The sequence below is a fragment of the Faecalimonas nexilis genome, assembly GCF_059731825.1.
The window spans coordinates 2,883,576-2,941,246 of the sequence record NZ_AP029189.1 but is presented as its reverse complement, the minus strand read 5'-3'; the positions used below and the strand labels follow the sequence as shown (position 1 = coordinate 2,941,246).

Annotated in this window: 53 protein-coding genes and 1 other RNA gene (2 of these 54 cut by a window edge); 49 read left to right on the top strand and 5 right to left on the bottom strand. The window is 41.8% G+C overall.

The annotated features are described in order from the left end of the window. The 3 genes from AC6I5B_RS14745 to AC6I5B_RS14735 form a co-directional block, all read left to right on the top strand. Nucleotides 1-2,025, top strand: partial view of a DNA topoisomerase III gene (locus AC6I5B_RS14745; protein WP_497773432.1) — the 3' portion only. The gene continues 156 nt to the left of window position 1, outside the view; the window shows 2,025 of its 2,181 coding nt (coding positions 157-2,181); its start codon lies beyond the left edge, outside the window; its stop codon occupies nt 2,023-2,025. A gap of 309 nt (nt 2,026-2,334) precedes the next feature. Beyond that, nucleotides 2,335-4,947: a bifunctional acetaldehyde-CoA/alcohol dehydrogenase gene (gene adhE, locus AC6I5B_RS14740; RefSeq protein WP_144167184.1), complete on the top strand. Its 2,613-nt coding sequence runs from the start codon at nt 2,335-2,337 to the stop codon at nt 4,945-4,947. 216 nt (nt 4,948-5,163) lie between these two features. Next, a complete protein-coding gene (locus AC6I5B_RS14735; protein WP_004614868.1) occupies nt 5,164-5,919 on the top strand; it encodes an aminoglycoside phosphotransferase family protein in 756 nt (251 codons plus the stop codon). A 201-nt stretch (nt 5,920-6,120) separates the two neighbouring features. Here AC6I5B_RS14735 and AC6I5B_RS14730 read toward each other — a convergent pair whose 3' ends face one another. Then, nucleotides 6,121-7,200, bottom strand: coding sequence for a cell wall hydrolase (locus AC6I5B_RS14730; protein ID WP_004614867.1), 1,080 nt, complete (start codon nt 7,198-7,200; stop codon nt 6,121-6,123). Nucleotides 7,201-7,314: 114 nt separating this feature from the next. On the opposite strand from AC6I5B_RS14730, the gene AC6I5B_RS14725 reads away from it, so the two are divergent. From AC6I5B_RS14725 to mutY, 8 genes are all read left to right on the top strand, one after another. Further along, nucleotides 7,315-7,893 (top strand): hypothetical protein, encoded by a 579-nt coding sequence (locus AC6I5B_RS14725; protein WP_004614866.1) that lies wholly within the window; start codon nt 7,315-7,317, stop codon nt 7,891-7,893. Beyond that, a complete protein-coding gene (locus AC6I5B_RS14720; protein ID WP_004614865.1) occupies nt 7,886-8,716 on the top strand; it encodes a Cof-type HAD-IIB family hydrolase in 831 nt (276 codons plus the stop codon). The genes AC6I5B_RS14725 and AC6I5B_RS14720 overlap by 8 nt, the downstream gene beginning before the upstream one ends. A gap of 15 nt (nt 8,717-8,731) precedes the next feature. Next, nucleotides 8,732-9,568 carry an undecaprenyl-diphosphate phosphatase gene (locus AC6I5B_RS14715; RefSeq protein WP_004614864.1) on the top strand — a complete coding sequence of 279 codons (837 nt, stop codon included), beginning with the start codon at nt 8,732-8,734 and terminating at the stop codon, nt 9,566-9,568. Between the two features lie 132 nt (nt 9,569-9,700). Next, nucleotides 9,701-10,480: an ABC transporter substrate-binding protein gene (locus AC6I5B_RS14710; RefSeq protein WP_022250333.1), complete on the top strand. Its 780-nt coding sequence runs from the start codon at nt 9,701-9,703 to the stop codon at nt 10,478-10,480. A gap of 101 nt (nt 10,481-10,581) precedes the next feature. After that, nucleotides 10,582-11,283: an amino acid ABC transporter permease gene (locus AC6I5B_RS14705; RefSeq protein WP_004614862.1), complete on the top strand. Its 702-nt coding sequence runs from the start codon at nt 10,582-10,584 to the stop codon at nt 11,281-11,283. Continuing rightward, nucleotides 11,270-11,992, top strand: a complete 723-nt coding sequence (locus tag AC6I5B_RS14700) for an amino acid ABC transporter ATP-binding protein (protein WP_004614861.1) — start codon at nt 11,270-11,272, stop codon at nt 11,990-11,992. Before AC6I5B_RS14705 ends, AC6I5B_RS14700 begins: the two co-directional genes overlap by 14 nt. Before the next feature lie 19 nt (nt 11,993-12,011). After that, nucleotides 12,012-12,368, top strand: a complete 357-nt coding sequence (locus tag AC6I5B_RS14695) for an arsenate reductase family protein (RefSeq protein ID WP_004614860.1) — start codon at nt 12,012-12,014, stop codon at nt 12,366-12,368. After that, complete coding sequence (gene mutY, locus AC6I5B_RS14690; RefSeq protein ID WP_004614859.1) at nt 12,369-14,129, top strand: A/G-specific adenine glycosylase; 1,761 nt, start codon at nt 12,369-12,371, stop codon at nt 14,127-14,129. It abuts the gene before it with no gap. 25 nt (nt 14,130-14,154) lie between these two features. Here the strand turns inward: mutY and AC6I5B_RS14685 are convergent, their stop codons facing one another. The 3 genes from AC6I5B_RS14685 to AC6I5B_RS14675 all read right to left on the bottom strand — a co-directional run bounded on the left by AC6I5B_RS14685 (nt 14,155) and on the right by AC6I5B_RS14675 (nt 16,639). Next, entirely contained in the window at nt 14,155-14,805 is a 651-nt protein-coding gene (locus AC6I5B_RS14685) for a phosphatase PAP2 family protein (protein ID WP_004614858.1), read from the bottom strand. 98 nt (nt 14,806-14,903) lie between these two features. Then, on the bottom strand, nt 14,904-15,710 hold the full coding sequence (locus tag AC6I5B_RS14680) for a glycerophosphodiester phosphodiesterase family protein (protein WP_044988307.1): 807 nt from the start codon (nt 15,708-15,710) through the stop codon (nt 14,904-14,906). A 2-nt stretch (nt 15,711-15,712) separates the two neighbouring features. Then, nucleotides 15,713-16,639 carry a diacylglycerol/lipid kinase family protein gene (locus AC6I5B_RS14675; RefSeq protein ID WP_044988305.1) on the bottom strand — a complete coding sequence of 309 codons (927 nt, stop codon included), beginning with the start codon at nt 16,637-16,639 and terminating at the stop codon, nt 15,713-15,715. A 135-nt stretch (nt 16,640-16,774) separates the two neighbouring features. Between AC6I5B_RS14675 and AC6I5B_RS14670 the strand changes: the two genes are divergently transcribed. The 17 genes from AC6I5B_RS14670 (at nt 16,775) to mnmM (ending at nt 34,524) form a co-directional block, all read left to right on the top strand. After that, entirely contained in the window at nt 16,775-17,689 is a 915-nt protein-coding gene (locus AC6I5B_RS14670) for an ArsR/SmtB family transcription factor (protein WP_004614855.1), read from the top strand. Between the two features lie 89 nt (nt 17,690-17,778). Next, a complete protein-coding gene (locus AC6I5B_RS14665) occupies nt 17,779-18,948 on the top strand; it encodes a galactokinase (RefSeq protein ID WP_004614854.1) in 1,170 nt (389 codons plus the stop codon). A gap of 15 nt (nt 18,949-18,963) precedes the next feature. After that, entirely contained in the window at nt 18,964-20,454 is a 1,491-nt protein-coding gene (gene galT, locus AC6I5B_RS14660; protein WP_004614853.1) for a UDP-glucose--hexose-1-phosphate uridylyltransferase, read from the top strand. 24 nt (nt 20,455-20,478) lie between these two features. Then, nucleotides 20,479-21,516 (top strand): aldose epimerase family protein, encoded by a 1,038-nt coding sequence (locus AC6I5B_RS14655; protein ID WP_004614852.1) that lies wholly within the window; start codon nt 20,479-20,481, stop codon nt 21,514-21,516. Between the two features lie 87 nt (nt 21,517-21,603). Then, nucleotides 21,604-21,950, top strand: a transfer-messenger RNA (tmRNA) gene (gene ssrA / locus AC6I5B_RS14650). A 99-nt stretch (nt 21,951-22,049) separates the two neighbouring features. After that, nucleotides 22,050-22,967: a sensor histidine kinase gene (locus AC6I5B_RS14645; RefSeq protein WP_022251124.1), complete on the top strand. Its 918-nt coding sequence runs from the start codon at nt 22,050-22,052 to the stop codon at nt 22,965-22,967. A gap of 131 nt (nt 22,968-23,098) precedes the next feature. Further along, entirely contained in the window at nt 23,099-23,776 is a 678-nt protein-coding gene (locus AC6I5B_RS14640) for a response regulator transcription factor (protein WP_004614848.1), read from the top strand. Further along, entirely contained in the window at nt 23,776-25,257 is a 1,482-nt protein-coding gene (locus AC6I5B_RS14635) for a sensor histidine kinase (protein ID WP_004614847.1), read from the top strand. The genes AC6I5B_RS14640 and AC6I5B_RS14635 overlap by 1 nt, the downstream gene beginning before the upstream one ends. Before the next feature lie 17 nt (nt 25,258-25,274). After that, nucleotides 25,275-25,883, top strand: coding sequence for an imidazole glycerol phosphate synthase subunit HisH (gene hisH, locus AC6I5B_RS14630; protein ID WP_004614846.1), 609 nt, complete (start codon nt 25,275-25,277; stop codon nt 25,881-25,883). A gap of 11 nt (nt 25,884-25,894) precedes the next feature. Beyond that, nucleotides 25,895-26,656, top strand: a complete 762-nt coding sequence (gene hisF, locus AC6I5B_RS14625; protein ID WP_004614845.1) for an imidazole glycerol phosphate synthase subunit HisF — start codon at nt 25,895-25,897, stop codon at nt 26,654-26,656. 13 nt (nt 26,657-26,669) lie between these two features. Next, nucleotides 26,670-27,344 carry a uracil-DNA glycosylase gene (locus AC6I5B_RS14620; protein ID WP_004614844.1) on the top strand — a complete coding sequence of 225 codons (675 nt, stop codon included), beginning with the start codon at nt 26,670-26,672 and terminating at the stop codon, nt 27,342-27,344. A 146-nt stretch (nt 27,345-27,490) separates the two neighbouring features. After that, nucleotides 27,491-29,725: a heavy metal translocating P-type ATPase gene (locus tag AC6I5B_RS14615; protein WP_497773431.1), complete on the top strand. Its 2,235-nt coding sequence runs from the start codon at nt 27,491-27,493 to the stop codon at nt 29,723-29,725. 132 nt (nt 29,726-29,857) lie between these two features. Further along, nucleotides 29,858-30,217, top strand: a complete 360-nt coding sequence (locus AC6I5B_RS14610; RefSeq protein WP_004614841.1) for an ArsR/SmtB family transcription factor — start codon at nt 29,858-29,860, stop codon at nt 30,215-30,217. A gap of 23 nt (nt 30,218-30,240) precedes the next feature. Next, on the top strand, nt 30,241-32,103 hold the full coding sequence (locus AC6I5B_RS14605) for a heavy metal translocating P-type ATPase (protein ID WP_144167181.1): 1,863 nt from the start codon (nt 30,241-30,243) through the stop codon (nt 32,101-32,103). 16 nt (nt 32,104-32,119) lie between these two features. Continuing rightward, nucleotides 32,120-32,644, top strand: a complete 525-nt coding sequence (locus tag AC6I5B_RS14600; protein ID WP_071144457.1) for a tetratricopeptide repeat protein — start codon at nt 32,120-32,122, stop codon at nt 32,642-32,644. 9 nt (nt 32,645-32,653) lie between these two features. Continuing rightward, entirely contained in the window at nt 32,654-33,904 is a 1,251-nt protein-coding gene (gene hflX / locus AC6I5B_RS14595) for a GTPase HflX (RefSeq protein WP_004614838.1), read from the top strand. A gap of 5 nt (nt 33,905-33,909) precedes the next feature. Then, nucleotides 33,910-34,524 carry a tRNA 5-(aminomethyl)-2-thiouridylate-methyltransferase MnmM gene (mnmM, locus tag AC6I5B_RS14590; RefSeq protein WP_022251118.1) on the top strand — a complete coding sequence of 205 codons (615 nt, stop codon included), beginning with the start codon at nt 33,910-33,912 and terminating at the stop codon, nt 34,522-34,524. Here mnmM and AC6I5B_RS14585 read toward each other — a convergent pair. Then, nucleotides 34,406-35,299, bottom strand: coding sequence for an AraC family transcriptional regulator (locus AC6I5B_RS14585; RefSeq protein ID WP_117787691.1), 894 nt, complete (start codon nt 35,297-35,299; stop codon nt 34,406-34,408). The genes mnmM and AC6I5B_RS14585 overlap by 119 nt on opposite strands. A gap of 127 nt (nt 35,300-35,426) precedes the next feature. On the opposite strand from AC6I5B_RS14585, the gene dapF reads away from it, so the two are divergent. The 21 genes from dapF to AC6I5B_RS14480 form a co-directional block, all read left to right on the top strand. After that, a complete protein-coding gene (gene dapF / locus AC6I5B_RS14580; RefSeq protein ID WP_004614835.1) occupies nt 35,427-36,284 on the top strand; it encodes a diaminopimelate epimerase in 858 nt (285 codons plus the stop codon). 174 nt (nt 36,285-36,458) lie between these two features. Next, nucleotides 36,459-39,863, top strand: coding sequence for a helicase-exonuclease AddAB subunit AddB (gene addB / locus AC6I5B_RS14575; RefSeq protein ID WP_071144456.1), 3,405 nt, complete (start codon nt 36,459-36,461; stop codon nt 39,861-39,863). Next, the gene (gene addA / locus AC6I5B_RS14570; protein ID WP_497773430.1) at nt 39,854-43,507 is read left to right on the top strand and encodes a helicase-exonuclease AddAB subunit AddA; all 3,654 of its coding nucleotides are present in this window, start codon (nt 39,854-39,856) and stop codon (nt 43,505-43,507) included. The genes addB and addA overlap by 10 nt, the downstream gene beginning before the upstream one ends. A 2-nt stretch (nt 43,508-43,509) precedes the next feature. Next, the gene (locus tag AC6I5B_RS14565; RefSeq protein WP_004614832.1) at nt 43,510-43,773 is read left to right on the top strand and encodes a DUF1294 domain-containing protein; all 264 of its coding nucleotides are present in this window, start codon (nt 43,510-43,512) and stop codon (nt 43,771-43,773) included. 108 nt (nt 43,774-43,881) lie between these two features. Continuing rightward, nucleotides 43,882-44,205, top strand: coding sequence for a PadR family transcriptional regulator (locus tag AC6I5B_RS14560; RefSeq protein WP_044988298.1), 324 nt, complete (start codon nt 43,882-43,884; stop codon nt 44,203-44,205). Continuing rightward, a complete protein-coding gene (locus AC6I5B_RS14555) occupies nt 44,202-44,831 on the top strand; it encodes a DUF1700 domain-containing protein (protein ID WP_004614830.1) in 630 nt (209 codons plus the stop codon). Before AC6I5B_RS14560 ends, AC6I5B_RS14555 begins: the two co-directional genes overlap by 4 nt. Then, nucleotides 44,831-45,592: a DUF4097 family beta strand repeat-containing protein gene (locus AC6I5B_RS14550; protein ID WP_497773429.1), complete on the top strand. Its 762-nt coding sequence runs from the start codon at nt 44,831-44,833 to the stop codon at nt 45,590-45,592. The genes AC6I5B_RS14555 and AC6I5B_RS14550 overlap by 1 nt, the downstream gene beginning before the upstream one ends. 61 nt (nt 45,593-45,653) lie before the next feature. After that, on the top strand, nt 45,654-45,854 hold the full coding sequence (locus AC6I5B_RS14545; protein WP_004614828.1) for an alpha/beta-type small acid-soluble spore protein: 201 nt from the start codon (nt 45,654-45,656) through the stop codon (nt 45,852-45,854). Between the two features lie 92 nt (nt 45,855-45,946). Continuing rightward, a complete protein-coding gene (locus AC6I5B_RS14540) occupies nt 45,947-46,627 on the top strand; it encodes a WecB/TagA/CpsF family glycosyltransferase (protein WP_004614827.1) in 681 nt (226 codons plus the stop codon). 189 nt (nt 46,628-46,816) lie between these two features. Further along, a complete protein-coding gene (locus tag AC6I5B_RS14535) occupies nt 46,817-47,905 on the top strand; it encodes a PucR family transcriptional regulator (RefSeq protein WP_004614826.1) in 1,089 nt (362 codons plus the stop codon). 17 nt (nt 47,906-47,922) lie between these two features. Further along, nucleotides 47,923-48,600 carry a cell division ATP-binding protein FtsE gene (gene ftsE / locus AC6I5B_RS14530; RefSeq protein WP_022251108.1) on the top strand — a complete coding sequence of 226 codons (678 nt, stop codon included), beginning with the start codon at nt 47,923-47,925 and terminating at the stop codon, nt 48,598-48,600. Next, nucleotides 48,600-49,511 (top strand): permease-like cell division protein FtsX, encoded by a 912-nt coding sequence (gene ftsX, locus AC6I5B_RS14525; protein ID WP_004614824.1) that lies wholly within the window; start codon nt 48,600-48,602, stop codon nt 49,509-49,511. Before ftsE ends, ftsX begins: the two co-directional genes overlap by 1 nt. Nucleotides 49,512-49,519: 8 nt before the next feature. Continuing rightward, nucleotides 49,520-50,650 carry a murein hydrolase activator EnvC family protein gene (locus tag AC6I5B_RS14520; RefSeq protein WP_044988296.1) on the top strand — a complete coding sequence of 377 codons (1,131 nt, stop codon included), beginning with the start codon at nt 49,520-49,522 and terminating at the stop codon, nt 50,648-50,650. 16 nt (nt 50,651-50,666) lie between these two features. After that, complete coding sequence (locus tag AC6I5B_RS14515; RefSeq protein ID WP_022251105.1) at nt 50,667-51,857, top strand: S41 family peptidase; 1,191 nt, start codon at nt 50,667-50,669, stop codon at nt 51,855-51,857. A gap of 89 nt (nt 51,858-51,946) precedes the next feature. After that, nucleotides 51,947-53,233 (top strand): dihydroorotase, encoded by a 1,287-nt coding sequence (locus tag AC6I5B_RS14510; RefSeq protein ID WP_044986514.1) that lies wholly within the window; start codon nt 51,947-51,949, stop codon nt 53,231-53,233. A 12-nt stretch (nt 53,234-53,245) separates the two neighbouring features. After that, on the top strand, nt 53,246-54,172 hold the full coding sequence (gene pyrF / locus AC6I5B_RS14505) for an orotidine-5'-phosphate decarboxylase (RefSeq protein ID WP_004611193.1): 927 nt from the start codon (nt 53,246-53,248) through the stop codon (nt 54,170-54,172). A 12-nt stretch (nt 54,173-54,184) separates the two neighbouring features. Beyond that, complete coding sequence (locus tag AC6I5B_RS14500) at nt 54,185-54,967, top strand: dihydroorotate dehydrogenase electron transfer subunit (protein WP_004611192.1); 783 nt, start codon at nt 54,185-54,187, stop codon at nt 54,965-54,967. Further along, a complete protein-coding gene (locus AC6I5B_RS14495; RefSeq protein WP_004611191.1) occupies nt 54,967-55,869 on the top strand; it encodes a dihydroorotate dehydrogenase in 903 nt (300 codons plus the stop codon). The genes AC6I5B_RS14500 and AC6I5B_RS14495 overlap by 1 nt, the downstream gene beginning before the upstream one ends. Nucleotides 55,870-55,898: 29 nt before the next feature. Further along, the gene (locus AC6I5B_RS14490; protein ID WP_004611190.1) at nt 55,899-56,279 is read left to right on the top strand and encodes a DUF4190 domain-containing protein; all 381 of its coding nucleotides are present in this window, start codon (nt 55,899-55,901) and stop codon (nt 56,277-56,279) included. 16 nt (nt 56,280-56,295) lie between these two features. Further along, nucleotides 56,296-57,219: a helix-turn-helix domain-containing protein gene (locus AC6I5B_RS14485; RefSeq protein WP_144167193.1), complete on the top strand. Its 924-nt coding sequence runs from the start codon at nt 56,296-56,298 to the stop codon at nt 57,217-57,219. Between the two features lie 101 nt (nt 57,220-57,320). Next, nucleotides 57,321-57,671 carry the 5' portion of a prolyl-tRNA synthetase associated domain-containing protein gene (locus AC6I5B_RS14480; protein WP_044986561.1) on the top strand. Its footprint extends 186 nt past the window's final position, so the window shows 351 of its 537 coding nt (coding positions 1-351); its start codon is at nt 57,321-57,323; the stop codon falls past the right edge of the window.

Sequence of the window (57,671 nt, the reverse complement as noted above, 5' to 3'; positions counted from 1 at the left end):
TATGATAAAAAATTCAAGGAGTGGAACATGCAGGTGCTTCCGATGATGCCTAAGAAGATGGAACTGGTTGTTATTAAGAAAACGGCAAAACAGTACAATGCGGTGAAAGCACAGATGTTTCGGAAAGATGTGGGAGAGATTATTATCGCCACAGATGCCGGACGTGAAGGAGAACTTGTGGCAAGATGGATTCTGGAAAAAGCAAATTGCCACAAGCCAATCAAAAGACTTTGGATCTCTTCCGTGACAGATAAGGCAATCCGAGATGGATTTGCAAAGCTTGTGGATGGAAGAAAGTACGATGACTTGTACGCAGCGGCAGTCTCAAGAGCAGAGGCGGACTGGCTTGTAGGAATCAATGCAACAAGAGCGTTAACGTGCAAATACAACGCGCAGCTGTCTTGCGGGCGTGTACAGACACCGACACTTGCGATGATTGCAAAGCGGGAGGAAGAGATTCGCACATTCCAGCCGAAAGAGTACTATGGTGTGACTGTGCAGGCAGGAAAAATCAAGTGGACATGGCAGGATCAAAAGTCGGGAAGCTACCGTTCATTTTCAAAAGAACGAATAGAAAAGCTGGCAGAAGATTTGAATGGTGAAATTATGGTCGTGGAACAGGTGGAAAAATCTGCGAAGAAATCATTTGCGCCAGGATTATATGACCTGACAGAATTACAGAGAGATGCCAACAGGCGATTTGGCTTCTCCGCAAAAGAGACATTGAACATCATGCAGCGCCTGTATGAGAACCATAAAGTATTGACCTATCCGAGAACAGATTCCAAATATATCGGAAATGATGTGGTTGACACTTTGAAAGACAGACTGCGAGCAGTAAGTGTAGGTCCATATAAAAAGCTTGCGGGAAGCCTGATTATGAAGCCGATCAAGGTCAACAAATCATTTGTGGATGACAAGAAAGTAAGCGATCACCATGCGATCATCCCGACCGAGCAGTTTGTGCAGTTGGAGCATATGACAAACGAGGAGCGAAAAATTTATGATCTCGTTGTCCGCAGATTTTTGAGTGTTCTCTATCCGCCGTTTGAGTATGAGCAGACGACATTGCTTGGGAAAGCGGCAGGAGAACGATTTGCTGCGAGAGGAAAAATCGTAAAACATGCGGGCTGGAAAGAAGTCTATGAACTGGGAGACGGAGATGAGACAGATGTGGAAGAACAGTTGTCAGAACAGTCACTTCCGGAAGTGAACAAAGGGGCAGCACTTCCCGTACAACAGGTGCAGATGGCCAGTGGAAAGACAAAGCCGCCGGCAAGATTTAATGAGGCAACATTATTGTCTGCCATGGAAAATCCGGTGAAGTATATGGAATCCCGCGATAAACAGGCGGTTAAAACATTAGGCCAGACCGGAGGGCTTGGAACAGTTGCTACAAGAGCGGACATTATCGACAAGCTATTCCATTCTTATCTGATGGAATTGCGTGGAAAAGAGATTTACATTACGTCGAAGGGGAAACAGCTTTTGGAACTTGTGCCGGAAGATTTGCGGAAACCGGAATTAACAGCAGACTGGGAAATGAAGCTTTCCAATATTGCAAAAGGGAAACTAAGAAAAGAAACCTTCCTTCAGGAGATCAAAGGATATACGGTGGAGATCATCGACGAGATCAAAGGTGGAACCGGAACATTCCGACATGATAACATGACAAATAAAAAGTGTCCGGATTGTGGGAAACCGATGCTCGCGGTAAACGGGAAGAATGCAAGGATGCTTGTATGTCAGGACAGAGAGTGCGGACATAAAGAGGTGGTTGCAAGGATTTCCAATGCAAGATGCCCGCAATGTCATAAGAAGATGGAGATCATCAAAAAAGGGGATGAAGAACAATTTGTATGTAATACTTGCGGTCATAAAGAAAAGATGTCAGCATTTAAGGCGAGACGGGAAAAAGAAGGTGCAGGCGTGAGCAAAAAGGATGTACAGAGGTATTTGAAACAGCAAAAAGAAGAGCCGGTGAATACTGCATTTGCAGATGCATTCGCGAAGTTGAAACTGTAAAAACAGAAATGATTGTTATTATATTAACGATAATGTGCTTTGGGAAGAACGTAAACAGATATTCACAAAGAGAGTCGTAAATAGTTATAATGTGAGAAAAGGTTGAAAAACAAGTATTTGCAAGTCAAAAACCAGAAAAAACTTATTTCTGTACTGTATAAATTGCATAATGAAATAAAAAAAATGGAAAATTCATTGTGTAAAAAGTCGTAAATGAGAAAAAAGGAGACAATATATTGACAAATATTTAACGAGGTAGTATACTAAGCCTCGTAGTAAAGAAATACAACACTTACGGAGGATATTGATATGTCAAAGAAGGAAACGAACGTACCAGGAATTATTGATAACGTAGAAGCTCTTGTAGCAAAAATGGAAGCAATGAGAGAAGCACAGAAAGTATTTGCTACATTTACACAGGAACAAGTAGATAAGATCTTTTTTGAAGCAGCAGTAGCAGCAAATACACAGCGTATCCCATTGGCAAAGATGGCAGTAGAAGAGACTGGTATGGGTATCGTTGAAGATAAAGTAATCAAGAATCATTACGCAGCAGAATATATTTACAATGCATATAAAGATACAAAAACATGTGGAGTTATTGAAGAAGATAAAGCTTATGGAATTAAGAAGATTGCAGAGCCAATCGGTTTGATCGCAGCGGTTATTCCTACAACAAACCCAACTTCGACAGCAATCTTTAAGACATTGATCGCATTAAAGACAAGAAATGCAATCATCATCAGCCCACATCCACGTGCAAAAAATGCGACAATTGCAGCAGCAAAAGTTGTATTGGAAGCAGCTGTAAAAGCTGGAGCACCAGAAGGAATCATCGGATGGATCGACGTACCTTCATTAGAGCTTACAAACGAAGTAATGAAGAGCGCAGACATCATTCTTGCAACAGGTGGTCCTGGAATGGTTAAAGCAGCTTACTCTTCAGGAAAACCGGCGCTTGGTGTTGGTGCAGGTAACACACCGGTTATCATCGATGACACAGCTGATGTTAAAATGGCAGTTAACTCAATCATCCACTCAAAAACATTTGACAATGGTATGATTTGTGCTTCAGAACAGTCTGTAACTGTTTTGGAAAAAGTTTATAAAGAAGTAAAAGATGAATTTGCACTCAGAGGATGTTATTTCCTGAAAAAAGATGAGATTGAAAAAGTTCGTAAGACAATCATCATCAACGGTGCATTAAACGCTAAAATCGTAGGTCAGTCAGCACATACAATCGCAGCACTGGCAGGAGTAAAAGTACCGGAAGAGACAAAGATTCTAATCGGGGAAGTGGAATCTGTTGATATTTCTGAAGAATTTGCTCATGAAAAATTATCTCCGGTACTTGCTATGTACAAAGCAAAAACATTTGATGAAGCAATTGCAAAAGCAGAGCAGCTTGTAGCTGACGGTGGATACGGACATACATCTTCTATCTATGTTCATCCGGCAGAGACAGAGAAGCTTGCAAAACATGCAGCAGCAATGAAAACATGCCGTATCTTAGTAAACACACCTTCTTCTCACGGTGGAATCGGTGATCTTTACAACTTCAAATTAGCACCATCTCTTACATTGGGATGTGGATCATGGGGTGGAAACTCTGTATCTGAAAACGTTGGTGTAAAACACTTAATCAATATCAAAACAGTTGCTGAGAGGAGAGAGAATATGCTTTGGTTTAGAGCACCTGAAAAAGTTTACTTCAAAAAAGGATGTATGCCTGTTGCACTTGATGAATTAGGAACAGTAATGGGTAAAAAGAAAGCATTTATCGTAACTGACAGCTTCTTATATCACAATGGATACGTAAAAGGTATCGAAGAAAAATTAGATGAGATGGGAATCCAGCACACATGCTTCTACGAAGTAGCTCCAGACCCAACACTTGAATGTGCAAAAGCAGGTGCTGAGGCAATGAGAGCATTCGGTCCAGACGTAATCATCGCTCTTGGTGGTGGTTCAGCAATGGATGCCGGAAAGATCATGTGGGTAATGTACGAACATCCAGAAGCAGACTTCATGGATATGGCAATGCGTTTCATGGATATCCGTAAGAGAGTATATACATTCCCTAAGATGGGAGAGAAAGCTTACTTTGTAGCAATCCCTACATCTTCAGGAACAGGTTCTGAGGTAACACCATTCGCAGTTATCACAGATGAAAAAACAGGAGTAAAATATCCGTTAGCAGATTATGAATTACTTCCTAAGATGGCGATCATCGACGCTGACAATATGATGAGCCAGCCAAAAGGACTGACAAGTGCTTCTGGTATCGATGCTTTAACACATGCTTTAGAGGCATATGCATCAATCATGGCAACAGATTATACAGATGGTCTTGCATTAAAAGCAATGAAGAACATTTTTGAATACCTTCCATCAGCTTATGAAAACGGATCAAATGATCCAAAAGCAAGAGAAAAAATGGCAGATGCTTCTTGCATGGCTGGTATGGCATTCGCAAATGCATTCCTTGGAGTATGCCACTCAATGGCACATAAATTAGGTGCATTCCATCACTTACCACATGGTGTTGCCAACGCATTGTTAATCACAGAAATTATGAAATTCAATGCAACAGATGTACCTACTAAGATGGGAACATTCTCACAATATCAGTATCCACACGCATTAGAAAGATATGCTGAATGTGCTAGATTCTGCGGTGTTGTTGGAAAAGATGACAAAGATACATTTGAAAAATTCTTAGTAAAAATCGAAGAATTAAAAGATAGAGTAGGAATTAAGAAAACAATCAAAGATTATGGTGTAGATGAGAAATACTTCTTAGATACATTAGATGATATGGTTGAACAGGCATTTGATGATCAGTGTACAGGTGCTAACCCAAGATATCCACTGATGAAAGAAATCAAAGAAATGTACTTAAAAGTATATTACGGAAAATAATTATTAAATTGGGGACGTAGTAAAATTGAATTTTACTACGTCCCCAATTGACATTACCCCTGTCCCTTTTTGAAGTTTGTTAAGAAAAAGACAATAAAAATATAGTGAAAAACTTTGTTAAAAAATACTCAAAAATCTATTGCAAAATTGCAAATAAGGTGTATAATAAACTTATCAAATAAGAAAAGGTGTAATACTTATAGGAGGTAAGGACATATGAAATTAGAACAAAGCAACTTAATCGTGAAACGTGCATATAAAGAAGTGTACAAATGTGACGAAGGTATTGTAAAAGTATTTGAGAAAACGCATTCAAAAGCAGATGTGTTTAACGAAGCGTTGAATACGGCAAGAGTAGAAGAAGCCGGTCTTGACATTCCTAAGGTGAAAAGTGTAACAGAGATTGATGGAAAATGGGCGGTTGTTATTGAATACAAAGACGGAAAGACACTTGGAGAGATGATGAAGACAGATCCAGCCAATATAGAGAAGTATATGGAAGACTTTGTAGATCTTCAATTGCAGATGCATAGCAAGAGAGCACCTAGATTGAATAAACTGAAAGACAAATTGGCAAGACAGATTAATAGTTTGAAAGATTTGGATGCGACAGCAAGGTATGAGCTTCTGACACGTTTGGAGAGCATGCCAAAACATGATAAAGTATGTCACGGAGATTTCAATCCAAGTAACGTTATTGTTGGAAAGAATGGAAAGATGACAATCGTTGACTGGGCACATGCGACACAGGGAAATGCAAGTGCAGATGCAGCGAAGACCTATCTGCTGTTTGCGCTGGACAATCAGGAGACAGCTGATTTATACTTGAAATTGTTCTGCAAGAAGAGTGATACGGCAAGACAGTATGTAGAACAGTGGCTTCCGATCGTGGCGGCAGCACAGCTGACAAAGAATAATGAGATGGAAAAAGATTTCTTGATGAAATGGATTGATGTATTTGATTATCAATAAGAATATATAAAAATGACTGCGGTTTCTTTAAAACCGCAGTCATTTTTATTCTTCGTCGTCTATTTCTTGCGCACCGATTAAGGCACCGGTGGAAGCAGCGACGACAGCTGCAACAATTGCGGCGATGATGCTTACCGCAATGACACAAACTAAGAATCCCATGTTAAGATACCTCCGTTTCTGTGATGAATAGTATTTGCATTAGAAGAATACATTTCCGCCAATTACAATTCCGCTATGTCCGGAACTTGCCGCCCGGAAATTGAGACAGTCACCTACGTTGTTTTTTCCGGCAATTGCATCTTTTGCAACTTCCAGACAGGAAGATTTGATTCCTCTTTTTAAAACTTTATCAAGCTTTCCGGAAGCAACCGGAGAAAATTGTCCACTTTGATAAATTACTCCGGTAATGGTATCCGGATAATATCTATGGTTGACTCTGTTCATGACAACGGAGGCTACGGCAAGCATTCCGTCATAGTCAGTACTTCCAGCCTCACATTCAATCAATGCGGCAAAAATCTCTAATTCACTGGCGCTGACATCGGGAGTCTGATTCTGAGAAGAATCAGAGTTATCGTTATCAGAAGGAGGAGTAACAGACGGTGTCTCCGGTTCAACCGGTGTCACTTCTTTGTCGAGAGCCTCCTGTGCTGCTTTTGCACGCTCTTTTGCCTCGGCGAGTTTTGCAGAATATTGCTCTAATTCGCCTGATGTGGAAGAGATTTTTGCGGTAAGATCCGCTTGCTTTTGATTGAGCTCATCCTGAAGTTTCGTCAGTTGAGATTGCTCAGTTTGAAGCTGTTTTTCTTTTTCGGCAACGGCATTCTGTGCGTCGACCAGTTCTTTCAGACGATTGCGGTCGTACTCGCTTACAGCGCTGATAAATTCAGCTTTATTTAAAAATTCACTCATGCTCGCAGAAGAAAACAGCATCTCTAAATAAGAGGTATTGCCACTCTCATATATATGTTTGATTCTCAGTTTCATAGATTGATACTGAGCTGCTTCCTCGCCTTTTGCAACAGCAAGATCCGCTTTCACTTGCTCAATTTCTGCTGTGGTGGTATCCATCTTTTTCATAATGGTATCCAGTTCTCCACTCAAGGCGTCGAGTTCACTATTTAAATCGGATAATTCATTCTGTAAGTTTGATGTTGTGCCCTCAAGTGATTCAACAGAATCTTCAGCATATGAAGAAGTAGCAAAAACTGTGAACACTGCGATGGAAGTTAAAATGGAACAGGTACGTATCAGCATTTTTAACTTTTTGTTTTTCATAAGTAATTCCTTTCCTGAATAAATAGTTATTAAAATATTATACTATAAATTGCGTTATTAATCAAATTTTGTTAGAATAGAATCAAATAGCAGAAGAAAAGAGGGCAGTAGAATATGATGAAATACGAAGAGGAGCATTATCTTTATGAGAATATCAAGGATAAGATTTATCCGTGGGTGAAAGAATCTCTTGTAGATCATAAGGCACTGAATGGAAAGTATATTTCTGATAAAGATACTCCGATAGTCTCTTTTGCAGGGGATTTGATGGTGATATTTGTAATTGAAAGAGACAAAGATACATATGAAATATTAAAGGACAATATGCTTCCGCCGGATACGGACATGGAACTGCTTTACCATACAGCGTGCGAGAATCTTGCAAGGAATGTAAAATTTGTAATTGGACACACATTATATGGTGGCTTTAGTATTATCGCTGACGGTTATCATGAGGCAAGTTCACTTTGTTTTAAGTATATTTGGTCTATGTGCAGTGAAAAGCTTGATGATGATATTGTCATTATGGCGCCGACGAAAGATATGGTTCTATTTGTTCCTGCAGGCAATCAAAAGCAGATTGAAGAGATGAAAGCTTATGGAATACAATCGTTTGAACGTTCATTTGACAAGGTAAGCACGAAATTACTGCGTTTTACAAAAGAAGGAAAGGAACTGACCGTGTATGAGTAGAACAATCAGGATGATTGGGGTGGATCTGGATGGGACATTGCTGAACAGTGAAAAACAGCTGACCGCCTATACAAGAGAGGTGCTAAAAAAGGCGATTGAGCAGGAAGTGGCTGTAGTTGTGGCTACTGGACGTCCATTTTCGGGAGTGCCTGATGAGCTGAAACACTTTCCGGGAATAAGATATGCGCTTACGGCAAACGGTGCAAGAATATTGGATATGCAGAAGCAGAAGGTAGTTTATGAGAATTTGCTTTCAGTGGAGAGTTCCGAAAAAGTTATAGATATTTTGAGAAAGCATCATGCAATTCACGAGTTTTTTGTTGACGGAGTCGGCTACATGAATGAAGATGGTCTGAAGAATGTATATGCATATTTTGAAGATCCTCATATGGCAGAATATTTACAAAGCACAAGAATTCCGGTAAAAGATGTAAAAGAAAAATTACAGACGATGAAGTGTGAGGTAGATAAGCTACAGGGAATTTTTAGAAATCAGAAAGATAAAGAGGAAGCACTGGAAGAACTGAATACCCTTTCTGGCATCGTTGTCACAGCAGCAATGGATAATAATCTGGAGATTAATAAAGAAGGAACAAACAAAGGACTTGGTCTTTTGCAGCTAGGGAAATCTCTTGGAATTTCAAGAGAGGAGATTATGGCGTGCGGTGATGGTGGCAATGATGTGGAGATGTTAAAAGAAGTTGGGTTTGCTGTTGCCATGGCAAATGGTTCTGATCCTGTCAAGAAGGCAGCAGATTTTGTGACCGTTTCGAATGATGAAGATGGAGTGGCAAAGGCAATTGAGAGGTTTGTGCTGGACTAGAGGAGGAATAGAAGAATGTTAGATATGTTAAAAGTAATTATACTTGGAATCGTGGAAGGTATCACGGAGTGGCTGCCAATCAGCAGTACAGGACATTTGATTCTGGTAGATGAGTTTATTAAGCTTGGGGCGAGCAGAGCATTCAAAGAGATGTTTAATGTGGTGATACAGCTTGGGGCGATTTTAGCGGTTGTAGTTTTGTATTTTCATAAACTGAACCCGTTTTCACCAAAGAAATCAAGAAAACAGAAAGTGTATACGATTCAGTTGTGGATGAAGGTGATTGTTGCATGTTTACCGGCGGCTGTTCTTGGAATCCTGTTGGATGACTGGATGGAGGCGCATTTGCATAATTATGTAGTAGTATCCATTACACTGATATTGTATGGTATTTTATTTATTGTGATAGAAAATTGGAATAAAGATAAGACACCGCAGGTGACAAAACTGCACCAGCTTTCTTATCAGACAGCATTGCTTATCGGGGTATTTCAGGTTCTTTCGCTTGTGCCGGGAACGTCACGTTCCGGTGCGACGATCATCGGTGCATTGTTGCTTGGTACTTCCAGATATGTGGCGGCAGAATTTACATTCTTCCTTGCAATTCCGGTTATGTTCGGTGCGAGTGGAATTAAATTGTTGAAGTTTATCAAAGTTGGCGGCGGCTTCACAGGGATGGAAGCAGCTATGCTGATCGTAGGATGTCTGGTGGCGTTTGTTGTATCGATCATTGCAATCAAATTTTTGATGGGATATATCAAGAAAAATGATTTCAAAGTATTTGGTTATTACCGTATCATCTTGGGTGTGATCGTGCTTGGGTACTTTGCGGCAAGCGGATTTTTAAAATAATATACAAACGGGTGGCTATTTATGCAAGAAAAATGTATAAATAGCCACTTGCTTTTTTTGGAAAATGTGATAGAATATAACACAGAGTTGAATTTTTATGCAGAATAAATTGCGAAAGGGAGAGATTGGATTATGAAGAAGAAATTATTAAGTGCATTATTGGTGGCAACATGTGTGGTATCTATGGCAGCGTGCGGAAGTAATAAAACAGAAAAGGAAGCTAAGGATGACAAGATTATTGTCGGAACAGAGGCTGGTTTTGCACCATACGAGTACATGAAAGGCAATGAAGTTGTCGGAATTGATATGGATATCGCAAAAGCGATTGCGGATGATATGGGAAAAGAGCTGGAGATCAAGAACATGGATTTTGACGGTGCTTTGGCAGCGGTTGCAAGCGGAAAGGTAGATTTTGTTGCAGCAGGTGTGTCTATCGATGAAGACCGTTTGAAAACAATGGACTTCTCTCATGAATATGTAAATTCAACAGAGGTAATCGTTGTAAACGGTGAAAGCCCGGCAGTGACTCCGGCAGGAGCAGAACTTTCAGGATCAGATCTTGACGGAAAAGTAGTTGCGGTACAGCAGGGGAATATCGCAGATATCTGGGTATCAAATGAAGAAAACTGCAAGCCGAAAGAAGTAAAACGTTATACAAAATTTGCTCAGGCTGCAGAAGATTTGAAAAACAACAAAGTAGATTGTATCGTAATGGACCAATATCCGGCAGAACAATTAGTAGCTTCTAATGGAACATTGAAAATTTTAGATGGTGTGCTGTTTGAAGATAAATATGCAATTGCAGTGAAAAAAGGAAATCAGGAATTACTGGATAAAATCAACAAAGTAATTGATCAGTTGATTGAAGATGGAAAAATTGAAGAATTTACAGCAAACCATACACAAAAGTAATAAAATAGTGTAAAATAGAAGATAAGTAATTTTAGAATCAGCAGATTTTGTATAGTCTGCTGATTCTTTGATGCAATTACAAAAGAAAGAGAGGAGAAAAGATGGACTTCATACAAAGGTTTATAGAAGGGTTTCATCATGCGGTAATTTATGACCAGCGGTATTTGGTTTATTTGGATGGTCTGAAGGTTACTATTTTAATTTCCATATTTGCAATCCTGATCGGTGTGGCGATTGGTCTGTTTATTGCGGTGGTGAAAGTAACGGTTTCCAAAAATATTTTTGTCAGAATTTTGAAGTGGTTCTGTAATGTGTACACGACAGTGATTCGAGGAACACCGGTTATGGTACAGCTTTTGATCATGTACAATATGGTGTTTACGGCAAGAGACACAAATGAAATTTTTGTCGGTGCAATCTGTTTTGGTATCAACTCGGGTGCGTATGTGGCTGAGATTATCAGAGCGGGAATTGAATCCATTGACAGAGGGCAGATGGAGGCAGGTCGTTCACTTGGCTTCAACTATATACAGACGATGCGCTATATCATTGTCCCACAGGCAGTGAAAAATATTCTGCCGGCGCTTGGAAACGAGTTTATCGTATTGATCAAAGAGACTTCTGTGGCAGGAGTAATTGCGGTGACAGATTTAACAAAAGCAGCGCAGTACATTGGTTCTACAGACTTCATTGTATTGCCGCCGTTGTTTGTAGCAGCAGGCTGCTATCTTGTGATCGTGTTAGGACTTACAAAATTGCAGAGTTTATTGGAAAGGAGGTTGTCACAAGGTGATCGTCACTAAGAATTTACAAAAATCATTTCATGGAAACAAGGTGCTTTGTGGAATTGACGAGCATATTGAAAAGGGAGAAAAAGTAGTAGTGATCGGACCGTCTGGTTCCGGGAAATCTACATTTTTGCGATGCCTCAACCTTCTGGAAGAACCGACAGGCGGAGAAGTGTGGTTTGAGGGGAATAACATCACAAGCAAAGATTGTGATATCAACAAACTGAGACAGAAGATGGGCATGGTATTCCAGCAGTTCAATCTGTTTCCGCATTTATCGATAAAGGAGAATATCATGCTTGCACCGGTGAAGCTTGGTGTGATGACAAAGGCAGAGGCGGAGAAGAAAGCAAAAGAATTGTTGCAGCGTGTGGGACTCCCTGACAAAGAGAATGCATATCCGAGACAGTTGTCAGGTGGTCAGAAACAGCGTATTGCAATTGCAAGAGCTCTGGCGATGAATCCGGATGTGATGCTGTTCGATGAGCCGACGTCTGCGCTTGACCCGGAGATGGTAGGAGAGGTTCTGGAACTGATGAAAGAACTGGCAGATGAGGGAATGACGATGGTAGTCGTGACGCATGAGATGGGATTTGCAAAAGAGGTTGCAACGCGTGTACTGTTCATTGATGAGGGAAAAGTAAAAGAAAGCAACACGCCGAAGGAATTCTTTGAAAATCCACAAGATCCGCGTCTGAAAGAATTTTTGTCAAAAGTATTGTAAGAAAGCGAGGGAGAACGTGATGAGTATTTTATTTGTAGAATATCCAAAATGTACGACCTGTAAAAAGGCGAAGAAGTGGCTGGAGGAAAAGGGCATTGCCTTTGAGGACAGACATATCGTGGAGGCAAATCCTACTGCGGAAGAATTAAAGGCGTGGCATGAAAAAAGCGGTCTTCCACTGAAGCGTTTTTTCAACACAAGCGGTATGAAGTATAAAGAACTCGGGCTGAAAGATAAACTTCCGAATATGACAGAAGAAGAGCAATATGCACTTCTTGCGACAGATGGAATGCTTGTGAAACGTCCGCTTTTAGTAGGTGAAGAGTTTGCTGTTCCGGGATTTAAAGAGGTTTCCTGGGAAGAGGTTTTAAGTTAAATGAAATATGAAAGAATTGAGATTGGGAGGTTCATTGAACGTCCCAATCGCTTTATTGCGTATGTAGAAATTGCGGGTAAGAAAGAGACCGTGCACGTGAAAAATACAGGGCGTTGTGCTGAACTTTTGACACCGAATGCATCGGTGTATGTGCAGCGGGCAGAAAATCCGGATAGAAAGACCCAGTGGGATCTGATCGGTGTAAAAAAAGGAAAACGTATGATCAATATGGATTCCCAGATACCGAACAAAGTAGTGGAGGAATGGATTAAGCAAGGGAATTTGTTTCCGGACGCGATAGTGATCAGACCGGAAAAGACGTACAGGAAATCCAGATTTGACCTTTATGTGGAAGAGGGAGATAGAAAAATCTTTGTAGAAGTAAAAGGAGTCACACTGGAGGAAAATGGAATTGTAAAATTTCCGGATGCACCGACTGAGCGGGGGATAAAGCACATCGAAGAGCTTTGTGAGGCGACAAAAGAAGGATATGAAGCGTATATCTTTTTTGTGATCCAGATGAAAGGCGTGCGGTATTTTACTCCGAATATGGAAACGCAGCCGGCATTTGGCGAAGCGCTAAAACGAGCGAAGGAGCAGGGAGTGCATGTACTTGCATATGACTGTAAAGTTGGAAAAGACAGCATTGAGATTGGAAAGGAAGTGCCTGTTCTTTTGGAGGATGAGAATCTAAAGAAAATCGCAGATCCGCTGGTCGAATGGTATAGGGAGAATAAAAGAGAACTTCCGTGGAGAGAACAGATCAGTGCCTATCGTGTGTGGGTGTCAGAGATTATGTTGCAGCAGACAAGAGTGGAGGCGGTGAAGCCGTTTTATGCCCGATTTTTAAATGCGCTTCCGACAGTAAAGGATTTGGCGGAGGCGGAGGAAGACCAGCTCTTGAAGTTGTGGGAAGGTCTTGGATATTACAACCGTGTGCGGAACATGCAGAAAGCGGCAAAGCAGATCATGGAAGATTTTCATGGAGAATTTCCCAAGACCTACGAGGAGATAAAAAGTCTTACAGGAATCGGAAACTATACGGCGGGAGCAATCAGCTCATTTGCATTTGGGATTCCAAAACCGGCGGTCGATGGCAATGTACTTCGTGTGGTTTCGAGGATCACGGCAAGCTATGATGACATTATGAAAGCGAGCGTGCGAACAAGGATAGAAGAGCAGCTGGAACGTATCATTCCGAAAAATGCGGCGAGTGATTTTAATCAGGGTCTGATTGAACTTGGTGCAATTGTATGTGTGCCGAATGGGGAACCGAAATGTCTGCTGTGTCCGTTGAGGCAGCTCTGTGAAGCGAGGGAAAAAGGAATTGAGTCAGAGCTCCCGGTGAAGACAAAAGCAAAAGCGAGAAAGATTGAAAAGAGGACAGTATTCATTTTTCAGGATGGCGAGAATGTAGCAATTCGGAAACGTCCGGCAAAAGGCCTTTTGGCAGGATTGTATGAACTTCCGAATATTGAGGGAGAATTAAGTGCAGATGAAGCGCTGGAATACAGTAAGAAAATTGGACTGCAGCCGCTGAGAATAAAGGAACTGGGGGTGGCAAAACATATTTTCAGCCATGTGGAATGGCATATGACCGGGTTTGCCATTCGAGTAGATGAGTTGGAAAAATCTTGTACAGAGAAAATGTTGTTCATCCATCCGGAGGAAGTGCAAAGAGAGTATCCAATTCCGGCAGCATTTGAATATTATACCGATTTTGTGGATATCAAACTTGGACAGGAAAAATATGAGGAATAAGAATAGGACCAGCAATCTGCTGGTCCTAAATTGTTTGTCTGGATATGGCCGGCTGTTTTTTGAATGCAGCCACATATACGAGCTGATAACAGATTACAGCCATTGCACCGGCGCCTACCACGTCGATCACAGAGTGTTGCTTTAAAAACATGGTAGATAAGATGATGAGTCCGCCAAGTACAAGCGAGGCGTATTGAATCCATCGATATTCTTTTAATCTTTGGCTATGCATAATTGCAATGCAGGCACCGATGGAATTATACACGTGCAGGCTTGGGAAAATATTCGTCGGTGTATCAGCACGGTATAACTGCTTTACTAAATCGACAAAAATATTGTCGTGCTCAAATGTTGTCGGACGTAAAATCTGCCCATTTGGATAAATAGTTGAAAATATCAAAAAAATCGTCATTCCAATACAGAGAAAGGCTGAAAGTTTATAAAAATCAGTCTTATCTGTGAAAAAGAAATATCCGACAGTCACTGCGATGAATACAAACCATAGTCCGTAAGGAATGATGAATATCTCTAAAAATGGTATCTTTTCATCGAGACTGGTATGGATAATATGGAAATCTGTTGTCACATGTTTTTCCAGATAAAAAAACCAAGGAAGGTAAATGAATCCGTAAAGAAAAACCCATGCATGTCTATGTTTTTGTAGGAAGCTTTTCATGCTATCAAAATCCCTTCATAAAGTGAATTAAAGTATGTAGATGATTATAGCATGAAAAAGATTGAGCAACAACAGTCTTCATACTATCTTTAGAATTTTTAAAACTTTTTTTCGAATATGACCATATCGTATTGCCGTTTTGCCTGGAGAAATGATTCTGGTGTACGAAGTGTCCAGACTGCGACCGGTGTGCGGTAGAGAATTCTTATTATTCGGAGACTGATGTTGGAGGCGTCTTTGAATTTATAAGAAATAAAATCGGGTTTTGCAATACCGTTTAAAAGGAGAAAACGGACAAGAAAACAGGCAAGCCAAGGCTCGGTCTTTCGTGTCTTTGTCAGGTTCGAGGATAGCTGACCACGCAGAATATGCGGGGCATTTTTTCGAAACCAGAAAATCCCGATTGTGTTAAAAGACTGAATCAGATAAGCTCCCTGATAAGTTTCCAAAAGCTTGTGTACTTCATGACAGAGTCTGGTGCTTTTTGTAGGAAGTTTTAATTCGATCAAAAGCGGAACACGACCGTTGACGTACGACAACACATCGGAGAGAAGCGGAATTTTTTCCGATGTGTGATTCAGGTAAAGTTTCTGCAAGTCTTCATAAGAGGTTTCTTCGATGAGGGCATCAATCTGGCACATCCTTGTGAGCGTGTCATCGTGAAAAACGACTACTTTTTCATCTTTTGTCAGATGGACGTCAAGTTCGATGCCGACATGCTGCCTGACTGCTTCCTGAAAAGCTTTCATGGAATTTTCAGGAATGGCACGGGCATCTGAAAACAGGCCGCGATGGGCGAATTCTGTATGAAAAAATGGTTCCATCATTTTACGTCTGGCGAGATTCGGACAGATGAAGATCAAATACAAGAATAACAATAAAAATAGTAATACAATAAAAAACATAACTACCTCCTTTGCGGCACGATGACCTGAAGCATTTTAGAATCGCATGAGGCGGAAATGCTTTTTTGCAAAAATACAGGTTCTCCGTCTGTGTGAACCGGCAATGCTCGTTCTGCGTGAATGCTCACATGGCGGCACTGATAGGTATGGACACCTTTAAAATGCGTATGCCAACCGGTAAATGCTGTCGGAAGGAGGGTGAGAATCTTTAATTTTGAAAGATCAGAAACAACAATTACATCGAGCAGATTGTCATCGGGGCGAGCATCGGGGCAGAATTTGACCCCTCCGCCTTCGTATTTGTGGTTCATAATTGCGGCAAAATATGCAGATGGAAAAGAGAATTCTTCTTTATGATCCAATGTTACTGTCATTTTCTGGGGTGTTGTCAGAAAGAGACGGTGCAGGGAAATGCCGGCATAAGTGAGTTTCCCAAGGTGGATCTTATTCAATGCAACTTTCAATTTTGAAATGACTGCCTCGTGGCAGATAGCGGCGTCAAAGCCAATACCTGCACTTACGGCAAAATGTTTCAAGCGGTCTTGATACTGCAATCGTCCGATATTTATCGAGCAGGTGTCATGTGCCGCGAGAATAAGCTCCAAAGCCTCTTTGGGTGAAGAAGGGATATTCAGGCTTCTGGCAAAATCGTTGCTTGAGCCAATTGGAATATACCCCAGAATCACCTTTTCATAATCTTGGATTCCGTTTACCACTTCGTTTATCGTACCATCTCCGCCGAGTACAACCAAAGTGGAAGGAGCATCATCGGAGGTGGCTTTGCGGGCAATCTCGGTCGCATGTTTTTGATATTTTGTAAAATACGCTTTATAAGGTATGTTTTGCTTTTTTAAAATAGATTCTAATTCGTCCCACACGACATGTCCGAGACCGGAACGAGCGTGCGGATTTACAATAAAAATGTACATTTGCATCACCTGTCTTTTGTTCTTGGAGATATTATAACATTTATAATTGACGATGGTCACTAGAAAAGTTAAAATAAATATAACAAGATTTTTGGTATAAAATAATAAATATAGTGCATTAAAGAGGAAAGAAAGATGGATAGAACGGAAAAGTATAATTTGAGCCAAAAAGAACAGCTTGCATTAATTGGAAAAGCATTGTCATCGGAATTGAGACTCCGGATTTTGAGTGAACTGGAAGAAAGAGCTTATAATGTAAATGAAATTGCCGAATGTTTACAGATACCGGCATCTTCGGCAGCGCTGCATGTTCGGGTTCTTGAGGAAGCTGGACTGATTGAGACAGAACTTCGGGCAGCAGTCAGAGGATCTATGAAAATCTGCAGAAAGAAAGTAGATGGAATTTTTATTGACTTACAGCAGGAGGAAGAAGGAGAAATCGATGAGATCCGCATGCCAATCGGAAATTATGTGGATTACCATGTGGAGCCGACTTGCGGAATAGTATCTCAGGACGGGTACATTGATGTGGAAGATGAGGCTTCGGTATTTTATAATCCTGCAAGGGTAAATGCAAAGCTCATTTGGTTTGGAAATGGATATTTGGAATACCGTTTTCCAAATGTGACATTAAAAAAGAAAACACTCAGGAAAGTGGAGGTGTCCGCAGAAATATGTTCGGAAGACCATGAGTACAATATGGACTGGCCTTCTGATATTACACTGTGGATCAATGACGTTGAGGTTGGAACGTGGGAAAGTCCGAGCGATTTTGGCGGAAGACGCGGGAAGCTGAATCCGGCATGGTGGTCATCGGATAAGACCCAGTATGGCATGTTAAAGAACTGGTGTGTAAAAAAGGACGGAAGCTTTCTGGACGGTGAAAAGATTTCTGATGCCGGACTGGAAAAATACAACCTTTCTGACAAGGATTATATTTCGGTGAAGATCGGAATTAAGGAGGATGCAGCACACAAAGGCGGAATTAATATATTTGGGGACGGCTTTGGAGATTATCCACAGGATATTGTTCTAAAATTGAGTTATTAAAGCTTTACAGTATAGGAAAATGTGATATAATAAATAACAAATAAGGTGTTTTAAAACAAAAATATTAAAATAAAAAAAGGAGAAGAAGAATGAAAGCGAGACTGGTAGAACAATTCAAACAATTATTTGGACCAGAAGGGGATATCCGGGCGTATTTTGCACCGGGGCGTGTGAATCTGATCGGGGAACACACAGACTACAACGGAGGGCATGTGTTTCCATGCGCGTTGACATTAGGTACATATGCGATTGCAAGAAAGAGAGAAGATGACAGGCTGAGACTGTACTCTGCAAATTTTGAATCTCTCGGTGTGATCGAGTCAAGCCTGAATGATCTGGTTCCGTCAGAGGCAGCAGGATGGACGAATTATCCGAAGGGAGTTATGTGGACATTTGAAAAACGTGGATATAAGCTTACAAACGGACTTGATATTCTGATTTACGGAAATATTCCGAACGGCTCAGGGCTTTCTTCATCTGCATCGTTGGAAGTTCTGACAGGAGTGCTTTTGAAGGATATGTTTGCATTTGACGACTTGACGATGGTTGAGATCGCGCAGATTGGGCAGTATTCAGAAAATAACTTTAATGGCTGCAACTGTGGAATTATGGATCAGTTTGCAAGCGCGATGGGAAAGAAAGACAATGCTATTTTCCTGGATACCAATACGCTGCAGTATGAATATGCACCGGTTGTGCTTGAAGATGCAAAAATTGTAATTGTAAACAGTAAAGTAAAACACAGCCTTGTGGACTCTGCATACAATGACAGAAGAAATGAATGTGAGACTGCCTTAAGAGAACTGCAGAAAGTGTTGGGTATCCAGACGCTTGGTGATCTGACAGAGGAGGAATTTGAGGCGCATAAAGATGCAATCCAGTCTGAGATCAGACAGAAAAGAGCAAAGCATGCGGTGTATGAGAACCGAAGAACGATCAAGGCGGTAGAAGCGCTCAAAGCAGATGATATTGAGACATTTGGAAAGCTGATGAATGCATCTCATGTATCGCTTCGAGATGATTATGAGGTATCTTGTGAAGAGATTGATATTTTGGTGGATCTCGCATGGTCAATCGAGGGCGTAATCGGATCACGTATCACAGGAGGCGGATTCGGCGGATGTACAGTAAGTATTGTGAAAAATGATGCAGTGGATCATTTCATCGAGACTGTCGGAGCACAGTATGAGGAGAGAGTGGGACACAAAGCGGAATTTTATGTAGTAGACATCGGAGATGGAGCAAAAATTTTAAAATAAGCAGGAGAGAAAAAAATGTTATTTGAAAATATTAAAAAATTAGTACAGTATGGAATTGACACAGGATTGACGCCGGAGTGCGAACGTATTTATACAACGAATCTGTTGTTGGATCTTTTTCACGAAGAAAACTATGAAGATACGGATATTCATGATGAGACAATTGAACTTGAAACAGTTCTGGCAGGGTTACTTGATGAGGCATGTAAAAGGGGAATTATTGAAGACAGCATTGTGTACAGAGACCTGTTTGACACAAAGATTATGAACTGTCTGACACCACGCCCGGCACAGGTACAGGCTGAGTTTGCAAAAAGATATGAGGTTTCTCCAAAAGAGGCGACAGACTATTTCTACAAATTGAGTCAGGACAGCGATTATATCCGTCGCTACCGAGTGAAAAAAGACCGCAAATGGAAAGTGGACAGCGCTTATGGTGAGATTGATATCACAATCAACTTATCAAAACCGGAGAAAGATCCAAAGGCGATTGCGGCTGCGAAGAATGCAAAGGCAAGTAGTTATCCAAAATGTCAGCTCTGTGTGGAGAATGAAGGATATGCAGGTCGTGTGAACCATCCGGCGAGAGAAAACCACCGTATTATCCCGATCACAGTGAATGACAGCGCATGGGGATTCCAGTATTCGCCATATGTATATTATAATGAACACTGTATCGTATTTAATGGTGAGCATACGCCGATGAAAATTGAAAAACAGACATTTGTAAAATTATTTGATTTTGTAAAATTGTTCCCACATTATTTTCTGGGATCAAACGCAGACCTTCCGATTGTAGGAGGCTCTATCTTGAGTCATGACCATTTCCAGGGAGGAAATTATACATTTGCAATGGCAAAAGCGCCGATGGAAGAGACATTTACAATCAAAAACTTTGAAGATGTAGAAGTTGGAATTGTAAAATGGCCATTGTCTGTATTGAGATTGAGAAGTACAGATGAGTCGCGTTTAATTGAACTCGGAGCACACATTTTAGATGCATGGCGAGGATACACAGACGAAGCGGCGTTTGTATTTGCGAACACAGATGGAGAGCCACACAACACGATCACTCCAATCGCAAGAAAAGTTGGGGATACATATGAGCTGGATCTTGCGCTCCGCAACAATATTACAACAGAAGAGCATCCGCTTGGAGTATATCATCCACATGCACAGTGGCATAATATCAAAAAAGAGAACATTGGTCTGATCGAGGTAATGGGACTTGCAGTGCTTCCGTCTCGTCTGAAAGAAGAGATGGAAATCCTTGCAGATTATCTTGTGGAAGGCAAAAATATCAGAGAGAATGAAAAGATTGAAAAACATGCAGACTGGGTAGAGACATTCCGAGGAAAATATGACGGATTTACAAAGGAAAATGTAATGGAAATTTTGGAAAAAGAAGTTGGAATTGTATTTACCAATGTTTTGGAAGATGCAGGTGTCTATAAATGTACAGAAGAGGGAAGAATTGCATTCAAACGGTTCATAGAGACACTGTAGGCATTTGGAGAGGATGAGAACAGAATGGAACAGAGAGCATTTGGAGCGAACAGCAAAGGTGATGCTGCTTTATTATATACATTTACGAACAAGAACGGCATGATGATCGGGGTGACTGATCTGGGGGCAACGCTCCATGCGGTCCTTGTGCCGGACAGGGATGGCAGTCTCTGTGATGTGGTACTTGGATATGACACGGCAGAGCAATATGAAGAAGGAGCTACTTTTTTTGGAGCTACGGTGGGCCGGAGCGCGAACCGCATCGGTGGTGCATCATTTGTGCTGAATGGGAAAAAATATAATCTGGATAAAAATGACGGTGAAAACAATCTTCACAGCGGGTTGGATTTTTATAGTTTCCGTGTGTGGAAAGTGAAAGAACAGACGGAGAACAGCATTACATTCGCATTGCACAGTCCGGATGGCGATCAGAATTATCCGGGTGAATTGGGCATTGAAGTGACTTATACGTTGACAGATGACAATGAAATAAAAATTCAGTATCATGGAGTGCCGACAAAAGATACGATCATCAATATGACAAATCATAGTTACTTTAATCTGTCCGGACATAAATCCGGTTCGGTGTTAGATCAAGAAGTATGGATTGATGCGGATGCTTACACGAGAGCGGATGCAACGTCGATTCCAACCGGAGAGATCGTTTCCGTAGACGGGACACCAATGGATTTTCGTGTGCCAAAGACGATTGGAAGAGATATTGAAGAAGATTACGAGGCATTGAATTTCGGAAATGGATATGACCATAACTGGGTGTTAAAGCCACGTGACGGAGTTGGAAAGGTTGCAACACTTTATTCTGATAAAACGGGGATTGAGATGGAAGTGTATACAGACCTTCCTGGAGTGCAGATGTATACAGCCAATTTTGTAGAGGATGAGTGTGGAAAAGAGGGCGCAATCTATCAAAAACACCACGCAGTCTGTTTTGAGACACAGTATTTCCCGGATGCAGTGAATCATGAGAACTTTGTAAGCCCAATCTGTCGTGCAGGTGAGGCGTATGACACGACTACGGTTTATAAATTTGGGGTGAGATAGGAAGGATTATTGTATCCAGCCTTGACAAGGTAAAAAAGGTGGCATATAATGAATACTACGTTTGCGAACCACGACAATGCTGAATTAGGGCTTGTACTGGTTTCGACGGGGGTTCAGAAGTTTGGGAAGCCATCTGCGGGGCGGGACCGCATAACAATCCGTACTTTAAAATTAAACGCAGACGAAAATTTAGCGTACGCTGCCTAGTGGCAGCAGTCGGCCTTAAGTCGCTCACTGCTTAAGTCACCGGCTTCAACGAGGTGAGGCACTTCGTTTCCAAAGCTTTGAGGGGATGGAAGAATTTATGAAGCTACTGAGATCAGAAGCCTGTCATTAGGCGGCTGATGGAGGGAATGTCAAAATAATGACTGTGATGGGAGATGCCTCGATGGAAGGGCTTTCGGACAGGGGTTCGATTCCCCTCAGGTCCATTTCAAAACCTCAGCATATGCTGAGGTTTTATTTGCATATGTTTACAAGTAGTGCTATAATTTTTTTACAGGGGAAAATGCAAAAAAGGGGTATCAGGATAAATGGATAAGATAAGTATTATTGCTATTGTAATTGCTCAGATTGTAGTTGTCATCTGTGTGTTGGTCGTATTTTTACAGAGAAGAAGTATGAAGAATCTCATCGAGAATCTGACAACGATGATTGATGATGCAACAAAAGGAACATTGAAATCAAAAAGGCCGGATGGCTCTGTGTTTTCGGATCTGGAAGTTAAGATGAATCAGTATCTGAAAATATGTATTGTGAGAAACAGACGTGCAAAAGAAAAAAAAGACAGGATCAAGTCATTGATTGCAGAAGTTGCTTTTCAGACGCAGGCACCACTTGCAGATGTGAAGATGTATTCTGATATGCTGGTTGAGCAGAAAGATCTCTCAGATGACAGCAGAAAGATTGCAGAGCGCATCAGTGCACAGGGGGAACGCTTGAATATGATGTTGGAGGCAGTTGTGAGAATTTCTGTGCTGGAGAGTGGATTGAATTCTATTGAGCCGAAATCACAGAATCTTGGGAATCTTTTATGTGAAGTGAGTCAGGAATTGCTTCCATTGGCAGAGAAAAAAGGAATTGCAATTCAATATAAGAAAAAGAAGATTCAGGCGGTGTTTGATTATCCGTGGACGCTCGTGGCGCTTTCGAATATTTTGGAAAATGCAATTAAGTATTCAAAACCGAATTCCATGGTCAAAGTAAGTGTGATGCAGTATGATATGTATGCGAGAGTAGATATTACGGACAATGGAATGGGAATTGATTATACAGAGACAGAGGCGATTTTTAAGAAATTTTATCGCACAAAAGAGGCAAAAGAGCAGGAAGGTCTTGGAATTGGTCTCTATCTTGCGAGACATATTATACGAGAACAATGTGGATACATTAAAGTGTCCTCGATTGTTGGAAAGGGAACGATGTTCTCTGTATTCCTACCGAGGGTATAAAATATAGTAAAGGGCAGATGGCAGTTGGAAAAACTAAAAAAAGGAGTTTTCTGACTGCCATTTATTGTTTCACAAAGTTGACATAAATCTTTGGTATGATAAAAAGAGAATATTAAACGAGGTGAAGATATATGGAAAAATTGAAAATATTGGTTGTAGATGATGAGAGCAGAATGAGAAAACTGGTAAAAGATTTTTTAGAGAGAGAGGGACATATTATTATAGAAGCTGCTGATGGGATGGAAGCGATGGATATTTTTTATGAGAATAAGGATATCGCTTTGATTATTCTTGATGTGATGATGCCTAGAATGGATGGATGGCAAGTGTGCAGAGAGGTGCGTGCGCTGTCTCAGGTTCCGATTATCATGCTGACAGCACGCGGGGAAGAACGGGACGAGCTGCAGGGATTTGAACTTGGAGTGGATGAATATATTTCAAAACCGTTCAGTCCGAAGATTTTGGTTGCGCGAGTGAATGCAATCTTAAAAAGAGGAAGAGCAGCGGCTTCTGAAGATTTGATTGATGCCGGGGTCATTGTGATTGATAAAGCAGCACATCTTGTAAAGATTGATGATGTACCGATTGATCTGAGTGTGAAAGAGTTTGAACTTTTAACATATTTTGTGGAAAATCAGAAGATGGCATTGTCCAGAGAAAAGATACTGAACAATGTGTGGGATTATGATTATTTTGGCGATGCGAGGACAATTGATACCCATGTGAAAAAACTGAGAAGCAAGCTGGGAGAAAAAGGAAATTATATTAAGACGATATGGGGAATGGGATATAAGTTTGAGGTGGAATAATGCGAGGATCAATTAAACGTCAGATTTCAGTCATATTTATCGGGCTGGTAGTGGCAATTCTTTTGATTTCACTTGGAGTGAATGCAAAATTTCTCGGACAGTATTATATCCTGAATAAACAGGCGAGTCTGACAGAGGTATATGAAAAGTTAAAAACAGCTTCTGAGAAAGGGAAATTGACATCTGACAGCACGGTAGAAGAATTGAGCGAGATGGTTGAGATTGGTAATATTACGCTTGCTGTTGTTTCAGGAAAAGAGAAAGTCCGTCTTTCGATTGCGCAGAATGAACAGAAAAGTGATGAACTGGTCATGCAGCTGATTGGTTATATGCTAGGGCGGAATCAGGAGAACGGGACGCTTTTAAAGGAGAGCGATACCTATCAGATTCACAGTGCAAAAGATGTGCAAAGTGGGTACGAATATATCGAGATGTGGGGATATCTGGAAGATGGAAGTACATTTATTTTAAGAAGTCCGCTGGAGAGTATTCGGGAAAGTGTGGCGCTCTCGAATAAATTTTTATCTTACATTGTGGTTGTAGTTGTACTGATCAGCACCGTCTTGGTATGGTATTTTTCTAAAAGGATTGCAGATCCGATCATGGAACTGGCAGTTTTGTCGAAGAGAATGGCGGATTTGGATTTTGATGCGAAATATACAAGCGGCGGAGATAATGAGATTGGAGTTCTTGGAGAGAACTTTAATGCGATGTCAGAGAAACTGGAGCAGACCATTTCGATGCTGAAAAAAGCCAATTATGAATTGCAAAAAGATATTGAGAAAAAAGAAAAGATGGAAAATATGCGAAATGAGTTCCTTGGAAATGTATCTCACGAATTAAAGACACCGATTGCTTTGATACAGGGGTATGCGGAAGGACTGAAAGAGGGAATCTCGGATGATCCGGAGAGTCGGGCGTTTTATTGTGACGTGATTATGGACGAAGCAGGAAAGATGAACCGTATGGTGAAAAATCTGCTGACATTGAACCAGTTGGAATTTGGAGAAGAGGAAGTGTCTTTTGAGCGTTTTGACATCGCGGAACTGATTCGCGGAGTAGTGCAAAGCTGTGAGATACTGATACAGCAGAAGAATGCCACAGTGCATTTTACGCAGAATGAACCTGCGTATGTCTGGGCGGATGAGTTCAAGGCAGAGCAGGTTATTCGAAACTATGTGAGTAATGCATTGAATCATGTAGAGGGGCAGATGCTGATTGACATTCGCATTTCAAAAGGAGAAGAGCCGGATACGACGAGAGTTTCGGTGTTCAATACCGGAAAACAGATTCCAAAGGAGGATATCGGGCACATTTGGGATAAATTCTACAAAGTGGATAAAGCGCACACAAGAGAATATGGTGGTAATGGAATCGGACTTTCTATTGTTAAGGCGATTATGGAATCGTTCCATCATGAGTATGGAGTGAACAACTATGAAAACGGAGTGGAATTCTGGTTTGAATTATCTGCAAAATAGAGGAGGGCACAAGTGATATGATAGCGATTATTGATTATGATGCGGGGAATATAAAAAGCGTAGAAAAAGCATTACAAAAGTTGGGACAGGATGTTGTGATCACACGCGAGAAAGAGCAGATTTTAGCTGCGGATAAAGTGATTCTGCCTGGAGTCGGGGCATTTGGAGATGCGATGAAGAATCTGAACGAGTATGGTCTGGTGGAGGTTATTCATCAAGTGGTGGAAAAAAGGATTCCCTTTTTGGGGATTTGTCTTGGGCTGCAGCTTTTGTTTGAAAAAAGCGACGAGTCGGAAGGCGTGAAAGGACTTGGAATTTTAAAAGGAGAGGTTTGCAGAATTCCGGATCAAGAAGGGTTTAAGATTCCGCATATGGGATGGAACTCTTTGCATCTTCAGAATGACGGAAGACTCTTTCGGGGAATTGAAGAGGACGCATATGTATATTTCGTGCATTCTTATTACCTGAAAGCCAAGGAGGAACAAATTGTGAAGGCGACGACAGAATACGGCGCACACATCCATGCATCTGTGGAAATGGATAATGTGTTTGCATGCCAGTTTCATCCGGAAAAAAGCAGTGATGTGGGACTTCGGATTTTGAAAAATTTTGTAGAGCTTAGCTAGGAGGAAGAGAGATGTTTACGAAAAGAATAATCCCTTGTTTGGATGTGCACAATGGGCGCGTGGTGAAAGGAGTTAATTTTGTAGATTTGATAGATGCCGGTGACCCGGTTGAGATTGCGAAGGCATATGATGCAGCAGGAGCAGATGAGATTGTATTTTTGGATATCACAGCATCGTCAGATGAGAGAGAAACTGTTGTCGATATGGTGCGGAAAGTGGCCGCCAATGTATTTATTCCTTTTACAGTTGGCGGAGGAATCCGGACGGTAGAAGATTTTAAAGTACTTTTGCGGGAAGGAGCGGATAAGATTTCAATCAATTCATCTGCGATCAATCGTCCAGAGTTGATACGGGAAGCGGCAGAAAAATTCGGCAGTCAGTGTGTGGTTGTCGCAATTGATGCGAAGAAAAGAGCGGATGGAACCGGATGGAACATCTATAAAAATGGTGGAAGAGTCGATGTCGGTATCGACGCGGTTGAGTGGGCAAAAAAAGTGGGTGCGCTCGGAGCGGGAGAGATTCTTTTAACGAGTATGGATGGAGATGGAACAAAGGCAGGGTATGACCTGGAGTTGACAAGAGCGATTGCGGAAGCAGTATCGATTCCGGTCATCGCATCAGGCGGTGCAGGAACGCTGGAACATTTTTATGAGGCGTTGACGGAAGGAAAGGCAGATGCGGCGCTTGCAGCATCTCTATTCCATTTTAAAGAATTAGAGATTAAAGAAGTCAAACAATACTTGCGAGAGAAAGGCGTTTCAGTCAGAATGTAAGGAGGAAGAAAAGATGGCGGCAATCAACGGAGATTGGCTGGAAGCATTAAAGGATGAATTCAAAAAAGACTATTATAAGCAGCTGTTTGAGAAGGTGAACGAAGAGTATCGGACGAGATTAATATTTCCACCGGCAAATGACATATTTAACGCATTTCATCTGACACCTTTAAAAGATGTGAAAGTGGTTATCTTAGGACAGGATCCGTATCATGGAAATAATCAGGCGCATGGACTTTGCTTTTCGGTAAAGCCGGAGGTGGAGATACCACCATCGCTTGTAAATATTTACAAAGAACTGCATGATGATTTGGGGTGCACGATTCCTGACCACGGATACCTTGTGAAATGGGCGAAACAGGGAGTGTTAATGCTCAATACTGTTTTGACTGTGCGGGCGCATCAGGCAAATTCCCACAGAGGAATCGGCTGGGAAGAGTTTACAGATGCGGCAATCCGTGTGTTGAATACACAGGATCGACCGATTGTGTTTATTCTATGGGGAAGACCGGCTCAGATGAAAAAAGCGATGTTGAATAACCCAAAGCATCTGATATTGGAAGCTCCACATCCAAGTCCACTGTCTTCTTACCGTGGTTTTTTTGGAAGCAGACCATTCAGTAAGACGAATCAATTCCTTGAGGCGAATGGAGTGGAACCGATCGACTGGCAGATTGATGAATTGTAGAGAAAAGAGATGTAACATAGAATAAAAGTTGAGATATGCGAATGGAAGGCGTATGTTTCAACTTTTTTTAATTGATATCTTGACATTTCACATAAAATATGGTTATATGAACATATGAACAATCGCTCATATGAGGAGGTAGAAAGATGAAACAGAATCATGAAGAACATAAAGAGCAACATCATCATAACCATGAAGCCTGTGGATGTGGTCACGACCATGAACACGAAGTCTGCGGATGCGGACATGACCATGAACATGAGAGTGGTGATAAAGAAAGTCATTCGCATGTTCAATCGGATGCGAAGCAAAAAGTATATATCTTAGAAAATCTTGGTTGTGCAAACTGTGCGGCGAAGATGGAGAGAAAGATTAAGGAATTGCCGGAAGTGGAAGATGCGGTGATCACATTTGCGACAAAGCAGTTAAAAGTTGCATCGAATCATCAAGAGGATCTTCTTCCGGTACTACAGGAAATTTGTGCATCGATAGAGTCTGAGGTAGTGGTAAAACAAAAAGAGTCAAAAGTACACAAAGAAAAACAGGAGGAGAACCAAAAAGCGATAATAGGTATTCTTGCAGGTGCAGTATTGTTTGCAGCAGGGATGATATTTGAGGATTCTTATCCGACAGTGACATCAATTGGATTTGTTATAGCCTATCTGATTCTTGGTGGGAAAATTGTATTACAGGCAGCGAAGAATCTGAAGAAGGGGCACGTGTTTGATGAAAACTTTCTGATGAGTATTGCGACGCTGGCGGCATTTGCAATTGGAGATTTTGCTGAGGCGGTAGGTGTGATGCTGTTTTACCGGTGTGGAGAGTTGTTTGAAGATATTGCAGTGGAAAAGAGCCGTGGACAGATTATGGATGCGGTTGACATGAGACCGGAGGTTGTAAATCTTCTGCATGGAGATGAGGTGGAAGTGATTCCGGCAGAGGAAGCGCAGATCGGAGACGTGCTCCTTGTGAGAGTTGGAGATCGAATTCCGCTTGACGGAGTGATTTTAAGCGGTGAGAGCCGCATCGATACAGCGCCGGTGACAGGTGAACCGGTTCCTGTAAAAGCAGGCGAAGGTGACCGGGTAATCTCAGGGTGTGTCAATACTTCCGGAATGTTAAAGGTTCGGGTAGAAAAGACACTTGGCGACTCTATGGTTACACGGATTCTGCAGTCTGTCGAAAATGCGGCGGCAAGCAAGCCGAAGATAGACCGATTTATTACAAGATTTGCAAGGGTCTACACACCATTTGTAGTAATCCTGGCATTGGGAACTGCAATTATCCCTTCACTGATTACGGGAGATTGGAAATTTTGGATTTATACAGCAATCACATTTCTCGTTATAAGCTGTCCATGTGCGCTCGTATTGAGTGTGCCGCTTGCATTTTTCTCCGGAATTGGCGCGGGATCTAAAAAGGGAATTCTTTTTAAAGGCGGAATTGCTTTGGAGGCGTTAAAAGAGGTCAAGGCAGTTGTCATGGATAAGACAGGGACTATTACAAAAGGAAATTTTGAAGTGCAGAAGTGTATTTCATTGGGGGCATGGAAGGAAGAAGAACTCTTAGCAGTTGCAGCAGGATGTGAGAGTACATCCACGCATCCGATTGGGAACAGTATTGTGGAGGAAGCAAAAAAACGTTCTGTAGAATTGGAACGCCCATCAAAAGTGGAAGAAATATCAGGAAAGGGAATCCGTGCGCAAATGAAACTCGGCGAGGTGCTATGCGGAAACAGAGCCCTTTTAGAAATGCATCATGTGAATGTGCAAATGATGGAGAGCGACGTTTATGGAACCGAAGTATTTGTCGCGATAAATGGAGAGCTGGCAGGATATCTTGTCATTGCGGACACTTTGAAAGAAGATTCCGTTAGTGCAATCAGAAAGATGAAAAAATACGGACTTCGAACAGCAATGCTTACAGGAGATGCCAAAACAAGTGCAGATGCCATAGCCAAAAAGGCAGGTGTAGAAGAAGTGTACGCACAGCTTTTGCCGGAGGATAAGGTAGAAAAATTAAAGGAGATACGTCAAAAGAACGGAGCTGTTATGTTTGTTGGAGATGGAATCAATGATGCGCCGGTGCTGGCTGGAGCAGATGTCGGAGCCGCGATGGGAAGTGGAGCGGATGCTGCGATTGAAGCGGCAGATGTAGTGTTTATGACATCTTCGATGGAAGCGATTCCGCAATCTGTTGCAATTGCAAAAGCGACCGGAGCGATTGCCATGCAAAATGTTGTGTTTGCACTGATTGTGAAAGCTCTGGTAATGATACTTGGACTTATGGGATTTGCAAATATGTGGCTGGCAGTGTTTGCCGATACAGGAGTTGCGATGCTCTGTGTATTAAATTCCATCCGAATTTTATATAAGAAATAAAAGAAGTGCGGCTGTTGTCCTGCGGTGAGTCAGGGGAACAGTCGTACTTATTTTGCAGGAAAGTATTGACCAAACAGAGTACATCATTCATAATTGTTCTATGAATGTCGAGTCATATGAAAGGAGTAAGATATGGAAAAATCGGAAATAGAATGTTGTGGGACAACGCATTTGCATGACAGTCTGGTACACCAGATTGAAGACGGAATGCCGAAAGAAGAAACGATACGAGAATTGTCAGATTTCTTCAAAGTATTTGGAGATATGACGAGAATAAAAATTTTATGTGTGTTGTTTCAGGCAGAGTTGTGTGTGTGTGATTTGGCAGAAGTTGTGGGAATGACTCAATCTGCAGTGTCACATCAACTGAGAATATTAAAACAGATGAAGTTAGTAAAGAATAGAAGAGAAGGAAAGACGGTATTTTACTCGCTGGCAGACGGGCATATACAGAGCATCTTGAATCAGGGAATGGAGCATATAATAGAGTAGAGGCTGTTTGATGAGGGCAGGTTATGAAGGAAAGAATACGTAATAATGTGTACATGACAGTGTGCGGACTTTTGTTGTATTTGGGAAGTGTCTGGCTGAGCAGAAGTTATCATTTGCCGTCGGACATTGCGTTTGGCTGTTTTTTTGCAGCGTACCTACTGGCTGGGTACAGTGTGTTTCAGAAGATTGCGGAACATTTTTTGGAGAAAATTTTTCTGGATGGGAATGTACTGCTTGTAATCACTACAATTTGTGCGTTTGCCGTTGGATATTATGTGGAGGCAGTGGCGGTGATCTTGATTTTTCAGGTTGGACATCTGATCGAGATGATCACAATAGATCGCTCCAAACGAAGAATCAGAGAACTCATCGATGTACATGCAATCCTTGCAAATAAACTGGTAGATGGGGAAGAAATACAGGTAGAGCCGTCAGAGCTTGAAAAGGACGACAGAATCTTGATCAGACCGGGCGAACGAGTTCCGGTAGATGGGATAGTCGTTTCGGGGACAACTTCGCTTGATACACAGATGATTACGGGAGAGGCAATTCCGCGTGAGGAAGAGCCGGGCGGAATTGTATATAGTGGAAGTCTGAATCTGACAGGCGCCATAGAAGTCAAAGTGCTTCATACATATGATGATTCTACGGTGTCAAGAATCTTGAATATCGTAGAAAATGTAGATACGAAAAAGGCAGAAAGTGAGCACAAAGTACAAAGATACATTCAGATTTATGTAGGCTTGATATTAGCGTCGGCAGCGATGCTTGTTGTTTTGCCAAGTCTGTTTGATAAGACATATGAGTATGTGACTGGAATGAAGAGAGTTGTTGTATTTTTGGCGGCAGCCTGCCCATGTGCGATTGGGATGTCTGTATCCACAGCATTTTTAGGCGGGATTCTTTCCGCTGCTAAAAAAGGTGTAATCGTAAAAGGAGGCGTGTATCTGGAAATTTTGGCGAAGGTGAACACCTTTCTGTTCGATAAGACGGGAACGTTGACGGAAGGTGTTTTTGAAGTGCAGGAGGTACATGCACAGTGGCTTACAGAGGAGGAATTATTGGAGATTGCAACATATGTGGAAAGCTACTCGAATCATCCGATTGCTGTTTCCTTGAAAAATGCTTATGGGAAAGAACTTGAAAAGACCCGTATGACTGAGATGGAAGAGATTCCGGGATATGGATTGACAGCAATTTACGAGGGAAAGAAAGTGTATGTTGGAAATGCAAGACTGATGGAAGAAAGAGGCATCCGGTTTCAGGAAATACACAAGTCAGGAAGCGTAATTTACATTGCGGTTGACGGGAAATATGCAGGTTATATCGTCGTTTCAGATATGATAAAAAAAGATGCAAAAGAGATGATTATGTATTTGAAAAAGCATTGTCAGGCAGTCGCTGTGATGGTGACGGGAGATACCCAGTTTACTGGAAAAGAAGTGGCTGAGGAATTGGAATTAGACTATTATTATGCAAATCAGCTTCCGCAGGATAAGGTGGAGCGATTGGAAGAATTTTTGAATATGCAGGACGACACGGAATGTCTTGCAGCAGTTGGAGACGGTATCAATGATGCGCCGGTGCTCACGAGAGCCGACGTAGGGATTGCTATGGGAGCGCTTGGCTCAGATGCAGCGATCGAAGCGGCGGATATTGTCCTGATGGATGATGAACCGTTGGCGCTGGTAGATGCAGTCCGTATTGCAAAGGAGACGTTGAAGGTCATCAGGCAGAACACGGTTTATGCGGTTCTTATTAAAATAATCGTATTGGGATTGGCGCTGTGCGGAATGATAACAATCAAGGGGGCGATCATTTGGGAAGTATGTGTGATTGTGCTTGCGATTGTGAATGCTGCATGGGCATCTAAAAATCCGGCATAATAGAAAAGGAGCAGAGATGAAAAAAAGGAAAATAGCAATGCTTGTCATGACGGGAGTTTTATTGACAGGCTGTATGGGAACAAATTATTTGGAAGAAGGCGTTTCTCAGTTGGAAGAAAAGCAATATGAGGAGGCGAGCAAGTCTTTTCAGAAGGAGATCGATGAAGAAAAGAACTTAGATGAGGCATACCGCGGAATGGGAATTGCATATTTTGAGATGGAAGAATTCGAAAAAGCAATTGATGCGTTCGGGGAGGCATTGGACAATGGGGCAGAAGAAACGGCAACGTTATATAATTTTATCGGTATCAGTAATATGAAAATCGAAAATTATGAGGAAGCGGTATCTGCCTTTGAAAAAGGTATGTCTATGGAGGATTGCTCTGATACAATGAAACAGGAGATGCTGTTTAACACGGTTGTATCATATGAAAAGTTGGGGGACTGGGACAATGCAAAAGAGAAAGTGAGCGAGTATAACGAGCAGTATCCTGGAGACTCGAAGGCAGAAAAAGAAGCAGAATTTTTGGAGACCAGATAGGAGGGCTTTATGGCGGAAATGATAGAACTGAAACAGGTGAAGGAAAAGGTCATTTTGGTCGGAGTCAGCACGGATGATCATGATGATACGGAGAAATCGCTGGATGAACTGGAAGAACTGGCGTCAACTGCAGGGGCAGTGACGGTCGGGCGTGTTGTTCAAAATCTGTCACAGATCCACCCGGTGACCTATGTCGGAAAAGGAAAGTTGGACGAGATAAAAGACCTGTTGTGGGAGACAGAGGCGACGGGCATCATCTGTGATGATGAATTATCGCCGATTCAGCTTGGAAACATGGAAGATGCGTTGAATACAAAGATTATGGATCGAACCCTCATTATTTTGGATATTTTTGCAAACAGGGCGTCGACCAATGAGGGGAAAATTCAAGTAGAACTTGCGCAGTTGAAATACAGACAGTCGCGTCTTGTGGGACTTGGAAAATCATTGTCAAGACTTGGCGGCGGAATCGGGACAAGAGGTCCGGGAGAGAAAAAGCTTGAGATGGATAGGCGTCTGATCAAGGGGCGGATTGCCCAGTTGAACCGAGAATTGAAAGATGTCAAGCGGCACCGTGAGGTGACAAGAGAGCAAAGAAGCAGAAACCAAGTTCCGGTCATTGCGATTGTCGGTTACACAAATGCCGGGAAATCTACACTTTTGAATACACTGACGGGGGCGGATGTGCTGGAAGAAGATAAGCTGTTTGCGACGCTGGATCCGACAACCCGGAACTTAAAACTCCCAAGTAAACAAGAGGTATTGCTGACGGATACAGTTGGATTTATCCGAAAACTGCCGCACCATCTGATTGAAGCCTTCAAAAGTACGTTGGAGGAAGCAAAATATGCAGACATCATCCTGCATGTGGTGGATGCATCTAATCCGCAGATGGATGAGCAGATGTATATTGTCTATGAGACACTGATGAATCTGGAAGTTAAGAATAAACCGGTTATCACGGCGTTTAATAAACAGGATAAAGTAGATGGTGAGGTTATTTTACGTGATTTTAAAGCAGATCATGTTGTGAATATTTCGGCAAAGACTGGTGAGGGATTAGAGAATCTGCAAAATGTAATCGAAGAAGTTTTGCGGGAACAGAAAATTTTAATTGAGCAGCTTTATCCGTATGCTGATGCGGGAAAGATACAATTGATTCGAAAATACGGGGAACTGTTAGAAGAAGAGTACCGGGAAGAAGGTATTTTTGCAAAAGGGTACATTCCGATTGAAATCTATGAGAAAGTGAAACTGTGAGAGAAATGAAAAGATATCAGATTACAGAGTGGTGCCATCATTTTATGGAGAATCATGTGAAAGAAGGAGATCTCTGTATTGATGCGACAGCCGGAAACGGAAATGATACGCTCTTTTTGTGTGAACTTGTAGGAGAGTGTGGACGGGTGTTGGCATTCGACATTCAAAAAGAAGCGGTGGAAAATACGAAAAAGCGGATTTTGGAACATCAGATGGAAAAACGTGCAGATGTTTTTCTGGAAAGTCATGCGAAGATGCAGAAGTATGCAAAGGAAGAAACGGTAGACTGCATCGTATTTAATTTCGGATACCTTCCGGGCGGTGACCATCAGCTTGCGACTAAAGCAGATACAAGTATAGAGGCAATCAGACAGGGACTGCGACTGCTGAAGGTGGGAGGCATGATGAGTCTTTGCATTTACAGCGGAGGGGACAGCGGATTTGAGGAACGGGATGCAATCCTGTCATTTCTGAAATGCCTGGATACAAAATATTATCTTGTTATTCTGAGTTCCTATTACAATCGCCCCAATCATCCGCCGATACCGGTGATGATTCTGAAGTTAAAGTCTGACGTGGCGATTCATGAAAACACTTCCGATAAGCACGGGAAAAAGTAGAATAATCTTGAAAACCACAGTCAAAACAGGCTTCTAGAACCGGAGACCCCTGTAGGATCAAGTCTTTGGCAAAAAGAAGTCGTTTTTGTGTAATATAATTTCCGAGGCTGTATCCGGTCTCGGATTTGAACAGGCGCATCATATAGTATTTGCTTAGATAGAATCTTGAGGCGAGGTCATCAATTGAAAGATGGGCGGACAAATTGGCATTGATATAGTGCAGAATGTCCGCTATTTTTTCGTTGTAGACGGCGGTATCCAAAAAGAAAAGCTGTCTTGCGTGCGCCGCGCGATTGAGATGAATCATAAATTCTAAAAAAAGAACTTGCCTGTAGAGTTCGTTGGCATAGCCATCAGAGGAAAAGGATTCTTCCAATCTTTGGATTGTCTGAAACAAAATACTTTTTTGACGAGTGGGAATCCGAAGCACACTGGATTCCTTTTTTGCTGCTTTTTGAAAACAATATCCCAAGTCGTAGTCCTGTGTACGGTAGTTTTCAATAAAAGTGGGAGAGATGTAAATAATAATCCGCTCATATGGCGTGGTTGTGTCGACGACCGGGCGGTGAATCTCATTATGGCGGACAAGAACCATATCGTAAGGTTCGAGCTGATAGGTTCGTCCCTCGATGGTATAATGCACATTTCCCTTGATTAAAATAGTGATCTTATCAAATTCATGGTAATGATATTTAATATTTGGAATACTCCTGTCTGTCAGATGAAACAACCGGAAATCACTGCTTAAATATCCTTTTTTTTCATAGTGTTCCATATCAAACCCTCCTGCTATGAGAGTATTATATAGCATTATTTGCAATATAGAAAGCATTATTTGTGTATTTGTGACATATAATGCCTGTTAAGATAGAAGTAGTAAAAATGCCGTGGAGGGTGAATGTATGAACGTTGTATTAGAAAAATATCATGGACTTGGAAATGATTACCTTGTATTTGACCCAAATAAAAATGAAATGGAATTAAATGAAGAAAATGTCAGACTGTTATGTGACCGCAATTATGGTATAGGAGCGGAAGGGATTTTGGAAGGTCCTGTTTTTGAGACAGAGCAGATGGGTGTTCGAATCTGGAATCCAGATGGAAGCAAGGCAGAAATGAGCGGAAATGGGGATCGTATTTTTGCAAAATATTTAAAAGATGCCGGTTATGTACAGAAACGAAATTTTCATTTTCAGACACCGGGAGGAGAAATTGAGGTTTTCTACTTAAATGAAGATGGAAGCCGCATTCGTCTTTCGGTGGGAAAAGCATCTTTTTGGAGCGACGAAATTCCTGTTACAGGGGAACGAAGAGAAGTGGTCGATGAGGACATGGTGTTCGGAAGAAACCTGTATCCGACGACTTGTGTGTCTGTCGGAAATCCACACTGTGTGATTCCGATGAAAGAAGTGTCGAAACATCTCGTGTGCAAAATCGGAAATCATTCAGAGATTGCAAGATATTTTCCGAATAAGATCAACACACAGGTGATGCAGGTGATTGATGAAGAAAATATTCGGATTGAAATCTTTGAGCGCGGCGTGGGATATACGCTTGCATCTGGCAGCAGTGCATGTGCTGCAGCGGCAGCTGCATATAAACTTGGACTTACGAATCCGGGTGTGACAGTGCACATGCCAGGTGGTGAGTTGCAGGTGGAGATTCAGGAGGACTGGGAGATATTTGTGACAGGTGAAGTATTTTATATTGGAAAGATGATACTTGGAAATGAATTGAGTGAAAAATTGAGAATGATGTAGAGAAGAGGACTGTCCGCGGTGGATGGTCCTTTGCTGATATTGCCCGAATATTCAAGTGTAAAAGGCATTGCAACTTAAAAACAGATTGTTTATACTAAAGGAGAGAAATATTGACAGAGAAAAAGCAGAGCAGTATTACCAACAAAATCTGAGAGAGCTGAAAGGATAGAAGGAATGGCATTACAGTTTATTATGGGACCACCCGGTTCGGGAAAGTCCCATTATTTATATGAAAAAGTAACAAAAGCATCTTTGGAGCATCCCGAGACCAATTATATTGTGCTTGTGCCGGAACAGTTTACCATGCAGACACAGAAAGATCTTGTGATGGCAAGCCCGAGAAAAGGAATTATGAATGTAGATGTGCTGAGTTTTGGACGACTTGCACATCGTATTTTTGAGGAGACCGGTGGAAACCAGCGAAAAGTTCTTGATGATGTGGGGAAAAGTTTTGTGCTGAGAAAGATTGCGGGGGATTGTGAGGCAGAGCTTCGCGTACTTGGAAGTAATCTGAAAAAGACCGGATACATCGGGGAAGTGAAGTCGGTTATATCGGAATTTACACAATATGATATACAGGAAGAGACGTTGGAACAGATGATAGAAGAGGTGAAAGACTCTTCTAATCTTTATTATAAATTGCAGGATATCAAGACTATTTACCATGGATTTCGAGAATATCTGAGAGAAAAATATATTACAGGGGAAGAACTTTTAGATGTCCTTTGTACTGTGGTGGGGAAATCTAAGATTTTAAAAGACAGTGTGGTTGTACTGGATGGGTTTACTGGATTTACGCCTGTTCAAAATAAGCTTTTGCGTGAACTGTTTGGTGTCTGCAAGAAGGTTGTGATTACAGTGACAATGGAGCAAAAGGAGAATCCATTTTCTTATAAACATCCATACCAGCTGTTTGCATTGAGCAAGCAGATGGTGACTTCCCTGATTACAATTGCCAAAGAGACAAAGACAGATGTAGAGGAGCCGATATATCTATATGACAGACCGATTTATCGATTCCGCGAGAATACAGCGCTTGCATTTTTAGAGGCGCATCTGTTCCGCTATTCAAAAGAGCAGTATGAAAAGGAACAGGATCGTATTCAGGTTTATTGTGCGAAGAATCCGAAAGAAGAGGTCGATTTTGCTGCGCAGAAGATTCGAAATCTGGCTCGGACAAGAGGATACCGTTATCGGGAGATTGCAATCATTGCAAGTGACTTGAACACATATGGAAATCAGATTGAAAAGATTTTTGGAGAATATCAGATACCGATCTTTATGGATCATAAAAGAAGTATTTTGTTGAATTCATTTGTGGAATACGTCAGAAGTCTTCTTGCGATGGTGGAACAGAACTTTTCATATGAAAGTGTATTCCGTTATCTGCGCACGGGACTGACCGGGTTTTCAGACGAAGAGATTGACATTGTGGAGAACTATGTTATTGCACTTGGAATCCGTGGATACAAAAAATGGCAGGAGAAATGGATTCGAAGAGCCAGAGGGATGGAGGAAACGGAATTGGAACGTATTAATGACATCAAAGAACGTTTCCTTATTCAAGTGGAAGATGTGACAATGGTATTAACAAAACGAAACAAAACGGTCTCAGAAGTCACAAAAGCACTGTATGACTTTCTTGTGAAGGAAGAATTGCAAAAAAAGGTAAAAGAATATGAAATTAGATTTGGAAATGACGGAGAACTTGCATTAGAAAAAGAATATGGACAGGTATACCGTATTGTAATTGAATTATTTGATAAGTTTGTAGAGTTGCTTGGAGAGGAACAGATTGCGCTGAAAGAGTATTGTGAATTGTTGGATGCAGGACTTGAGGAGGCGAAGGTTGGTGTGATCCCGCCAAGTCTTGATCAGGTTGTGGCGGGGGATATTGAAAGAACCCGTATCAAGGACATAAAGGCGGTGTTTTTGCTTGGAGCCAATGACATGTATATTCCAGGAAAAGAAAATGCGGGAGGTATTCTCTCAGAGCATGACAGGGAGCTGTTCCAAAAAGGAGGAGTGGTACTGGCTCCGGGAGCGAAAGAAAAAGCATTTATCCAGAAGTTTTATCTCTATCTGCTGATGACAAAACCATCCGAACAGTTGTATGTGACATATAGTAAGGTCTCTGCGGATGGAAAGACACTTCGCCCGGCATACCTGATTCAGGATTTACGGCGAATGTACAAAAAGATGGAAATTCAAGATGCAGATTGTCAGCCAGACAAAAAAGAATTGACACCGAAAAGCGGATTTGCATATCTGATTGAAAAGTTACAGAAAAAACACGAAGGATTGGGCACTGAGTGGCAGGAATTGTATACATGGTACAGACAAAATCCAAAATGGCGAAAAAAAATAGAACAGATAGTGGAAGCTTGTTTTTATGAAAAACCAAAAGATGGTCTTACAACAAGAACAGCTCAACGATTGTATGGGACTATTTTAGAGAACAGTGTAACCAGATTAGAAAAATTTTCGGCATGTGCCTATGCTCATTTTTTATCTTACGGGCTAAATTTGCGGGAACGTGAGGAATATACTTTTCAGGCGATCGATCTGGGAAATATTTTCCATAGTGCCATTGAACATTTTGCAAAAAAACTGGAGGCGGAGGGGTACACATGGACGACGCTTCCGGAAGTAAGAAGAGAAGAACTGATTGAAGAAAGTGTGGAGGAAAGTATTGTGGATTATGGAAATACAATCCTCTATAGCTCGGCGAGAAATGAATATATTATCAAACGTCTGAAACGTATGATGAGGCGCACCGTCTGGGCGCTGACAAAACAGTTGGAGAAGGGCGATTTCATGCCGGGCGGGTATGAGATTTCTTTCGGAGGAGCATCCGGACTATCCACATCGGACATTGCGCTGGATGGACATGGGCGAATGAGACTGCGTGGAAAGATTGACAGGGTTGACATCTGTGAGGATGAGGACAATGTCTATGTCAAAGTGATTGATTATAAGACGGGGGCGAAAGCGTTTGATCTGGGGGAATTGTATTATGGCTTACAGTTGCAGCTCGTTTTATATCTGAATACGGCATTAGAACTGGAGAGCAGAAAAAATCACGGGAAAACAGTGATACCTGCCGGGATTTTTTATTATCAGATGAAAGATCCAATCGTGGACAAGGAAAAAGATGAAGAAAAACTGGAAAAGAAAATATTAAAAGAACTGCGTTTGGATGGCGTGGTGAATGCAAGGGAAGAAGTGGTGCGGCATTTGGATAGGGAGATATCCGGAAATTCACTTGTTGTGCCGATCGGGCGAAATAAAGACAGGAGTCTGTCAAAGGCATCCAAAACAGCGACACAGGAAGAGTTTGAGCTGATTTCAGAGTATGCCAAGAAGCAGATGAAACAGATTGGGACAAGAATATTAGAAGGGGAGACGGAGGTGTCCCCATATGAGCTTGGAACGATGACAGGCTGTAGTTACTGTCCTTACAAGGCGATTTGCGGATTTGAAGAAAAAATTCCGGGATATGAATATCGGAGACTGCAGAAACTGAAAAAAGATGAGGCGCTTATGAAGATGAGAAAGGAGGTGTCAGAGTGGGAGTAACATTTACACCGGAACAAAAGCAAGTTATTGACCTGCGAGATCGAAATATTTTGGTATCGGCAGCAGCCGGATCAGGAAAGACTGCGGTGCTTGTAGAGCGTATTATTACGAGGCTTACAAAAGATCAAAATCCGATAGATGTAGATCAGCTTTTGATTGTGACCTATACGGAGGCAGCAGCATCAGAAATGAAAGAACGTATACGTACAGCAATTGAAAAAGCACTGGAGGAGAATCCGGATAATGTGCATCTGCAGCGTCAGGCGACATTGATTCACAGTGCACAGGTGACGACGATCCACAGCTTCTGTCTCTCTGTCATAAGGGATTATTTCCATACGATCGATCTGGATCCGGGATTTCGGATTGCCGAAGAAGGAGAACTCAAACTACTTAAGCATGACGTGATGGAAGAGCTTTTAGAAAGGTATTATGAAGAGGGGAGTCAGACTTTTCAGGAATTTGTAGAGTGTTTTGCATCTGGAAGAGACGATAAGAAACTAGAACAGCTTATTTTGCAGCTATATGAATTTTCAAGAAGTTATCCGAATCCGAAAAAGTGGCTGCGGGAGTGTGTGGAACAGTATGAGTTTGACAGTCTGCAGGAGCTGGCAGAGTCAGAGTTTGTAGAACATATTATGCGCAATACCAGATCTTATATGAAAGATCTCAAAGAAACTATTGTATCAGGGTTGCAAGTATGTGACTGCGAAGATGGGCCGTATATGTATCGGGAGACTCTGGAAGCAGACTTGCAGAATATAGAAAAAATTAATAGTGCAGAAGACTTTTTGGAGATGTCCACCTTGATTTCTAAGGTGAAATGGGCAAGGCTTGCAACCAACCGCGATAAGAGTGTTTCGGAAGAACTGGCTGCCTATGTGAAAGGTGTCCGGGAGGAAGTCAAGAAGACGGTGGCTTCGGTTGTAGAACAGTACTTTTTTGACGCTCCCGAAGAATTGTATCAGGATATGCTCTCGGCAAAATCGAATATGGAAGTGCTTGCACAGCTTGTAAATGATTTTGCCGATACCTTTGCGGAGAAGAAAACTGGAAAAAATATGATTGATTTCGGAGATATGGAACAGTTTGCTCTGCGGATTTTGACATTGGAAGAGGGCGGAAAACTAGTGCCGTCTAAGGCTGCCAAAGAGTATCAGGAGAGATTTGCGGAAGTTATGATCGATGAGTATCAGGACAGTAATCTGATTCAGGAGGCGATTCTGACGAGCGTATCCAAAGTCTCTAAAGGAAGCTATAATATTTTCATGGTGGGGGATGTTAAGCAGAGTATCTATAGGTTCCGTCTGTCAAGACCAGAGCTTTTTATGGAAAAGTTCAACACATATAGTCTGGAGGAGAGCGACAAGCAGAGAATTGATTTACACAAAAATTTCCGAAGCAGAAGAGAGGTACTTGACAGTACGAACTTTATTTTTGAACAGGTCATGACAAAAGGGCTTGGAGGCATCGCATATGATGACAAAGCTGCGCTCTATGTCGGAGCAGCCTATGAAGAACAGGCTGGAAATGAGACAGAAGTTATTTTGGTAGATACGGATTTTGAGGATGAGGATGATCAAAAGATGGAGGAAACGAACCGGGAGCTGGAGGCGAGAGCTGTGGCGAGGCGGATCAAAGAACTTGTCGGTCATCACATGGTATTGGATAAGGAGACGGGGGAATACCGGACTGCCAGATATAGTGATATCGTAATTTTAACGCGGAGCCTGAAAGGATGGACAGATGTATTTACGAATATTTTGAACCGGGAGGGGATTCCGGCGTACAGCGGTTCTAAGGAAGGGTATTTTGAGACGAGAGAAATTCGGACAATTTTGGACTATTTGCGGATTTTAGACAATCCGAGACAGGATATTCCGTTTGCGGCAGTGCTGACCTCCTGTTTTGGCAAGCTGACGAGTGAGGAGCTTGCGAATATACAGTGTGAAGGGGAAGGAAAGACATTCTATGAGCGGACATTGTTCTATTTGGAAAATGGAAGTGACGAAAATCTCAAAGAGCGGATCACAGATTTGTTGAGAAAGTACGAAAGATTCCGAAGAAAAGTACCTTATACGGCTATTCACGCATTGCTATGGGACATCATAGAAGAGACAGGATATGGAGATTATGTGGCATCTTTACCTTCCGGAGAACAGAGAAAGGCGAATCTGGAGATGCTTGTGGAGAAAGCAGTGAGCTTTGAGAGTACCAGCTACAAAGGATTATTCCATTTTATCCGCTATATCGAGCAGCTTCATAAATATGATGTGGACTATGGAGAGGCATCTGTTTTGGATGAACAGGCAGACACCGTCAGGCTAATGAGTATTCACAAAAGTAAGGGCTTAGAATTTCCGATTGTCTTTGTGTCCGGCATGAGCAAGCGATTCAATACACAGGATATCAAAGGAAGTATTGTGATTCATCCTGAATTTGGTGTCGGAATTGACGCGGTGGATGTAGAAAGAAGAACGAAGGCACCAACATTGTTGAAACGGATGATTCAAAGAGAAGTGTTGATGGAAAATGCGGGCGAAGAACTTCGTGTTTTATATGTGGCACTTACAAGAGCGAAAGAAAAACTCATTATGACGGGGACAATATCGAATTTGGAACAGAAAATAAGAAGTTATGAAGGGCTTCGCAGCCATGAGGAAACGGAGCTTACATTCAGCAGACTGACAAAAGCAAATTCCTATTTCGACTGGGTACTTCCGGCACTTTACCGTCATGCTTCCTTTGCACCGATCTTAGAGACGTACAATATAGGAGCGCCGTTTATGAATCCGCTGTATGATCGTGATGTGCCAATCCGGGTATACAAAATGGGAATCGGAGAGATTGTCGCGGGGGAAGTTGCAGAGGAGCTGAGCGGACAGTATACGAAAGAGCTGTTGCATAACTGGGATGATACTCGCACCTATGATGAGCAGATGAAAGAACAGTTGGAAATACAGTTCGGGTATCAATATCCATATGAGCGTGAGCGAAAACTGAAGCAAAAAATGACGGTATCAGAACTGAAAAAACGTGCTTATTTGGAAGAAGAAGCCGGAGAACTTGTGTTTGATGAGGCAGATGTCGTTCCCCTTCTTCCGAAATTTTTACAGGAAGAGGAGGAGCTTACCGGGGCATCAAGAGGAAGCGCTTATCATAGATTGCTGGAATTGCTTGATTTCTCGAAAAAGTATGATGAAGTGACATTGAAGGAACTGATCGAGGAGCAAAAACGAAGCGGAAAGCTGTCGGAGGAGATGTGTACTTCGATTCGGGAGAAGGATATTTTACGGTTTTTAAACACACCTGTCGGAGAGAGAATGCATCGAGCGGCAGTTCGGGGGACACTGTGGGCAGAGCAGCCTTTTGTTCTTGGAATAGATGCAGATGAACTTTATAAAGGGGAAAGCCTGGAAGAAACTGTTCTCGTTCAGGGAATCATCGACGTCTGGTTTGAAGAAGATGGAGAATTGGTTGTTTTGGATTATAAGACAGACAGAGTGTTCAAAGAAGAGATATTGAGGGAAAAATATCATACACAGCTTGATTATTATGCGCGGGCATTGGAACAGCTTACAGGAAAATGTGTAAAAGAGAAGATTATTTATTCCTTTACAATGCAAAAAGAAATCGAGGTGTGAATATGAGATATATAATGTGGTATTTACTGGCGATCAATATCGTGACATTTTTCTTATATGGAATAGACAAACAGAAGGCGCGCAAAAAAAGGTGGCGGATACCGGAGGCGACGCTTCTTTCAATGGCGGCTTTGGGAGGCTCTGTTGGAGCCTGTGTCGGGATGCAAATATTCCGACATAAGACTCAGAAGCCGAAATTTTATATTGGAGTGCCTGTAATTCTTTTGTTGCAGGCTGGAATTGTGATATATGTTTATTTGAAGTAGGAGATAAAACTCCTACTTTTTTTGTAATATTATATTGACTAATAATATTATATGACATATAATATGTGTATAAAAATAATATTGCATCAAATAGAAAGGAGTGAGGTCATGGTATTTAATACAGGAGCAGCCTTACTGGATGCGATTGTTCTGGCTGTAGTATCAAAAGAGCAGCAGGGGACTTATGGATATAAGATCACACAGGATGTCAGGCAGGCGTTGGAAGTATCGGAGTCAACCTTATATCCGGTGCTCAGGCGTCTTCAAAAAGATGGGTGTCTGGAGGTGTATGATATGCAGTTTGACGGCAGGAACAGGCGATATTACAAAGTGACAAAGAGAGGGACAGAACAGTTGGAGATGTATCGAAAAGAGTGGAAAAGCTATTCAGAGAAGATCTGCAAGATATTTGAGGGAGGTGTGGATGAATGAACAGAGTAGAATATATGACAAGACTGGCAGCGATGCTTCAGGACATTCCGGTGGAAGAAAGACAGGAAGCAATGAAATACTACAACGACTATTTTGATGAGGCCGGTGAGGAGAATGAAGAAAAAGTTGCAGCAGAATTAGATAGCCCGGAAAAGGTAGCGGCGGCAATCAAAGCGGAAATTTACGGGAGAAATAATACTGGGGAAACGAAAGCCCCTGTGTATCCGGCTGAAAAAGAAGAGAAAGATACGAACAATTGGTGGAAGATTCTCCTGATCATAGTAGGTGGTCTGTTTGTTTTATCCATTGCCGGCCCGATCGTTCTAGGTGTGGCGCTGACGGTATTGGCAGTGGTGTTTTCGGGATTTATTGCTCTGATCGCATTTGTTATAGCGGCAGGATGTCTTGCAGTTGTAGGTATCGCATTGTTTATTGGCGGGCTTACGCAGATTGCCGTGGCGCTTCCGGAGGCATTTACGTTGATTGGCAGCGGAATGATTTTATTCGCAGTTGGAATGGTGGGAGTTGTGTTGCTTGTGCAGCTTTGCTTCGTTGCATTCCCGAAGATGTTTCGGTGGATTGTAAAAATTTGCAAAAAACCATTTCATAGAAAGGCGGTGTCATAATGAAAAAAGGATGGAAGAGATTTTGGATCACAAGTGGTGCGATTGCCGGAATCGGCGTGCTGTTTTTGATTTTGGGATTTATACTGGGAGTCTCTTTTTCAAAGATCAAGTTTGGTTTCCCATATATATTTCCATTGAGCAACAGGGTGGTGACAGTAAAGGAAAGCACAGGGCAGACCGGCGAAGAAAAAACGTTCGAAGGGGTAAAAAATCTGGAAATTGATGTGGATCATATGAGTGTATATATGAAGCCTTCTCAAAATGAAAAAGTATGTGTGGGCACTGAAGATATTGACGAGAGAGCAAATCTCCAAATCTATAAGGAAGGAAACACACTGAACATTGAGACAGATTTGGAAAATAATCGAATCAATCAGGCAGGGACGATTATTTTGTACTTGCCGCAGGATGTGAAATTCTACGAGATGGACATTTCAGTAGGAGCAGGAAGTTTGAAATCAGAGCTCCAAAGCGTACATGCGGAAAATGCGGATGTTGCGGTGGCGGCAGGAGCCGCAGAGATACAGGGCATTATGGCGCAAGAGATGTATCTGGAATGTGGAGTGGGTTCTGCAACGCTTGTGCTCCATGGAGAACAAGAAGACTATAACTATAGTCTGGAGTGCGGAATGGGTGAAGTGAAGATTGCAGACGGAAGTTATTCAGGAATCGCAGTTGAGCAACAGATTGACCATGGGGCATCGAAAAATTTGAATATTGAATGTGGCATGGGAAGTGTCAATGTAAAATTTGAAAAATAGTCTGGAATAAAAATGAAAAAAATGGAAATCCTCTTACCATCACGGAAAGGGGATTTTTATTATGTCTAAAAAGAAAGAAAAACCGATTTGCTTAAGCAAGCTGGAGCCGGAAGAAAAATTAAAATATGAGATTGCAGAAGAATTGGGATTGCTCGATAAGGTGCTGGAGGATGGCTGGAAGGCGCTTTCTTCAAAAGAGACCGGGAGAATCGGCGGACTGATTACGAAGAAAAGGCGAGAGATGGAGAAAGCAAAAGAGTAGTGACCAAAGTGTGAACAATTTCGAACCGGACTTGAAAAGAGAAGGGAGATTTGTTATAATCGTAAAACTGGGGAGAAACAACAGGTGAGGTTATGAATGAGAAAATAAAAGTATTAGGCGTGTCAATTAATCATTACACGGCTAAGGAAGCAATGAAAAAGGTCATGGAATATATGGAGACAGAACCGATCAATGTGATCGAGATGGTGACGATGAATACGTTGTCGCAGCTTTTGAACAAAGAAGAAAAGCCATATATTGATGAGTTTGACCTTACATTTGCAGGAGATAAATCAATATTAGAGGCGGCAGGAGTGACTGACTCAAAATATTTGAATGAGGCCAAGACACTGCTGTTCGTGAAAATGGTAATGCGATTTCTGCATAAAAGCCACAAAAAGGTTTTTTTGCTCGCCGAAGATGAAGAGGCTTTGTCTGAACTGAGAGAATATGTGACAGGAAAATACAGCGGGATTGTTATCTCTGAGACTGCGACCATGGAAGAACACGGAAAGTCCGATGACATGATTGTCAATCGAATCAACGGTGCAGAGACCGACTGTATCTTTGCGGCGCTTCCATCTCCGCTTCAGGAAGAAGTCATTCTTCGTAACCGCACACTTTTGAATGCCAGAATTTGGTTCGGAATGGGTACTGGATTGAAAGAACGCAGGAGAACGGGATTTGGAAGAAGACGGCTGAAGGCATTTTTTACACAACACATCGTGAAGAAAAAGATTGAGAAAGAACGTAAGCAAAATCAGAATTTGTGAACAATGTATAGTGTGGAAAAAGGATAAGAGCAAAAGGAAAATTGAGGAAATGCATAAAAAATTATGATTTCCTCTTTCTTTTTTTGCTGTTTTGCATTAGTATATAACGTAGAAATATGCGTTTAACCATTTTAAGAAAAAAATGTATTGTAGAAAATGCATATGAAAATTACGAGTGGAGGGAATTGAATGATATCAAATCAAATACTTCAAAACACAATTGAAGGACTAAAAGCAATTACAAGAATTGATTTATGTGTAGTAGATATAGAGGGAAAAGTGCTTGCGGGGACTTGTACAGAGACAGATGACTATGCAACCTCGATAAAATCTTTTGTAGATTCACCTGCAGACAGCCAGGTGGTGCAAGGATGTCAATTTTTTAAAATTTTTGACGAATATCAGTTAGAATATATATTACTTGCTTACGGGGAAAATGAAAATGCATATATGATCGGAAAGCTTGCAGCATTCCAGATTCATAATCTGTTGATTGCATATAAAGAAAGATTTGACCAGGATAATTTTATCAAAAATCTGTTATTGGATAATCTGTTGCTTGTGGATATTTATAATCGTGCAAAGAAACTACACATTGATACAGATGCAAGACGTGTCGTATTTATTATCGAGATGGCGTATGAGAAAGATGCGAATATGATTGAACATGTGCGAGTGTCCATTGGAAGAAAAAACAAAGATTTCATCACAGCTGTCGATGAAAAAAATATTATTGTCGTAAAGGAACTGGAAGCGAGGGAAGGCTATCAGGAGATGGAGCAGGCTGCGAATGCAATGCTGGAATTATTAAAAGCAGAAGGCGAAGAAGGATTGCATGTCGCATATGGTACGATCGTAAGCGACATCAAAGAAGTTTCAAAATCTTATAAAGAAGCAAAGCTTGCGCTTGATGTCGGAAAGATTTTCTTTAACGAAAAAGATGTGATAGCATATAGTACACTCGGAATAGGACGTCTGATCTACCAGCTTCCGATACCACTTTGTAAAATGTTTATCCGAGAGATTTTTGAGGGGAAATCACCGGATGATTTTGACGAGGAGACTTTGATCACAATTAATAAGTTCTTTGAGAACAGTCTGAATGTATCTGAGACATCAAGACAATTGTACATTCACCGTAATACGCTGGTGTACAGACTGGATAAGATTCAAAAGAGCACAGGACTTGATCTGCGTGTCTTTGAGGATGCCATTACATTTAAGATTGCGCTGATGGTTGTAAAATACATGAAACATATGGAAACGTTGGAGTATTAATAATTATGGAGGAGCGTATGATAGAATTAAAAGATGTTACGAAGGAATACTCAAAGGGGATAGCTGCGCTCAATGGAATCAGTCTGACGATTGAGCAAGGCGAGTTTGTATTTATCGTAGGAGACAGTGGGTCGGGAAAATCGACTTTGATTCGTTTGCTGATGAAAGAGCTGGATCCAACATCCGGAACAATTACTGTTATGGGTGAGGATCTTGGAAAAATGAAACACAAACATATTCCGAAATACCGCAGAAGAATCGGAGTTGTGTTTCAGGATTTCCGCCTTTTAAAGGATCGGAATGTATATGAAAATATTGCATTTGCACTTCGTGTGACAGAGGCACCAACTCGTATTATCAAACAGAAAGTTCCTGCGGCATTATCGCTGGTGGGACTGGCGCAAAAGTATAAATCGTTTCCGAAGGAGCTGTCAGGAGGAGAACAGCAGCGTGTGGCGATCGCGAGAGCGATCATCAATGAGCCGTCTATTTTGCTGGCAGATGAGCCGACCGGTAACCTGGACCCGTCTAATTCATGGGAGATCATGAAGTTGCTGGAGGAGGCAAACGACAGAGGAACTACAGTCATTGTAGTTACACATAATCATGAGATTGTAAATGCAATGCAAAAACGAGTTGTAACAATGAAACAGGGCAGCATTGTCAGCGACGAGAAAAAAGGTGGGTATGTATAATGAGAATCAGTACACTAGGATATTCGATAAAGCAAGGGGTTAAGAATATTGGGAGAAACAAGATGTTTTCCATTGCCTCTATGGCGACGATGGCAGCATGTATTTTCCTGTTCGGCGTATTTTTTTCAATTGTAATAAATTTTAGATACATTGTAGATAAGGCTGAAGAAGGAGTAGCAATTACGGTGCTTTTCGATGCAGATGCGACGGACGAGCAGATTAAAGAGATCGGCGAGAAACTAAAGAGCCGAGATGATGTGGCAGAGGTGAAATATATTTCCGCGGAACAGGCATGGGAAGACTTCCAGAAAGATTATTTTGGAGAGGACAATGCGGATGTGGCAGCGGGATTTGAAGGCGATAACCCGTTGATTGACTCTGATAACTACGAAGTATATTTAAAATCAGTTGAGACACAGGCAGACCTTGTAAAATATGCAGAGGGACTTGACGGAGTTCGCCAGGTCAACAAATCAGATGTCGTTGCCGATGCGTTAGGAAATGTGAATGTGCTCATTGCATATGTCTCAGGAGGAATTATCCTGATTCTGCTTGCAGTATCTATTTTCCTGATCAGCAATACGGTTACGATGGGAATTACAATCAGACGTGAAGAGATTGCGATTATGAAATACATAGGTGCAAAAGACTTTTTTGTAAGAGCGCCATTTATCGTGGAAGGTATCTTCATCGGTTTGATCGGAGCGGCGGTACCGCTTGTGGCACTGTACTTTGCATATGGAAAAGTTGTTAATTATGTTTTGGAAAGATTTAAAATTTTAAATAATATTTTAGACTTTCTTCCGGTGGGGCAGGTATATCAGATATTACTGCCGGTTGGATTAATTCTCGGAGTAGGAATTGGTTTTGTGGGAAGTTTCTTTACGATTAGGAAACATTTAAAGGCATAGGTGACTTTATGACAAAAAGAAGAAGAATTGCGAACTGTATGATTGCAGGAGTACTTTCACTCAGTTTTATCATGCCGACATATGCGACGGATTTATCCGATGCACAACAGAAGGCACAGCAATTAGAAGAACAGAAAAAGGCCGCCGAATCAGAAAAGTCTTCTTTGGCGGAACAATTGAATACCATTGTGACGGACATGAAAAAGTCAGAAGAGGACATGACAAAAAAAGAGTCGGAAATCGAAAAGGCTGAAGAAGAACTTGTCAACGCAAAGGTAGATGAGCAGAATCAGTATGAAAGCATGAAAAAAAGAATCAAGTACATTTATGAAAATGGAAGTTCCGAATTTTTAGAGATCATGCTGGAAGCAAAAGATATGGCAGACTTTTTGAATAAGGCGGAGTACGCCACAAAGATGTCTGAGTATGACAGAGATATGTTGAAAAAATTCCAGAAGCTTGTAAAGAAAGTGGAGGAAGAAGAGGCAAAGTTAAATAAAGAATATGAAGAGCTGCACACACTTCAGGCGAGTCTCACAGAAAAGCAGACAGCAGTGGAGAAGCTTTTGACGGAGAAGGCTTCGGAGATTGCGAGTATTGAATCCGAGATGACCGAAGTGCAGGGATTGATCACAGCTGCCAAGGAAGCAGAGCGAAGAAGGCAGGAAGCAGAGGAGGCAGCTAAGCAGCAGGCACAGCAGAATAATGGAAATTCTGGCGGTACTGCCGGAGATTCTGTTGTGAGTGGGAATGGTTTCTTCACTCATCCTTGTCCGGGTATGAGTTACCAGTCAAGCTACTTCGGAGAAGTACGTGAGGGAATCGGTGATTCCAGACCGCACAAGGGACATGATTATGCTGCGGCGCCGGGGACTCCGATCTATGCGGCAGCAGCCGGAAAGGTGACAACAGCCGGATACAGCAACTCTGCCGGATACTGGGTTGTTATCAACCATGGCAATGGGCTTGTGACAAAATATATGCATATGTGGCAGATGCCGTATGTGTCAGAAGGTCAGACAGTGGAAAAAGGGCAGAATATCGGAGGCGTAGGTACGACAGGACAATCGACCGGAAACCACCTGCATTTTCAGGTGGAATTAAATGGTGTTCCGGTGAACCCGTCAAATTATATGTAAGAAGGTATATTGGTGAATGAAAAAGAAAAATAGCTTTTTAAAAGGGGCACTTTGCGGTGCCCTTGCTATGTTATTAGCGGTAGCATTTGTAGGAGGCAGCTTCTTCATCTATAAAATGTCTAGAGATGACAAAGTTGTCACGATGGGAACTGAAAAGAAATTGGAGACACTTAGAGGCTTGATCGATGAAGTTTATCTTCATAGTGATGAAATTTCAGATGATGAATTGAAAGAGTTTTTGATCAAAGGATATGTAAGTGGTCTTGGTGATCCGTATTCTGTTTATTATGACAAAGAGGAGACGGACAGTCTGTTTGAGTCAACAGAAGGAAAGTTTAGTGGAATTGGTGTTTCAATCACGCAGGATTCTGAGACAGGAGCCATGACATTTGTGAATGTGTACGAAGAAGGAGCCGGAGCAGAAGCCGGATTTCAGGCGGGAGATATTCTCTATAAAATCGATGGAGAGGATGTGACCGGTCAAGATCTCAATAATGTTGTTGCCAAGATTAAAGGGGAAGAGGGAACGCAGGTAGAGATTACAGTTCTTCGTGGTGAAAACATGGAAGAGTATACGGCGACAGCGACGAGAAAAGTGGTGGAAGTACATACGGTTGAACACGAGATGAACTCAGACGGAATCGGCTATATCAGAATTACAGAATTTGATTCCGTGACGTATGATCAGTTTGCTTCTGCCTTGGAAGATTTAGAGGCTCAGGGAATGACAGGACTTGTCATTGATCTTCGCGACAATCCGGGAGGAAATCTTGACACTGTTTGTGACATCCTTGATCTGATTTTGCCGGAAGGAACTATTGTTTCTACGAAAGACAAGAATGGAGAAGGAGAAACTTACACATCAGATGAGGAACATAAGCTGGAGATTCCGCTGTCAGTGCTGACAAATGGAAACAGTGCCAGTGCATCTGAGATTTTTGCGGGTGCGGTTCAGGATTATGGAGTTGGAACACTTGTGGGAACAACTACATTCGGAAAAGGGATCGTACAACAGATATTTCCGTTGACAGATGGAACAAGTATTAAATTGACCATCTCCGAATATTTTACACCGAAGGGAAGAAATATTCATGGGACGGGGATCGATCCGGATGTGGAAGTTGAATATGAATACAATGAAGAAGATCCGGCGGCAGATAATCAGCTGGAAAAAGCAATTGAGATTGTGAAGGGAAATGGAATGTAAATTTTGCATTCCATTTTTTTTGTCTCTATGATAGAATAAAAGTAGTATGTAATTTTATGCTCAAATCTAGAAGAAAGGATGAAAACATAATGAAAATTTTGATTCAAAATGGACATGTGCTGGATCCGGAAAGTAAAACAGAGGGGATATATGATATCCTTGTGGAAGAAAAAAAGATTGTAAAGGTGGCAGAACATATTGCAGATGCAGCAGATAAGGTGATTGATGCGAAAGGCTGTTTTGTGATGCCAGGATTTATTGATTTGCATGTGCATTTGCGAGATCCGGGACTGGAATATAAAGAGACGCTTAAGACAGGAGGAGATGCGGCGGCAAGAGGTGGTGTCACGACAATCTGTGCAATGCCAAACACAAAACCTGTTATTGATACAGAAGAGAAAGTGAGACAAGTGCATGAAAGGGCAAAAAAAGAGTCCAAAGTGCATGTGATACAGCTCGGCGCGATTACAGTTGGACAGGCAGGCGAGGAGCTCGCAGATATTGTCGGAATGGCAAAAGCAGGATGCCACGCAATCAGCGAAGATGGAAAATCTGTGATGAATGCATCTTTATACCGTAAGGCGATGAAGATTGCAAAAGAACAAGGAATTGCGATTTTTGCACACTGTGAAGATATTACAATGGTGGAAGGCGGAGTGATGCACGCCGATAAAAAGGCAGAGACACTGGGGCTGAAAGGAATTACGAACGCGGTGGAAGATGTCATTGTGGCAAGAGATATTCTCCTTGCGAAAGAGACTGGGGTGAGGCTGCATCTTTGTCATTGCTCAACAGAGGACAGTGTCAAACTGGTGAGGGCAGCAAAAAAAGAGGGCTTGCCGGTCACAGCAGAGGTGTGTCCGCATCATTTTACAATGACGACAGGGGATATTACAGAAGATCATGGGAACTTCAAGATGAATCCGCCGCTTCGAGGAAAAAGCGATGTGGAAGCGCTGAAAGCAGGACTGAAGGAAGATATTATGGACGTGATTGCTACAGATCATGCACCGCACTCAGAGGAGGAAAAAAATAAGTCTATGAAAGAGGCGATGTTCGGTATCGTAGGACTTGAGACAATGGCAAGTCTGACTTACACGGAATTGGTGGATACCGGAGTTCTGACACCGATGCAGATGGCAGAAAAAACAAGCTATTACCCGGCAAAGATTTTAGGCTTGCAGGACAAGGGAGCAGTTTCGGAAGGAAAGATTGCGGATCTCGTGATTTTCGATCCGAACAGAGAATACATAATTGACAAAAATACATTTTTCTCAAAAGGGAAAAATACACCGTTTGACGGTTGGAAAGTGAAAGGCGATGTGCGTTACACATTGGTGGACGGCACTATCGTATATGAAAATACATCATACTAGGAGGAATGAAAGATGATTAACAAGTTAGTAGAGAATATTAAAAAGACAAAGGCGCCGATCGTAGTTGGTCTGGATCCGATGCTCAATTATATTCCGGAGCAGGTGCAAAAAAAAGCGTTTGCAGAATTTGGAGAGACATTGGAAGGCGCTGCGGAGGCAATCTGGCAGTTCAATAAAGAAATCGTGGATAAGACATATGATCTGATTCCGGCAGTCAAACCACAGATTGCAATGTATGAGCAGTTTGGGATTCCGGGATTGGAAGCATTTAAAAAGACAGTGGATTATTGTAAAGAAAAAGGACTTGTTGTCATCGGTGACATCAAACGTGGTGATATTGGTTCTACATCAGCAGCATATGCAGTCGGTCACCTTGGACGCGTGCAGGTGGGAAGTAAATCATATGTGCCGTTTGACGAGGATTTTGTGACAGTGAACCCATATCTTGGTTCGGATGGGGTGAATCCATTTATCGATGTGTGCAAAGAAGAAAAGAAGGGACTCTTTATTTTAGTAAAGACATCGAATCCGTCAAGTGGAGAATTTCAAGATCAGTTGATCAATGGAAAACCATTGTATGAATTGGTAGGAGAAAAAGTGGCACAGTGGGGAGAAACCTGCATGGGAGACGAATACAGCTATATCGGAGCTGTTGTAGGGGCAACTTATCCGGAGATGGGAAAAGTACTTCGTAAAGTAATGCCAAAATCTTACATCCTTGTTCCAGGATACGGAGCGCAGGGAGGCCAGGGAAAAGACCTTGTTCATTTCTTTAACGAAGACGGACTAGGAGCAATCGTAAATTCTTCACGTGGAATTATCGCGGCGTACAAACAGGAAGCATATGCGAAATTTGGCGCAGAGAATTTTGGAGAGGCTTCAAGAGCAGCTGTTGAGGCAATGGTGAAAGATATTAATGGAGCGCTCGAGAGCAGATAAGGAGAATGTAAGATGGCAGCGAGAAAGAGAGAGACAGTTACAGTTGTTTCACAGGAACAGCTGGCAGACGGGATTTTTAGTATGTGGATTCAGACGGAAGCTGCAAAGACTGCAAGACCGGGACAGTTTATTTCCATGTACACAAATGACGGAAGCAAACTGCTTCCAAGACCGATCAGTATCTGCGAGATTGATACGGAAACATCGAAACTTCGGGTTGTATACCGTGTGACAGCAGAAAAGACGGGGACAGAGCAGTTTTCCAAGATGAAAGCGGGAGATACACTTCCGATCATTGGACCTTTAGGGAATGGTTTTCCGTTAGAAGCAGGAAAAGGGAAACGAGCATTTTTGATAGGTGGAGGTATTGGAGTTCCGCCGATTTTGGAGCTTGCAAAACAGCTTGACTGTGAGAAGCAGATTATCATGGGATATCGTGATGCAGATACATTTTTAAAGGAGCAGTTTGAGGAAAATGGAACCGTCTATATCTCGACAGAGGATGGAAGTGTCGGAACAAAAGGAAATGTCATGGATGCGATTCGTGAAAATGGACTTGAGGCGGATATCATTTACGCATGTGGACCTACTCCAATGCTTCGCGCAATCAAACAATATGCAGAGGAACAAGGAATTGAATGTTATATTTCTCTGGAAGAGAGAATGGCGTGCGGTATCGGGGCATGTCTTGCGTGTGTATGCCAGTCAAAAGAAAAGGATCACCACAGCAATGTAAATAACAAGCGCATTTGCAAGGACGGTCCGGTATTCCTGTCTACGGAGGTGGAGATCTAATGAATATGAAAGTAAATATTGCAGGTGTAGAGTGGAATAATCCGGTGACAGTGGCATCCGGTACATTTGGTTCGGGAGCAGAATTTGCAGAGTTTGTTGATTTGAACAGACTTGGAGCCGTCACGACAAAAGGAGTTGCAAATATTCCTTGGGCGGGAAATCCGACACCGAGAGTTGCAGAGACATACGGTGGAATGATGAATGCAGTAGGTCTTCAGAATCCGGGGATTGAATTGTTCTGTGAGAGAGACATTCCGTTTTTAAAACAGTATGACACAAAGATTATCGTGAATGTGTGTGGAAAATCTACAGAAGATTACTGTGAGGTTGTGGAACGTCTTGCAGACGAGGGTGTAGATATGCTGGAGATCAACATTTCCTGTCCAAATGTCAAGGAGGGTGGAATTGCATTTGGTCAGAATGCGAAAGCGGCAGAAGAGATTACAAAAGCAGTAAAGAAATATGCAAAACAGCCGGTCATCATGAAATTGAGTCCGAATGTGACTGATATTGCAGAGATGGCGAAGGCAGTGGAAGCAGGCGGAGCAGATGCAATTTCTCTGATCAATACACTTACAGGAATGAAGATTGACATTAACCGTCGCAAATTTGTGCTCGCAAATAAAACGGGCGGAGTGTCAGGACCGGCGATTCATCCAATCGCAGTCCGCATGGTATATCAGGCATTCCATGCGGTAAAAGTGCCGATCATCGGAATGGGAGGAATCGCAAGTGCGGAGGATGCAATCGAGATGATCCTTGCAGGAGCAAGCGCAGTCTCTGTCGGCACAGCGAACTTCCATAATCCATCTGTGACGATGGAAATCGTAGATGGAATTCAAGATTATATGAAACAATATGGATTTACTTCTGTGAATGAGATGGTTGGACTGGTAGACTGATTGTAGTGTGAAGAAAGAAGGGATACAAGATGGATAACCAATATAAAGGACTGGGAATTACCTCTATGGTACTTGGGATTGTCTCTATTCTTTTGTGCTGGACGGTGGTGATGTCCGGATTATGTGCAGTTGTGGGAGCAGGACTTGGGGTCTATTATCTGTCTAAGAGAAAACAGGAACGTGGATTTGCGATTGCAGGTATTGCGACATCTGCATTTGGACTGATTTTATCCGTATTTGCGGTTGCTATAATTTTGATAGCGGGCACAGTGGAGAGTCAGGTTCCTTCCATAGAAGAACAGACTCCGTACTATGAAGAACAGCCGCGTGATGATTTCTTCGATGATTATTATGACGATTTCTTTTACGATAATGATGATGATATGAATCAATACCGAGACTTTTTCTAAATAGAGTGTGATGAAAATGCAAAGATACAATCCAAAGCAGATAGAAAAACCATTACATGAGATTAATTATTATACGGATAAAGGGTTTCCGATTGAGATGTACACGGTAACGCAGGGGAATATTGAACCATCGGGAAGGGGATATATGGACTTGCACTGGCATGAGGAACTGCAGTTTACTGTCGTGACAAGCGGAAAGCTGAAATTGAGAGTAGATGGGAAATTATATACGCTGGATGAAGGAAATGGAATTTTTATCAATCGAAATCTTCTCCATATAACGACAGAGATTAGCGATGGAGGCAGATATCTCAGTTTTAATTTTCCGGACAAGGTAGTATCTTTCTTCTCAGGGAGTACTATGGAGGAGAATTTTGTGCTTCCCTATGTGGGAAATTACGGGATAGCGGTAGTTGAATTTAAAAGGACAACGTCATGGCAGAAGGAGATACTGGATACTCTGCTAAAGATGGAGCTCCTGTTTAAAAGAAGAAGAGAGAAAAGACAAGCTGTTGGAAGAGAAGAATATCAGATTGCAATAAAAATTGTGGAGATATGGTACATGATGATTTGCAATATAGAGAAAAGTGGAAAGAAAATTTCCAACAGCTATATTAGAAAGCAGGAACGGATACAGGCGATGCTGTCTTATATCCATAATCAGTATATGCATCCGATGTGTCTGGCGGATATTGCGCAGGCAGGGAATGTCAGTGTTGGAGAATGCTGCAGAGGATTTAAGGAAGTTGTCTGCAAAAGCCCGAACGAGTATCTGGCAGAATACCGCATATTGAGAAGCAAAGAGTTGCTAAGAGGGACGGAACTATCGGTAACGGAAGTTTCCGGGGCGGTTGGATTCAACAGTGTGAGCCATTTCATTCAATGTTTTAAGAAAATGACTGGTGTTACTCCAAAAGCTTATAAAAATATGAAATGTTAAGATATTAATATTTTTTGTTAAGGTTTTGGTAGTTCTTTTTACTCGAAAATGCTAAGATGTCCTTATCAAAGACAAGCATTAGAGAAAGGGGAACTAAGATGATATATATTAGTGATATTTATACAACAGCACCGACGGATGATCGCGTAGCAACAGAAAAAAAGGTGTATCAGATACTGGATAAACTGAAAATTTCTTATGAGAGAGTCGACAATGATGTTGTGGAGACGATGGAAGAGTGTGAGGAGATTGACAAGGCGCTTGGAACAGAGATTCGAAAAAGCATTTTCTTGTGCAATAAGAAAAAAACGAGTTTCTTTTTGGTTGTGCTTCCGGCAAACAAATCTTTGGATACGAACACATTGAGTAAAAAAATCGGAGTACCGCATCTTTCATTTGCCTCAGGAGAACTGATGAAAGAGCATCTTGGAACGAAACCGGGATCTGCGTCT

What these genes read in the sequence shown, in the direction of transcription:
- adhE (WP_144167184.1), top strand. Translation starts at nt 2,335, where the DNA reads ATGTCAAAGAAGGAAACGAACGTACCAGGAATTATTGATAACGTAGAA.
- AC6I5B_RS14735 (WP_004614868.1), top strand. Translation starts at nt 5,164, where the DNA reads ATGAAATTAGAACAAAGCAACTTAATCGTGAAACGTGCATATAAAGAA.
- AC6I5B_RS14730 (WP_004614867.1), bottom strand. Translation starts at nt 7,200, where the DNA reads ATGAAAAACAAAAAGTTAAAAATGCTGATACGTACCTGTTCCATTTTA.
- AC6I5B_RS14725 (WP_004614866.1), top strand. Translation starts at nt 7,315, where the DNA reads ATGATGAAATACGAAGAGGAGCATTATCTTTATGAGAATATCAAGGAT.
- AC6I5B_RS14720 (WP_004614865.1), top strand. Translation starts at nt 7,886, where the DNA reads ATGAGTAGAACAATCAGGATGATTGGGGTGGATCTGGATGGGACATTG.
- AC6I5B_RS14715 (WP_004614864.1), top strand. Translation starts at nt 8,732, where the DNA reads ATGTTAGATATGTTAAAAGTAATTATACTTGGAATCGTGGAAGGTATC.
- AC6I5B_RS14710 (WP_022250333.1), top strand. Translation starts at nt 9,701, where the DNA reads ATGAAGAAGAAATTATTAAGTGCATTATTGGTGGCAACATGTGTGGTA.
- AC6I5B_RS14705 (WP_004614862.1), top strand. Translation starts at nt 10,582, where the DNA reads ATGGACTTCATACAAAGGTTTATAGAAGGGTTTCATCATGCGGTAATT.
- AC6I5B_RS14695 (WP_004614860.1), top strand. Translation starts at nt 12,012, where the DNA reads ATGAGTATTTTATTTGTAGAATATCCAAAATGTACGACCTGTAAAAAG.
- mutY (WP_004614859.1), top strand. Translation starts at nt 12,369, where the DNA reads ATGAAATATGAAAGAATTGAGATTGGGAGGTTCATTGAACGTCCCAAT.
- AC6I5B_RS14685 (WP_004614858.1), bottom strand. Translation starts at nt 14,805, where the DNA reads ATGAAAAGCTTCCTACAAAAACATAGACATGCATGGGTTTTTCTTTAC.
- AC6I5B_RS14680 (WP_044988307.1), bottom strand. Translation starts at nt 15,710, where the DNA reads ATGTTTTTTATTGTATTACTATTTTTATTGTTATTCTTGTATTTGATC.
- AC6I5B_RS14675 (WP_044988305.1), bottom strand. Translation starts at nt 16,639, where the DNA reads ATGTACATTTTTATTGTAAATCCGCACGCTCGTTCCGGTCTCGGACAT.
- AC6I5B_RS14670 (WP_004614855.1), top strand. Translation starts at nt 16,775, where the DNA reads ATGGATAGAACGGAAAAGTATAATTTGAGCCAAAAAGAACAGCTTGCA.
- AC6I5B_RS14665 (WP_004614854.1), top strand. Translation starts at nt 17,779, where the DNA reads ATGAAAGCGAGACTGGTAGAACAATTCAAACAATTATTTGGACCAGAA.
- galT (WP_004614853.1), top strand. Translation starts at nt 18,964, where the DNA reads ATGTTATTTGAAAATATTAAAAAATTAGTACAGTATGGAATTGACACA.
- AC6I5B_RS14655 (WP_004614852.1), top strand. Translation starts at nt 20,479, where the DNA reads ATGGAACAGAGAGCATTTGGAGCGAACAGCAAAGGTGATGCTGCTTTA.
- AC6I5B_RS14645 (WP_022251124.1), top strand. Translation starts at nt 22,050, where the DNA reads ATGGATAAGATAAGTATTATTGCTATTGTAATTGCTCAGATTGTAGTT.
- AC6I5B_RS14640 (WP_004614848.1), top strand. Translation starts at nt 23,099, where the DNA reads ATGGAAAAATTGAAAATATTGGTTGTAGATGATGAGAGCAGAATGAGA.
- AC6I5B_RS14635 (WP_004614847.1), top strand. Translation starts at nt 23,776, where the DNA reads ATGCGAGGATCAATTAAACGTCAGATTTCAGTCATATTTATCGGGCTG.
- hisH (WP_004614846.1), top strand. Translation starts at nt 25,275, where the DNA reads ATGATAGCGATTATTGATTATGATGCGGGGAATATAAAAAGCGTAGAA.
- hisF (WP_004614845.1), top strand. Translation starts at nt 25,895, where the DNA reads ATGTTTACGAAAAGAATAATCCCTTGTTTGGATGTGCACAATGGGCGC.
- AC6I5B_RS14620 (WP_004614844.1), top strand. Translation starts at nt 26,670, where the DNA reads ATGGCGGCAATCAACGGAGATTGGCTGGAAGCATTAAAGGATGAATTC.
- AC6I5B_RS14615 (WP_497773431.1), top strand. Translation starts at nt 27,491, where the DNA reads ATGAAACAGAATCATGAAGAACATAAAGAGCAACATCATCATAACCAT.
- AC6I5B_RS14610 (WP_004614841.1), top strand. Translation starts at nt 29,858, where the DNA reads ATGGAAAAATCGGAAATAGAATGTTGTGGGACAACGCATTTGCATGAC.
- AC6I5B_RS14605 (WP_144167181.1), top strand. Translation starts at nt 30,241, where the DNA reads ATGAAGGAAAGAATACGTAATAATGTGTACATGACAGTGTGCGGACTT.
- AC6I5B_RS14600 (WP_071144457.1), top strand. Translation starts at nt 32,120, where the DNA reads ATGAAAAAAAGGAAAATAGCAATGCTTGTCATGACGGGAGTTTTATTG.
- hflX (WP_004614838.1), top strand. Translation starts at nt 32,654, where the DNA reads ATGGCGGAAATGATAGAACTGAAACAGGTGAAGGAAAAGGTCATTTTG.
- mnmM (WP_022251118.1), top strand. Translation starts at nt 33,910, where the DNA reads ATGAAAAGATATCAGATTACAGAGTGGTGCCATCATTTTATGGAGAAT.
- AC6I5B_RS14585 (WP_117787691.1), bottom strand. Translation starts at nt 35,299, where the DNA reads ATGGAACACTATGAAAAAAAAGGATATTTAAGCAGTGATTTCCGGTTG.
- dapF (WP_004614835.1), top strand. Translation starts at nt 35,427, where the DNA reads ATGAACGTTGTATTAGAAAAATATCATGGACTTGGAAATGATTACCTT.
- addB (WP_071144456.1), top strand. Translation starts at nt 36,459, where the DNA reads ATGGCATTACAGTTTATTATGGGACCACCCGGTTCGGGAAAGTCCCAT.
- AC6I5B_RS14565 (WP_004614832.1), top strand. Translation starts at nt 43,510, where the DNA reads ATGAGATATATAATGTGGTATTTACTGGCGATCAATATCGTGACATTT.
- AC6I5B_RS14560 (WP_044988298.1), top strand. Translation starts at nt 43,882, where the DNA reads ATGGTATTTAATACAGGAGCAGCCTTACTGGATGCGATTGTTCTGGCT.
- AC6I5B_RS14555 (WP_004614830.1), top strand. Translation starts at nt 44,202, where the DNA reads ATGAACAGAGTAGAATATATGACAAGACTGGCAGCGATGCTTCAGGAC.
- AC6I5B_RS14550 (WP_497773429.1), top strand. Translation starts at nt 44,831, where the DNA reads ATGAAAAAAGGATGGAAGAGATTTTGGATCACAAGTGGTGCGATTGCC.
- AC6I5B_RS14545 (WP_004614828.1), top strand. Translation starts at nt 45,654, where the DNA reads ATGTCTAAAAAGAAAGAAAAACCGATTTGCTTAAGCAAGCTGGAGCCG.
- AC6I5B_RS14540 (WP_004614827.1), top strand. Translation starts at nt 45,947, where the DNA reads ATGAATGAGAAAATAAAAGTATTAGGCGTGTCAATTAATCATTACACG.
- AC6I5B_RS14535 (WP_004614826.1), top strand. Translation starts at nt 46,817, where the DNA reads ATGATATCAAATCAAATACTTCAAAACACAATTGAAGGACTAAAAGCA.
- ftsE (WP_022251108.1), top strand. Translation starts at nt 47,923, where the DNA reads ATGATAGAATTAAAAGATGTTACGAAGGAATACTCAAAGGGGATAGCT.
- ftsX (WP_004614824.1), top strand. Translation starts at nt 48,600, where the DNA reads ATGAGAATCAGTACACTAGGATATTCGATAAAGCAAGGGGTTAAGAAT.
- AC6I5B_RS14520 (WP_044988296.1), top strand. Translation starts at nt 49,520, where the DNA reads ATGACAAAAAGAAGAAGAATTGCGAACTGTATGATTGCAGGAGTACTT.
- AC6I5B_RS14515 (WP_022251105.1), top strand. Translation starts at nt 50,667, where the DNA reads ATGAAAAAGAAAAATAGCTTTTTAAAAGGGGCACTTTGCGGTGCCCTT.
- AC6I5B_RS14510 (WP_044986514.1), top strand. Translation starts at nt 51,947, where the DNA reads ATGAAAATTTTGATTCAAAATGGACATGTGCTGGATCCGGAAAGTAAA.
- pyrF (WP_004611193.1), top strand. Translation starts at nt 53,246, where the DNA reads ATGATTAACAAGTTAGTAGAGAATATTAAAAAGACAAAGGCGCCGATC.
- AC6I5B_RS14500 (WP_004611192.1), top strand. Translation starts at nt 54,185, where the DNA reads ATGGCAGCGAGAAAGAGAGAGACAGTTACAGTTGTTTCACAGGAACAG.
- AC6I5B_RS14495 (WP_004611191.1), top strand. Translation starts at nt 54,967, where the DNA reads ATGAATATGAAAGTAAATATTGCAGGTGTAGAGTGGAATAATCCGGTG.
- AC6I5B_RS14490 (WP_004611190.1), top strand. Translation starts at nt 55,899, where the DNA reads ATGGATAACCAATATAAAGGACTGGGAATTACCTCTATGGTACTTGGG.
- AC6I5B_RS14485 (WP_144167193.1), top strand. Translation starts at nt 56,296, where the DNA reads ATGCAAAGATACAATCCAAAGCAGATAGAAAAACCATTACATGAGATT.